Origin of the sequence: Halorarum salinum (assembly GCF_013402875.1) — an archaeon.
In the GTDB taxonomy this organism is placed as follows: domain Archaea; phylum Halobacteriota; class Halobacteria; order Halobacteriales; family Haloferacaceae; genus Halorarum; species Halorarum salinum.
Genome location: NZ_CP058579.1, coordinates 2,134,573 through 2,187,397 on the forward strand (window position 1 = coordinate 2,134,573; position 52,825 = coordinate 2,187,397).

Here is a 52,825-nt window from a genome sequence, read left to right on the forward strand (position 1 = left end):
GGCTTCGTCCACCGCGTCCGCGGGGAAGAGTTCCTCGTCCGGCATCACGCCCGCCGTCGTGAGCGTGCTGACTTCCTCGGGCGCGGATGCGACGTACTCGCGGTACGCTCTCAGGCACTCGGCCATCCGATCCCCGGAGTAGAACGCCAAACACATCGCCACCTCGGGTCCGACCGGATGAAGGTCGAACTCGAAGCCGGTGACCACGCCGAAGTTACCACCGCCACCGCGCAGTCCCCAGAAGAGGTCGGCGTTCTCGTCCTCGCTGGCAGTCAGGTAGTCGCCGTCCGCCGTGACCAGGTCCATGGACGAGAGGTTGTCACAGGTCAGACCGTGCTTGCAGCGGAGATGGCTTAACCCACCACCTAGCGTCAGCCCCGCGACGCCCGTCTCCGAGACGAGGCCACCCGGTGTCGCCAACCCGAACGCCTGCGTTTCGTGATCGACGTCCGCCCACGTCGCACCGGCCTGGACCCACGCCGTCCGTGCGTCGGGATCCACCCGCACACCCCGCATCTCCGAGAGGTCGACGACGAGTCCGTCGTCGCAGACTGCGGTCCCGGCGACGTTGTGGCCACCGCCACGTACCGCCACGAGGAGGTCGTTCTCGCGCGCGAAGTTCACGGCAGCGATGACGTCCCCGACGCCACGACACCGGGCGATCAGGGCGGGATGCCTGTCGATCATCCCGTTCCACACCGTGCGCGCGTCGTCGTAGTCGACGTCGCCGGGACGAATCAGGTTTCCGTGGAGTCCCGCTTCGAACCGTTCGATCCGTTCATCGGGGATGGCGCGTCGTGCCATGCGGAACCGAACGACGGCACGGGTGTTGGCCTCACCCATCGAGCAGCGTTCGGCGTCGGGAGCACCGTCTCGGGCAGCGAGACGGATCTCGGAGCGTGCACGGGATAGAGTTACTATCCGTGATAGCCTCCGTCTAGCGAGTGGGTCACATGACGTCTGACAAGGACCACCGCCTGGACGACGATGGCCGCCCCCCGCCTGGCTCACCCGTCTTCGAGGCCATCCTGGAAAACGAACGGAACCGCCGCTACCTCGGCGAGCGCCTGGACGCCGCGGGCGACCGCATCGACACGGACCTCCTCGGGGACGTCGTCCGGCACGGTCCCGTCCTCGAAGCGCTGCTGGAAGAGCCGCTCGATCGCCGGGGGATCGAAGCACGACTCGACGTCTCGCGGGCGACGAGCCACCGCTACACGCAGTGGCTCGACGAGCAGGGATTCGTCGAGAAGGCCGATGGCCGGTTCCAGTTGACCTGGCGCGGCGAGGTCGTCGCGGAGGAGGTGCTCCGGTTCGAGGCGAACGTGCGGACCGCACACAGACTGACCCCGCTTCTCGATGCCATCTGTGAGGACCACCGGGAGTTCGTCGTCGAACCGTTCGTGGACGCGACGATCACCGTCGCCGAACTGGACGATCCCTACGGACCCGTCGAGCGGTTCCTCTCGCTCGTCGACGAGTCGGAGGCCTTCCGGGGGTTCAACACGACCCACATGGCTCCGCTGGTCCTCGGCGAGTTCCACCGGCGCGTGTTCGACGAAACCGACACTGAAATCATCCACCTGCCTGCCACCGTGAGGAAACTCTTCGAGACGTATCCCGAGCGCGCCCGGGAGGCGATCGATCGGGGGCACCTGGCGCTCCGGACGCGTGACGACCTGCCGTACGGCCTCGCCCTCTTCGACGAGCGCGTCGGAATCGGAGGGTACGACGAGACCACCGGCCTCATGCAGGTGTTCGTCGATACGGACGCGCCGATCGGCCGCGAGTGGGCCGAGCGCGTCTACGCGTCGGTCAGGGCCGATTCCGAACCGCTCGGGGAGCGGAAGGATCTGATCCGGTAACTCGATCTCGGCGTGGCGGACTCGTTTGCGGACCGGGGGAGCCCGTGGCGAAGTCACTATTCGGGGGCTCGACCTCGGTACGAACCCGGAGGCGGAAGAACTCCGCCTCCGGGTCGACGCCGTCCGCCGACGCGGTATCGAGCAGACGACGCTCGGCGTCGCCGACACCCTTCAGCATGCCGAGGACGAGATGGATTCGCGGTCGGCGTTCGACTCGCTCCGGTTCTACTCCGAGGCCCTCCGATCTACGACGTCGGCGACGTACACGAGCGGCTTCGTGACGTCGATCCGCCTCACGTTCGGTGGACGGTTGCTGGCCTGGTAGACGCCCTCGTCGACGTCCTCGAACGCGGACCCGTGTCCGTCGGGCGTGCTGCGATCCGGCCGCTCGGCGTGGAGGCGACGGGGACCCGGATTCGGGACGTCCACCGATCGGTCCTCGGAACGCGGCTCGCTCGCTATCCGACACGAGCGACGTAGCGGAGGACGGTCGAACGCTCGGGAAGCGGACCCACTTGGCGGCCGTTTCGCGTTAGATCGCATCCGAAACCGGGGTTTCGGCGGATTCGGAGGGAACGATCCCCCCGATCGCCGACTACGCGTCCGCGACGACGGCCCGTTCGAGCAGGTCGGCGTTCCGTTCGTTCGTCTTCCAGGCGACGTCGACGGCGTCGCCGAGGACGGGGACGCTCCCGGCACCGGCGTCGACGCCGACGTTGACGAGCATCCTGGCGAGCGTGCGGCGGTCGGCGCCGAGGCGGTACGCCTCGACGACGACGAGCAGCGAGAGGGCCGCGGCGGCGAGGTCGCCGGCGACCGGAAGGAGTCCCAGGAGGGGGTCCAGACCGACGCGGACCCCGAGTCCGGGGACGCGGAGGGACGAGTCGAGAAGCTCCGCGAGCCGTCGGACGCGGTCGACCCGGCGCGCGACCGCGTCGGGGGGCCCGGCCGCGCCGGCGGCCCTCGATGCGGCCACGGCTACAGCTTCGACTCGGCGTCGTCGGCGAGTTCCTCCATCCGCTTTCCGACGCGCCCGGCGTTGGAGAATTCGTCCTCGGTCATCGCCGAGGCGAGCGCGTTGCCGAGCACGAAGACGGCGTGTTTGTGCTCGCTCTTGGACTTGTGGACGTGGGACGGGTCGACGTCGAGCTGGTGGTACGGCTCGAACAGCTCCGACTGGACGTCCTCCCGGTCGTTGAAGTGCTCCATGATCGTCACCATCTGCTCGTGGAGTTCGAGGAGCTCGTCCTTGTGCATGGACGCGCCTATGCGGCAAGCCGATTTAAGGATTGTCCGGCAGGCGGTACCACGGCGACGGCAGCGGGCGTAGAAGGGGGTCCGCGGTCAGAAGACGTACTCGTCCTCGTGGCCCATCATCCCGTCGTCCTCGAACCCGGGCTCGGTGTCCTCGTCCTGCGGGCCGCTCGTCTTGTACGCCTTCATCCCGGTTGAGATGAGCTCCTCGATCGCCTCCTCGCGATTGACGAACTCGCCCTGTTCGACCATCTGGGCGATCTGCATCTCGAGGTGCTCCGGGATGGTGATCTCGACTTTGGGCATCTACCCGGTGCTAATCCCAGATGCTATTTAAAACCTACGGGGGTGTTTTCCGGCCGCACAATCGACGTTTCCGACGGGCGAGGGTACGGTTCGCCGTCGGAAATAGAAGTTGTCCGTTCCGTTCGTTCGCCGCTTCGGGTCCGAGTCGATACCCTTTGGTGAACGCGACCCCTGCGTCCGGTATGGTCACGGACGTTACCGGCCTCCACGAGGAGTACGACGGCGACCGCCTCCCGCCGGGCCAGCGGAGGACGGAACGCTTCCCCGTGCTCTCGAAGTCCGGAACGCCCGACTGGAACCCCTCGACCTGGGAGTTCGAGGCGTGGGGCGCCGTCGAGGAGCCGCCGTCGCTCTCGTTCGAGGAGTTCACCGACCTCCCGAGCGAGACCCAGCGGCAGGACTTCCACTGCGTCACGGGGTGGTCGAAGTTCGACTGCGAGTTCACGGGCGTCACCTTCCCGACCGTCGCCGACCTGGCCGGCGTCGAGGACGACGCGACCCACGTGCTGTTCCACGCGCTCGACGGCTACACCACCGACATCCCGCTGGCCGACTGCATGCGCAGGGAGGTGCTGTTCGCGTACGAGTACGACGGCGAGCCGCTCCCCGAGGACCACGGCGGCCCCCTCCGCGTCGTCACCCCCCACAGGTACGCCTACAAGGGTGCCAAGTGGGTGACCGGGGTCGAGTTCCTCACCGACCCCGAGCGGGGCTACTGGGAGAAGCGGGGCTACTCGGACTCCGCGAACCCGTGGAACGAGGAGCGGTACAGCTAGCGCACGGGTCCCGGACCGGCGCCCGGGTCGGGACCGGGAACCGACCCCGGCCGAACGACGACCGCCAACCAGAGAGGTCAAAACCCGCCCCCCCGAATCCCCGCCGATGACCCCTCCCGAGCGCGAGGCGCTGGCGTCGGCGCGACCCGCCGCCGACGCGGCGCTCGTCAGCCGGAGCCGCGAGGTCTCCGACGTCTCCTTCCGCGCGTTCCTCGCGGCCCGGGACCCTCCACGAGTCCACTGGGCCTCGCCGGGCGGGCTGGAACTCGTCGCCGGCGGCGCCGCGACCCGGGTCGCGGCGGGGGGCCCGGACCGATTCGCGTCGCTCCGCACCGACGCCGCGGCCGTCTTCGAGGGGGCCGACCACGCGGGGCCTCCCGGGGCGCGTCCGCGGATGCTCGGCGGCCTCTCGTTCGAACCGGACCACGAGCCGGGGGGCTCCTGGGGGAGCTTCCCCGCGGCCCTGTTCGTCCTCCCGGCGGTCCAGCTCACCCGGACCGACGACGGGACCTGGCTCACGGTCGCGCGGTACGACGGGGACGCGACGCCGGCCGCGGTGGAGGCGGCGCTCGACGACGCGGCTGCCGCGCTGGAGTCGCTCCCGATGATGCGCCCGAGCGGCGGGAACCCGGGCGTCCGGGGGACGCGCTGGCGGACGCCCAAGGACGAGTGGACCGACCAGGTCGAGGACGTGATCGAGCGAATCCGGGCGGGGGGGCTCTCGAAGGCGGTCCTCGCGACCGCGCTGGACGTCGACCTGGCGACGGAAGCCGACGTCCCCGACGTGCTCGAACGCCTTCGACGGACGTACCCGGAGTGCTACCGCTTCCTCGTCCAGCCGATCGGCGGCGACGCGTTCGTCGGCGCCCCGCCCGAACGGCTGGTGAAGCGCTCGGGGGACGCCGTTCGGACCGAGGCGCTCGCGGGGTCGATGCCGCGGGGGGACGCGCCGGAGGCGGACGCGTCCCACGCCCGGTCGCTGCTGGAGAGCGCGAAGATCCGCCACGAGCAGGGACTCGTCGCGGACACGATCGCCGCGCAGCTCTCGGCGTTCGGGGCGGTCCGCGAGGGCGAGCGGGGCGTCAGGAAGCTGACCAACATCCAGCACCTCCACACGCCCATCGAGGCCACCCTCGAGGACGACGTGCACGTCCTGACGCTCGTGGAGGCGCTCCACCCGACGCCCGCCGTCGGCGGCCTCCCGCTCGCGGAGGCGCTGGCGACCATCCGCGGGACCGAGTCGTTCGACCGCGGCTGGTACGCCTCGCCGGTCGGCTGGTTCGACGCGGACGGCGACGGCGAGTTCGCCGTCGGCATCCGCTCGGGCGTGGTCGGCGGGACCCACGCGACGCTGTTCGCCGGCAACGGCATCGTCGGCGACAGCGACCCCGACGACGAGTGGGAGGAGCTCCAGCCGAAGGTACGGCCGCTCATGGACGAACTGGCGTCGGACGAGTGAACTGTATCGACGTCGTGCTGGCGTCGAACGTGACCGGCGAGGACAACACACTCGCCAACCCAGGCGAGGCGCCGGACGAGTCCATCAACCTCGACGACGCGGGTGACGTCACCGTCCGGAACAACGCGATCACGGGCGCGAACGCCGGAATCGCGATCGAGAACCGCGCGGAGGGGAACTCGATCGTCGACAATCGGGTGACCGACAGCGAGGTCGGCGTCGGCATCGAGGACGGTTCGGTGAACAACGCCGTCGAGGGGAACGTCCTCGCGAACAACGGGAACGGCGTCGAGGTCTCCCTCGTCGACTCGTACGGCGACGGGACGAACTACGTCCGCGGGAACGACGTCGTGAACGACACGAACGGCCTCCTCGTCGAGGCGACGGACCAGCCGCTCGTCGTCGAATCCAACGACGTCCGGGACAACGAGAACGGCGTCCACGTCCGGAGGTCCGGCGTCTGTTCGCCCGGCGCCGAGGGCGCCGAACTCGTCTCGGTCCACGACGACGTCCTCGCGGAGAACGCGGCGTACGGCGTGCTGAACGGGAACCAGAACGCCCTGAACGCCCCGGGGAACTACTGGGGCGCGAGCGACGGGACGGCGTCGTAGCCGGCGGCGTCCCCGACCGGGACGGTGAAGTGCCGGGGGTACCCAGCGGCCCCATGGACCTGGAGACGGCGGGGATGCGCGCGGCGGTCGTCGTCGCCGCGCTCGTCGCCCTGCTCGCCGTCGTGCTCCTCGAACGAGCGCGGGGGGACGGCGAGGGCGTCGGCGACGTCCTCCGGCGGCGGTTCGTCCTCGGCGTCCCGTGGGGGACGCTGACGACGGTCGCGGTCGTCCTGGCGGTGTACCTGCACGTCCAGGGCGGGCTGACCCACTGGTACGCGCCGGTCACGCTCCCCTTCTACGCCTGGACGTACCTCGAACCGCTCGGGATGCTGTTCGCGGGGCTGGCACACGGCGGCCCCGGGCACCTCCTCGGGAACCTCGTGGGGACGCTCGTGCTCGCACCCCTGGCCGAGTTCGCGTTCGGCCACTTCGCCGCCCGACGCGGCGAGTCCACGTTCGGGTCACGGCGGCGGAACCCGTACGTCCGGGCGTTCGTCCTCTTCCCGGCCGCCGCCGTCGGAGTCGCGGTCCTCACCGCGCTGTTCTCGCTCGGGCCGGTCATCGGCTTCTCCGGGGTCGTCTTCGCGTTCGCGGGCGCCGCGCTCGTCTACTACCCGCTCGCGACCGTCGTCGCGCTCGCGGGCGCCCGCGTGCTGAACCTGACCTATCAGGTGCTTCGCCAGCCGGTCGTCCAGGCCTCGGGCCGGCCGTCGTACGTCACCCCCTGGTGGGCCGACATCGCCGTCCAGGGCCACGCGTTCGGCCTGCTCGTGGGCGTCCTGCTCGCCGCCGGGCTGGCGGCGCGGCGGGGCGACTCGCTCCCGCGGCCACGTCGCCTGCTGCTCGGGACGCTGCTGTTCGGCGTCGCCCAGTCGCTCTGGGCGGTGTACTGGTACCGCGGCGGGGAGTCGTACGTGCTGTACCGGGCCGTGGGGCTCGCGCTCGTCGTCCTCCTCGGCGTCCTGGTGGCGACGCTCGCGGTCGGGGAGCGGCGGACGCTCCGCGTCGGGAGCGTCCGCGAGTTCCTCGCCACGCTCACGCCGCGGAACGCCGCCGTCGTCTGCCTGCTCGTCGTCCTCGCGGCGATCGCCGGCCCCGCCATCCCGGTGAACCTGAACGCCGTCGACGACGAACCGCTCCCGGGCGACCCCGTGGAGGTCCGGGGCTACAGCGTGACCTACGCCGAGGACGTCCGGAACGGGATGGTGTCGATCGTCGACGTGGAGGCGTTCGGCGAGACGACGAACGTGACGACCTCGGGGGTCGTCGTCCGGAACCCGGACCGGGGGGTGTGGACGACCGCGACCACGAAGGGGAGACTCGCGTTCGCCGGCCGGTCGACCGTCGTGGTCGGCGGCGTCGGCTGGCGCGACACCGTCACCGCGGTCCGCGAGGGGTACGAGACGGTCGGCGGGGACGCGGCCTACCGGGTCACCCTCCGTCACGACGGCGACGAGCGCGTGGCCTACACCTCCCCCGCGGCGACCGCGGAACCGCGACTCGGCGGTCGGAACGTCTCCGTGAAGCCGACCGAGGAGGAGTTCCTGCTGGTCGTGACGCGGGGCAACGAGACGGCCGAGGTGTCCGTTCCGGGCGAGAACGAGACCGCGACCGCCGGCGGCCTCGCGTTCGTCAGGGACGGACGGGCGGTGATCGCGGTGACGGACGGGAACGAGACGCGGGTCAGAGTCGCGAACAGGGAGACGTACGACGGGCGCCGCGGCTGACCGGGCGGCGAAGGCCGAGCACGAACCGGCTGAAGCGCCCGACGGGGCGGCGACCGTCTACCGCCACTCGATCCGGAAGACCTCGGCGTCGAGTTCGCGCCGCTCGTCCGTGTGGTGGTCGAACCGGTGGTCGAGGTGGAACGTCGCGCGGAAGGCTTCGGTGACCTCGCCGCCGGCGTCGGCGGCGAACGACTCGACGAACGCCTCGCTGCCGGCGTTGTGCAGCGAGTAGGAGACGTCCGCGAACGAGGAGACCGCCTCGAGGAAGCGACGGTCGGCGTGTTCGTTGCCCGACTGGGCCCCGAACGGCGGGTTCATGAGCACGGTGACGGGGGCCGGCGCGGGAGCAGAATCGTGATCCGCGTCGGCGTCGCCGTTCGTGTCGTCGTCGCTGCCCTCGTTCGCATCCGCACCGGCGTCGTCGAAACAGAGGGGCGTTCGGGTCGCGTCGGCGTGAACCCAGTGGACGGGCGTCCGCGCGCCGACGCGCCGTTCGTTGGCGCGGGCGACCGCGAGCGCGTCCGGGTCGAGTTCGACCCCGACGACGCGCCCGGCCCCGCGGAGCGCGGCGCCGAGCGCGAACATGCCGGTCCCGGCGCCGAGATCGACCACCGTGTGGCCGGCGAGGTCCCCCCGGAGGTCGGCCAGGTGGACCACGTGGGCGGCGACGTCCGGCGGCGTGGGGTACTGCTCGAGCGCCGCGGTCGGATCGGTGAACCCGGCGACGACGGCGAGTTGTCCCTCGAGTGCCCGCTTACTCACGGTCGAGGGAGACGGGCCCCTCCACCGTGAGCGTGACGCCTTCCCGCTCGGCCCGTTCGGCCAGCGCGGCGAGTGCCGGTTCGACCTTCGTCGGGTCGGCGACCGGCTCCGCCCGGACCGTAACCCGGCCGACGCCCAGGAACGAGGCCGCACGCACCAGTCCGCGGAGCCTGTCGCACTCCGCCTGCGTCTCGATGGAGCAGTTCTCGGAGAAACACGCCTCGACGCCCAGTCCGGCGGGGAGGTAGCCGGCCTCGGACAGGTCCGCCTTCAGGTCGCGGAGGTACTCGGGCGCGGTCGACTCCAGCGCCGCCGCCTCCAGCGTCACCGGTTCGACGTCCGCCGGTTCGCTCGCCGCAACCGCCCGCTCCACGCTCGGCTTCGCGCTCGTACTCATGTCGAAGGCACATACAGCTTGATAATACAAAAGAGTTCGTAAATGCACGATAGTAATCAAACGTGGGGACGTTCGCGCCGAAAGCGTCAGGTGCGGTCGCCCCCTCCTGGACGACGGACCGGGTCGTTCCGACGTCGAACGGCCGTACGAAGCGTCAGACGCGCCGCTTGCGGTCGGAGGACATGCCTGTCGGTTCCCCCCGTGGCCGGGATCGCCGGTCTGCGCCCGAACGGCCGAACGTGGGGCCGAAATCGGGGGCGAACGGGCGGCCCAACATTTATATACCATCGTCACCACAAGCCTTATAATGGAAGGTCCGAGTCGACAGCGACAGCGAGAGGCGGGCGAGTCGGAGACGCAGTCGGACGAGACGGTCACCTGTCCGGAGTGCGAGTCGGACGAAGTCGTCATGGACGCGGACCAGGGGGAGCTCGTCTGCGACGACTGTGGACTGGTTCTGGACGAGCGTCAGATCGACCGCGGGCCGGAGTGGCGGGCGTTCAACCACTCCGAGCGGCAGTCCAAGTCCCGCGTCGGCGCGCCCGTCACCGAGACGATGCACGACAAGGGCCTCACCACCACCATCGACTGGAAGGACAAGGACGCCTACGGCCGCTCGCTCTCCTCGGAGAAACGCTCCCAGATGCACCGCCTCCGCAAGTGGCAAGAGCGCATCCGCACCAAGGACGCCGGCGAACGCAACCTCCAGTTCGCCCTCTCGGAAATCGACCGCATGGCCTCCGCGCTCGGCGTGCCCCGCTCGGTGCGCGAAGTCGCCTCGGTCATCTATCGCCGCGCGCTCAAAGAGGACCTCATCCGCGGCCGCTCCATCGAGGGGGTCGCGACCGCCGCCCTCTACGCCGCCTGTCGCCAGGAGGGCATCCCCCGCTCGCTCGACGAGGTGGCGGAGGTCTCGCGGGTCGAACAGAAGGAGATCGGCCGGACGTACCGCTACATCTCCCAGGAACTCGGCCTCGAACTGAAGCCGGTCGACCCCAAGCAGTTCGTCCCGCGGTTCGCCTCCGCGCTCGGCCTCAGCGAGGAGACGCAGGCCAAAGCGACGGAGATCATCGACGTCTCCGCCGAGCAGGGCCTGCTGTCGGGGAAGTCGCCGACGGGCTTCGCGGCGGCCGCGATCTACGCCGCCTCGCTCTTGTGTAACGAGAAGAAGACCCAGCGGGAAGTCGCCGACGTCGCCCAGGTGACCGAGGTCACCATCCGCAACCGCTACCAGGAGCAGATCGAGGCGATGGGATTCCGGTAGGACGCCGGAGTCGCCCTCGTCCGACTCGAATCGGGACGCCGTCCGCCCCGCCGTTTTGCTCGCGTCGCCCACCGACGAACTTTTGGCGGGTGCCCGTGACGACGGATCGATGCTCGACGCCCTCCCCGCTCACGACGACCACGAGTACCCCGTCCTCCGCGAGTTCGCCGTCCTGGTCGGCGTGCTGGCCCTGCTCACGCTGTGGCTCGACGCCGTCTCGGCGCTCTCGAACGCCCTCCTGCCCGCCGACGGGGGCGTCCACCGAACGCTCGCCGCCGGCACGGCCGTCTACCTCGCCGCGTTCGTGGCGCTGGCGGTCGCGTACGCGCTGGCCCGGGACCTCCCGCTCGCCCTGAGGCCGCCGTCGTTAGCCGACCTGCCGACCGTCATCGCCGCGCTCGTCGCCCCCGTCGCGCTCGTCGCGGCGACCGAACTGCTGGCGGGTCTCACCGGGGTCGCCTACGCCGACCTGCTCCGGACGTCCTACGGCCCCGGAACCGGGCTCGAGGGGTTCGTGCTGACGGGCGTCGCGCTGCCTGTCGTCGGCGGCGTCGCCCTCGCCCTGCTCGTGCAGGGCGTCGTCCAGGCGAGTTTCCGCCGGGTCCTCCCCGCCCGGCGGGCGGCCGCGGCGACGGTCGCGCTCGCGGGCGTCCCGCTGGTCGACGGGGTCGGATTCGACCCGGTCCCGGGACCGGGCGACCTGGCGTTCCTCCTGGCCGCGTTCGTCGCGCTCGCGGTCGCCGCGTACGGCCGCGACCGGGTTCGCGACCCGCGACTGTCCGCCCTACCGGCCCTACCGTTGCTCCTGCTGGTCGGGGTGACGGTCGGCGAGTGGCTCCTCCGAGCGGCCCCCGCGGAGGTGGGGTTCACGGTCGTCGGCCTCGCCGTCGTCGCACTGGCGGCCGCCGTCTACGACCGTGCGGGGTCGCTGTGGCCGCCGGCCGCCGTCTACGCCGCCTTCTCCGTGACGGGGCAGGCCGTGGTGTTCCTGGAGACGGGACCGTTCGGGTGAGACGAAGCCAGCGCGTGCGGTAGAGACGCGGAAGGCAGTAGGGACGCGGAAAGTGGACGGTGAAGACGCGATGCGCAGAGGTGCCGAACCCGACCCGGAAGCCACACGCCGAACGGCCTAGCGCGCGACGTACACGACGACGTCCCTGTTCCACAGCCCCAGTCTGAGGTCGAACTGCTCGTAGCCGTCGCCGAGTCGCTCGTCCACCGCGACGCGGTGGGCCGGCTTCGTCACCACCACCGGCGGGTCACCGCCCGTGATCTGCCCGGCCTCCCGGACGCTGGTCACGTCCGCGTCGAGCCGCTCGAAGTACCACTGGAGCGGGAGCCGTGCGCCCCAGGCCGCCTGATCGGAGTACTCCACCGGGGGCCGCTCGTACTCGTTCGTCGTGTCCAGTTCCTCGCCGACGTACACCACGTCGGGCCCCTCCGCGTCGCCGGCCATCGCCCGCTCGGCCGCCGCGAGCATCGGCTCGGGGTCGTCGACCGGCTGGGCGAACTGCGAGAAGGGGGATCCGGGTTCCGGCGCGGCGTAGGACGCGCCGACCGCGGTTCCGGCCCCGGCGGCGACGACGGCGACGACGAGCAGGACGGTGACGAGGCGGGCCGGGTCGGCCGCGTCCGCGCGCCGCACGAGCAGCCGTACACCCGCCGCGAGCGCGACGGCCCCCGGGAGCGCGAGCGCCGGGAGGACGTGGACGACGCTCCACGGCTCGGACCCGGTCGAGGCGACGGCGAAGAGGAGGGTCCCGAGCCCGGCGAAGTAGGCGCCGAAGGCGACGACGCCGCGGGCGTCCCGGCGGTAGCGCTCGTACAGGAACCCCACGAGTCCGAGCGCGACCAGCGGCCACGAGGTCGCGACGAGCGTGCGGACGTAGCCGACGACCGCCGGCAGGAACTCGCTCCCGCCGGGGTACGCCGGGGCGAGCCGAGCGACGACGCGGAGCCGCGAGAACGACTCGGCCGACCCGGCGAAGGCCATCGTCACGACCTCGGGGAACGTTCCGAGGTCGTACAGCCCCGGCCCCATCCCGCCGGCCCGGGGGGCGAACAGGAACAGGAAGGCGGCGAGGAAGACGAACAGCGCCCGGGCGAACGGGGTGGCCTGGGCGTCCAGCCGGTCGGGCGCCCCGCCGAGTTTCGAGCGGATGGCGCCGGGCGCCCCGCGGACGCGCGCCTCGTCGACCACCAGCAGGCCGGCCGCGAGCCAGAGGAGCGGGTACGCGACCGCGAAGCCGGAGGCCGACAGCGCGAGCGCGACCGCGGCGGCCGCGAGGTACAGGGCCCGGCGCTCGCCGGTCCGTCGGTACCGGACGGCGCCGCCCACGGCGACGAAGCCGAACGCGGCGGCCGGGAGGTCCCCGCGGAGGAACCGCGAGTAGTAGAGCAGCAGGGGTTCGAACGCGAGCAGGCCCGCGAGCGCGACCGTCTCGTCCTCGCGGAGCGTCCCGCGGAACAGCAGCGCGGCGAGCGGGAACAGGCCGCCCACGAGCGCGACGACGGCGCGGGCGGAGGCGTCGGAGGCGCCGACCAGCGCGAAGACGTGTCGGTTCACGAGGTAGAGGAACGGCCCGCCGGCCGCGGGGCGGTACGAGTACGCGCCGGTGTCGAGATAGCGGAGCGTCCAGTACCCCACCCGGCCCTCGTCCCAGTGGAACGGCCGGTCGCCGAGGGCGACGAACCGCGTGAGGAGGGCCAGCAGCGCGAGGCCCGCGACCGCGAGCGCGACGCGGTCGGGACCGCGCCGGGGGGACCCGCGGTCCGCGGTGTCGGACATACCCGGCCGTGTCGCTGCCTCGGTAGTATGTCTTCGGGTTCTCGTTCGAGGTGCTGTTCGTTACGTCGTGTCCGAAAGCTCGGAGGTCAGTCCGATCGTCGTGACGACGTTCCCGAAAGGGGCCGCCCACCGCACCTCGTCCTCCCTTACCTCGGAGCGAACTCCTCGGAAGTCACCCTCGCTCGCAAGCTCGCTCGCGTGACCAGCCTCCTGCGCTCCTCGGCTCGCTCCCTGCGGTCGCTCACGCTGCGGTGCTCGTCCCTCGCGCGCGTGTGCTCGCTTCGCGGGACTCGCTGCGCTCGACCCGCGTGCTCTCGTTCGCTTCACTCACGAGACCCCCACGAGGGGGCTCGCGTCGCGCGCGCCCGGCGGCGGTTTCAGCGACGTTCGAAGACCGTGGCCGAACCGAATCGCTCAGTCCGCGACGGTCGCGTCGACGTCGGCGCCGTTCTCCGCCGCGGACACCGACCGCTCCAGGCCCAGCAGCGCGACGACCACGAGCAGGCAGACGACGACGAGGATGCCCCACCAGAGCCCCGAGTGGCCGTAGTCGAAGAAGACCCCGCCGAGGAACGCGCCCAGCCCCATCCCGACCCGCTTGGCGATCTCGAGCACCGAGAGCTGGGTCCCGCGCTCGTCCGCGGTGCCGAGCGAGGACATCAGCGAGGAGGCGAGCGGCGAGTGCAGGATCTCCCCCAGGGTCCGGACGACGAGGTGGCCGCCGACGAGCGCGACGCCGACCGCGACGGGGGCCAGCCCCGCGTCGGCGCCCCACGCGAACAGCATCGACAGGCCCCAGAGCCCGGCCGAGACCGCCAGCCCGCGGGTCCGGCGCCAGCCCGAGACGGCGTCGACGAGCGGGATCTGGAGCAGGGCGATGGTGAGCGGGTTCAACACGAACAGCGTCCCGAGCTGTGCGGAGGTGAGCCCCAGCCCCTCCTTGGCGACGACCGGGACCGTCGTCTGCATCTGGGCGTACATCGCCGCGAAGGCGACGTTGATGGCGGCGAGCACGAGCACCCGGCTGCGGGTCGCGGCCGCCCACCAGCGCGAGAGCGCCGAACCGCGGCCCGATTCGTGCACCGGGCCGTCCGCCGTGTCGCCGGCCGACCCGACCGCCGACCCCGCCCCGGCGTCGCCGTTCGGGTCGGACCCGCCGCCCGCCCCGTGAACCCGCGGGACGAACAGGAACAGCACGACGGCGACGACCGCCGAGGTGGCCCCGTCGAGGAGGAACACCGCGACGCTCGCGACCGAGTAGAGAACCCCGCCGACGGCGAGCCCCGCGCCGAAGCCGAGGTTGTTCGTGAACTTCAACAGCGCGTACCCCCGGTCCCGGTCCGCGTCCGTCGTCAGGTCCGCGGTCATCGCGGACGCGGCGGGAGTGTAGAGCCCGACCACCAGCCCGGCGACGACGCAGACGACGACGAACCCGACGCCGATCCGGGACACCCCCGTGAGGGCGGCGACCGAGGGCGGCACCGCGGCGGCGACGGTCGGGACGAACGCGAACGAGGCGAGCGCGACGGCCGTGAGCGCCATCGAGGCCACCATCACCGGCTTCCGTCCGACCCCGTCCGCGAGGAACCCGCCGACGCCGGTGCCGACGGCGGTCGCGACGCTCTTGGCGCCGAGGCCGAAGCCGACGACCGAGAGCGCGATGCCCACCTCCAGGTGGAAGTGGACGGTCGCGAACGGGTAGACCAGCCCGGAGCCGAAGACGTTGATGAGCTGGCCGAGGGCGACGACGTAGACGGCGCGGTCGAAGCCGCGGACGGCGTCGAGCGACGGACGCTTCACGCGACGGCGTTCGCGGACCGGTCACGTGAACGCCCCGTTTCCGGCACGCCGCGCGCGGCCGCCGACCCGTCCCGGCCCAGGTTATCCGTGTCGCTCCCCGTTCGGTCCGTCCTCCTCCACGAGGTCTCCCTGGAGCGACTCCATCGTGCGCCGTCCGCCGACCCACAGCAGCGGAAAGGCGACGACCATGAGCACGAGCAGCGCGAACGAGTAGGCGGTCGTGTCGACGAACGGCAGCCCCGGCGCCGCGACGGGGAGCACGGCGAGGGCGAACAGCGCGAGGAGGGTGAGCGCGGCGACGGCGAGGTAGACGAGCCCCTTCGTCCGGCCGTTCATGCCACGGCCTACGGACGGCCCGGCAAAAACCCGCCGGGGTTGCATCACGCGTACACCGGAGCGGTGGCGTTATTCCGCGACCGCCCGATGGGGGAGCCATGTCCGACCCGTTCGTCGTCGTCGGCGGTGACGCGGCCGGCCTCAGCGGGGCGAGCAAGTGCGCCCGCGAGTCCGACCGCGAGGTCGTCGTGTTCGAGCGCGGGCGCTGGGTCTCCTACGCTCACTGCGGGACCCCGTACTACGTGAAGGGCGAGGTCGAGAGCCTCCTCGACCTGACGTCGCTGTCCCCCGCCGAGATCGAGGGGCGCGGCATCGACCTGCGCCGCGAACACGAGGTGACGGGCGTCGACGTCGACGCCGGGACAGTCACGGTCCGATCGCCGGACGGGACGGTGGAGCAACCGTACGGCGACCTCCTGATCGGGACGGGCGCGCGGGCGGTCGACCCCTTCGGCGGCGCCGACCTGGACGGGGCGTTCACCCTCCACCACCTCGACTCCGCGGCGGCGATGCGCGCGTTCCTCCGGGACCCGGGAACCGTGGACCCGGCGTCCGTCGGTGACGGCTTCGTCGACGAGGCGCTGGTGGGCCGCTACGCCGAGCGCGACCCGCCCGAGCGGGCCGTGATCGTCGGCGGGGGCTACGTCGGCGTTGAACTCGCGGAGGCGTTCTCGGCGTGGGACCTCGACGTCCACCTGTTCCAGCGTGGAGACCGGCTGCTCCACCCGTTCGGGGAGGCGGTCGGGGAAGCCGTCGCGGACGAACTCCGAAAGGAGGGCGTCACGCTTCACCTCGACACGCCCGTCGCGGAACTCCGCGGGGACGGCGACGGGAGGCTGGAGGCGGTCGTCTGCGAGGGCGAGGAACGCGAGACTGAACTCGCCGTGGTAGGCGTCGGCGTCGAACCGAACGGCGAACTCGCCGCGGGCGCGGGCGTCGCGCTCGGCGACTCGGGCGCGGTCGCCGTCGACGAGTACGGGGAGACCTCCGTCCCGAACGTGTACGCCGCGGGCGACTGCGCCGAGGACCGCCACGCCGTCACCGACGAACCGGCGTGGGTGCCCCTCGGGCTGACGGCGAACCGCGCCGGCCGGGCCATCGGCGCCACGGTCGCGGGCGACCCGACGCCGGTCGGACGGATCGCCGGCACCGCGGTCGTGAAGGCGTTCGACCGGGAGTGCGGCCGGGCCGGCATCCTCGACCACGGCGACGCCCGCGAGGCGGGGTTCGACCCGGTGAGCGAGACGATCACGGCGGGGTCGCGCTCGGGCTACTACCCGGGGAACGCGGAGACGACGGTGACGCTGTGTGCCGACCGGGGGTCGGGGCGCCTGCTCGGCGGGAGCGTCGTCGGCACCGACAGGGCGGCGGTGCGGATCGACACCGTCGCGACGGCGCTGGAGGCGGGGATGACCGTCGGGGAGGTCGAGCGGCTGGATCTGGCGTACGCGCCGCCGTTCTCGCCCGTCTGGGACCCGGTGCTCGTCGCCGCGAAGGTGCTGAACGGGACGCTGGCGGAGGCGTAGCCGCGGGAACGGTCGCGCCGCGGAAACCCGTCGCGCCGCGGACCGGTAGCGACAAAGGCCCGCCGGTCGACGCGACGGGTATGCGACTCGAGGACTACTGGGGCGTCGGGCCGAAGACCGCGGAGACGCTCCGGGCGGCCCTCGGCGAGGAGCGGGCCATCGCGGCCATCGAGTCGGCGGACGTCGCGGCGCTGGCGGACGCGGGGGTGTCCCGCGGGCGGGCGACGCGCGTGCTTCGCCGGGCGAACGGCGAGGCGGCCATGGACCTGTTCGGCACCTCGGACGCCCGGGACGTGTACGACCGCCTGCTCTCGCTGGCCGCCGGGTTCGCGGTCACCGAGCACGCCGCGGATCGAATCAGGGTGTTGACGCCGCTCTCGAACGTGGGGGAGCGACGCGAACGGCTCGATGACGTGCTGGCGGCCCGCGACGCGTGGCGCGACCTCGACGAGGGGGAGCGCGAGGCGGTCCTCGCCGCCTTCCGCGAGTTCGACGAGGCCGGCGGCACCGACCCGGCGGCCGTCGAGACGGCGCTGGCGCTCCGGGAGGCCGGCCTCCGCGGGGACACCTTCGCCGCACTCGACGGCGTCGACGAGGCCGCGCTCCGGGAGGCGGGCGAGGCGCTCGCGGCGTTCTCGGCCGAACCAACCGGATCGGCGGGGGACGACGGCGGGGACGGGTCGATCGCCCCGGGCGCGGACGACGAACTCGACCGGCTCCGCGAGCGCCGCGACGCCGCACGCGACCTGTCGGATTCGGCGCTCGACGTCATCGAGACGGTGCGGGGGCGCGGGGTCCGGGACGCCGACGCGTTCCGCTCCTCGGTCGTGGAGTACGTCGCCGACGAGACGGGCCTGACCCGCGGGCGGGTCGAGTCGGCGGCCCCGTCGGACGCCGTCGACTCGGCGGACTTCGTGAGCGGGACGCTCCGGGGGCTCGTCCGGGACCTGGAGGCCGACGTCGGGGAGCGGGAGGCGGCGGTCCGCGAGGAACTGGAGGCGGCGGTCGCGGAGGCTGGCGGGGACGTCGACGCGGCGGTGTCGGCCGTAGGCGACGTCGCGTTCCGCCTCTCGCTCGCACGCTTCGCCGAGGCGTACGACCTGACCCGCCCCGACCTCGGCGGCGAGGACGGCGGACCGGGTGGCGTCGCGGTGCGGAACGCGCGGAACCTCCTCCTCGAGGGCGACGTCCAGCCGGTGACCTACGCGGTCGGGGACCACGACCTCGAGGCCGACGCGCCGAGCGGCGACCGGGTGGCGGTGCTCACCGGGGCGAACTCGGGCGGGAAGACGACGCTGCTGGAGACGCTGTGTCAGGTGACCGTGCTCGCCTCGATGGGACTGCCCGCGCCCGCGGAGGCGGCCGAGGTCGGCTCGTTCGACACGGTCGTGTTCCACCGCCGACACGCGTCGTTCAACGCGGGCGTGCTGGAGTCGACGCTGAAGTCCATCGTCCCGCCGCTGTCGGGCGAGGGCCGCACGCTGATGCTCGTCGACGAGTTCGAGGCCATCACCGAACCGGGGCGGGCCGCGGACCTGCTGAACGGCCTCGTCGAACTGACGGTGGATCGGGGCGCGCTCGGCGCGTACGTCACCCACCTCGCGGACGACCTCAGCCCCCTGCCCGACGCCGCCCGGATCGACGGCATCTTCGCCGAGGGGCTGACGAACGACCTCGCGCTCCGGGTCGACTACCAGCCGCACTTCGGCACGGTCGGCAAGTCCACGCCGGAGTTCATCGTCTCGCGGCTGGTGGCGAACGCCTCGGACCGCTCCGAGAAGGCGGGGTTCCAGAAGCTCGCGTCGTCGGTCGGCGAGGAGGCTGTCCAGCGAACGCTCTCGGACGTGGAGTGGACGGGATGACCGCGGAGGCGGACCGGCGACCGCGTCCCGGTTCGAACCGGAGTGACGCTTCGACGGGACCGCGTCAGCGACCGTCCTCGTCGCCGAGGTCGTAGACGTCGGAGTCCAGGTCGGTCGGGGCGCGCAGCGGGTCCGCGTTGTAGCTGTAGATCGACAGGAGGAGCAGGCCGAGTCCGACGGTGATCAACGACCCCTCGAGGATCTGTAGCTCGAGGAGTTCGAGTCCGCTGATCGAGTAGTCCCCCTTGATCCAGAGCTGGTACACCGGAGCGAGGACGCCCCCGACCGTTATCAGCAGGAAGCCGAGCGTCGAGTTCCGGAACGACGCCTTCCGGCCGCTGGACCGGTACGCGAGGTAGCTCAACCCCGTGATTGCGACGCCGACGGTGAACTGGAGGAGGTTCGCGACGAGGTACGTGCCCAGATGCGCGAGTTCGTTCATGACGGGTGCGTCTCGTCGCGCCCCTCCCCGGCGTCGACTCGATCCGTGGAGCCGCGGTTTCCGTGCGGTCGCGCACGTTCGAGATCGGACCAGAACGCCTCGAACCGGTCGGTGATGTCCCGGCGCATCCCGATGTCGACGTCGTAGCCGCCGTCCTCCACGCGGAACTCGATCCGTCGGAGCGTCGTCTCGAACACCCGGTACTGGTTCCCGTCCCCGTCGATCCGGCGGCGTTCGGCGAGGAACTCGTGTTCGAGCAGTTCGTTGATCCGCCGGTAGACGGTCGGCGGCGAGACGTCCAGTCGGTCGACGAGTTCGTTGGCGGAGACCGGCGCGTCGCTCGCGACGACGAGGATGCGGCGGACGACCGCGTCCCCGAACAGGTCGAACACCGTGGCGGGGTCCCAGTTCTTGTCTCCCATCGGACTGCACCTCTCCGGTGGGTGCCATTGTAATGAACAGCGTTCGGCCCGGAAACGGCACCCTTCGCGGGCTGAAAGGGCCGGCTACCCGGACGGCGGTGCCGCGGTGGCCGTTCCGGCGCGTGATCGTCACGGTCCGGGGACGGCGGTTTCACACCGTGTAACCGAGAGCCGCGTTGAAGGCCGTGAATGCCCTCGTTACTACTGGACCGCCCCGGTCTACCACCGCCCTCGCTTCCATGAAACCGGAACTTCCCGGGTACGACGTACTGTCGAACGCCGCGCATCTCCGTCCGGCTCGGATCGAACGAGCGATCCGGTCGTTCGGCGGGGCGCTGGTTCGGGAGAACCCCTCCGTGCGCGACCCGATCCTGCGACTCTGGGACGGCTACATCGTGGCGTACGCTCGGCTCGTGAGCGCGAGGCACGCCCTCGTTCACGCCCGCCGGAGCGGGCTCCCGCCGTTCGAGGTCGTCGACGTCGACCCCGACGCGATCGAGTACACGGTCGAGCGCGACGGCTACCCGTCGCAGGCCCGCCCCGGGACCGTGTTCCCCGGGCCGAAGTTCAAGCTCGCCGGCACGGTGCGGGGCGGCGGCTGGGACGCCAGGGAGGTCCGGTTCGAGGAGACGGAGCTGTACCGGTCGTTCGAGGCGCACTTCGAGCGCGGCGTCGACTGGGCGGACACCCCGTTCTTCCGGCGCTCGCTCGATCTCATCGCGGACGGCGTCGAACTGTGGGGGTGCACGGACCGGGACGCGTTCGAGCGCCGGTGCGAGGCGGTCGACGCGCTGTACGAGCGGATCGGGGACGAGGGCTACCGCTCACAGCGGGAGCTCTGCGCGGACGACGTCGAGGACCCGCTCGAGGATCCGGACGACTCGCGGACCGTCCGACTCGTGCACGACGAACTGACGGTCTGTGTCGGCCGCGAGGGGGACCTGCTCTTCCTCGACGGCCGGAACCGGCTGGCGATCGCGAAGCTCCTCGACCTCGACTCGGTTCCCGTCTGGATCCTCGTGCGACACGAACGGTGGCAGGCGTTTCGGGAGGAACTCGCCCGTAACCCGTCGCTCCGGGAGGCGCTCCCGCCCAGCCTGCAGGACCACCCGGACCTGCGGGGGATCTTGGAGCGGCGCGGGTCCGACCCCGTACGGTCCACGTAGACCGCCCCCCGTCCTCGACTCGATTCCGGCTCGCCCTCACCCGAACGCGCCGAGGCTCGACTGGAGGTCGCGTCCGGAGCCGCCCTCCTCCAGTTCGTAGCCGACCAGGTCCCGCATGTCCACCGCGTAGGTGCTGCCGCCGTTCTCCAGCACCAGCACCCGGCCCTTCGTCCCGACCACGGTCCCGGTCGCGAGCGTCTCGGGCACCGGGCGCCCGGCGAGGTCGAGCCCGTAGTCGAACGAGAACGTCTCGATCGGATCGAACTCCGCGAGCGTCGCCTCCCACGTCGCCTCGTCGACGGTCCCGCCCAACCCCTCGATCTTCGTCGGGACCCGCACGCGGTCGGGGATCTCCTCCGCCAGCCCCGACTCGATCTCCCGGGCGATCCGACCGTTCTCGACGGTCCGGAGGTGGGCGGCGCGGTCGGCGCCCTGCTCCCGCAGGCGGGTCTCGAGGCGCCACTCCTTCGTCACACCCACCTTGACGACGTCGGGGGCGAACGCCGCGAGGTACACGGCGTGGTCGTCGAAACAGTCCATCTCGTCCTTGAGGCACGTGCCCGTACAGCGGGCACACACCCACGTCGACCGATGGTCGCGGCAGTAGGGCGCGTCCCCGTTCGGACAGGCGACGTGACCGCCGTCGTGGACGGTCCCCGCGCAGTGGCGGTCGCCGAGCGACCACGAGAGTTCGGTCCCGGGGTCCAGCGCCACGCGGTCGACCGATCCGGCGTCGCTCCCCCGGGCCGCGACGGCGCCCGGTTCGTCGCGACCGTCCGCGCCGGATCCGGCGACCGCGCCGGGTTCGCCGCCCCCGGCGCGGTCGCTCACCAGCAGCGCGCCGGCCGGCGTCCCGTACCCCACGACCTGCACGCGTCGGACTAGTCGTCTGTCGGCAATAGGCGTGTCCATCCTCGGCCGTCCCGTCCGGGTGACGCCTCCAGCGAGACCGTATCGAACAGCGGGTGAGGGAGATAATTGAATGGATGATATGAAAAGATTAAAAGCACATTGGATTGGCTTACCATGCGCCATGGTGTACCATCCCACCGGCACGACGCGACGCGACGTACTGAAAGCGACCGGCGGCGCGGTCGCCGGGCTCGGCCTGGCCGGGGCCACGTCGGCGGCTCCGGGCACGGTCGAGGTGAACGTCGGCTACGGCGCCGAGAGCGGACGGCGCGCGGCGCTGGCCGAGGCGAGCGACGTGGTCCGTGAGTTCGCCTTCGACGCGCTCACGGTCCGCGTGAACGAGAACGCCGTCGAGGGGCTCTCGAACCGACCGGACGTCCGGTACGTGGAACTGAACGGCACGATGCGCGCGCTCGACCAGCAGCTCACGTGGGGCGTGGACCGCGTGGACGCCGAGGTCGCGACCGCGAACGGCTCGACCGGCGCGGGCGGGGACGTCGCCATCCTCGACACGGGCATCGACTCGGACCACCCGGACCTCGTCGACAACCTCGGGGAGGGCCGGGCGTTCGTGAGCGCAAAGGGGCCCTACGCGGAGGACTGGGACGACGACAACGACCACGGCACCCACTGTGCCGGCATCGCGGACGCGGTCGACGATGGCGAGGGCGTGCGCGGCGTCGCCACGGAGGCGACCCTGCACGCCGTGAAGGTGCTCGACAAGCGGGGCTCGGGGACCTTCTCCGACATCGCGGCGGGCGTGGAGTACGTCGCAGACCAGGGCTGGGACGTCGGCTCGATGAGCCTCGGCGCGTCGTCGGGCTCCCGGACGCTGAAGGACGCCTGCACCTACGCCGACGGAAAGGGCGTGTTCCTCGTCGCCGCGGCCGGCAACAGCGGGCCGTGCTCCGACTGCGTCGGCTACCCGGCCGCCTACGAGGAGTGTCTCGCCGTCTCCTCGTCGGCGGAGGGCGACTCGCTCTCGGGGTTCTCCTCGACCGGACCCGAGGTGGAGCTCATCGCGCCCGGGACCGACGTCTACTCGACGGTGCCGGGCGGGTACGACACGTTCTCGGGCACCTCGATGGCGACGCCGCACGTCGCCGGCGCGGCCGGGTCGCTCATGGCCGAGGGCTACACCGACTCGGAGGCCCGGTCACGGCTGAAGAGCACGGCCGAGGACGTCGGCCTCTCCTCGAACGAGCAGGGGTCCGGCCTCCTCGACGTCGCCGCGGCGCTCGGCTACGATTCGAGCGACGACTGAGGGCGGGCGTCGACGGAGACCAGACCGCCGGACGGCCCGACGTCGGGTCGTCCGATCACTCCCCGTCGGTCGCCCGCAGGTTCGCCGACCCGCAGTCCGGACAGCGGACCCGCATCATGTGGTTGGCAGCGCGGTCGAACGCCGTCCCGCAGTCGCGACACTCGTATCTGACCACGTTTCCCCGTCCCTCCTCGCTCGAAAGCGCGTCCGCGATGGCGCTGACGAGACCCATTCGGGCCGGGGCTTGCGGCGTGGGGTTTGTGAAAGTTGTCCCCGTCCTGTCGGTGGCGTTCGAATCTCGAGGGGGGTGTACGGGACGGAAACGATTTCGAACGCCGCTGTAGCGCTCGGCTCGGTGGTCCATCGGTCATGGAGCCGTTCCCGAAAGCCCCCATGTGTCCCGGCTTCGCCGTCAGGTCGGTCTCCGGGAAACAGTCCCCGAAAGCCCCCGCGGCTGTCGACTCCCGCGACCCACGCTGCGCTCCTCGCGCTCGTTTCACTCGCGCTGCGGTGCTTTCGGGGTCGGGGTTCGTCGACAGCCGCGGCCCCTTTCACTCCCACCCGACTGCAGCCTCACCCTCCCTTACCTCGGAGCAAGCTCCTCGGAAGTCACCCTCGCTCGCAAGCTCGCTCGCGTGACCAGCCTCCTGCGCTCCTCGGCTCGCTCCCTGCGGTCGCTCGCCTGCGGTGCTCGTCCCTCGCACGCGTTGCTCGCTTCGCGGGACTCGCTCCGCTCGACCCGCGTGCTCTCGTTCGCTTCACCCACGAGGGGGCTCGCGTCGCGCGCGCCGAGTCGCCGGTCAACCATTCGAAGCCGACCGACCCTCGAAGTTTTACTCCGCGGTGCGGAACCCGGACCCATGCTCGATTCGACGCTCACCGTGACGCCGACGCCGGACGGCTTCGACCTGACGCTGGCCGTCGAGAACGCCGGCGGCGACGCGGTCGAACTCCCGTTTTCCGACGGCCAGCGCGCCGAGTTCGTCGCCGAGCGCGGCGACGAGGAGGTGTGGCGCTGGAGCGACGACCGCGGGTTCACGATGGCGCTCGGGAGCGAGGAACTCGCCCCCGGCGAGGCGGTCAGCTACGACGCGACGTTCCCGTCGCCCGATGCGGGCGAGTACGAGGTCCGGGCGTGGCTCACGACGACCGACGCGGACGCCCGCGCCGAGTCGGCGGCGACGACGACCCTCGTCGTCGAGTGACCCGGGCCGATCAGGTCAGTTCCTCGACGAGGTCCCGAGCAGCGCGGCGGACGGCGTCGTCGCTGGATGCGGGCGGCTCCCAGCCGAGCGCCGAGAGCTTCTCGACCGAGAGACGCATCTTCGGCACGTCGCCGGTCCAGCCGCGGTCGCCGCCGGTGTACTCGTACTCGGGGTCGAGCCCCATCTCGTCGGCGACGATGTCCGCGATGCGGTTCACCGAGGTCGTCGTCCGCGAGCCGAGGTTGTACGTGTTCAGGTCGCGCTCGCCGTGCTCGACGACGTGGGTGATGGCGTCCACGCAGTCGGAGACGTGGAGGTAGGACTTCTCCTGGCGCCCGTTCCCCAGAATCTCGAGGGTGTCGGGGGTCTCCCGGAGCTTCTGGATGAAGTCCGGGATCACGTTCCCGCGCTGGCGTGGACCGACGATGTTGGCGAAGCGGAACGCCCACGACTGGACGCCGTAGCTCTTCGCGTACGTCGAGATCAGGGCCTCGTCGGCGAGTTTCGAGGAGCCGTAGATGCTGATGGGTTCGAGCGGCGCGTAGTCCTCCGGCGTGGGCCGGGGCGCCTCCCCGTACACCGTCGAGGAGGAGGTGAACGCGAAGCTGTCGACGCCGACCTCGGCCATCCGTTCGAGGACGTTGTACGTCATCCCGGTGTTCTCCTCGAACAGCGTCCGGTCGTCCTCGAAGTTCGTGTCCGTGTACGCCGCGAGGTGGAAGACGACGTCAAGGTCGGGCGTGACCGCCTCGGCCACCTCGTCCGGGTCGGTCACGTCTGCCCGGACGAACTCGACGTCGTCGGGGACGCGCTCGCGGTCGCCCTTCGAGAGGTCGTCGGCCACGCGCACGTCCGCGTCGTACTCGTCCTCCAGCGTCGCCGCGAGGTGCGAGCCGATGAGGCCCGCCCCGCCCGTGACGAGCGCGGAGGTGCCGGTGAGGTCCATGTGTGGACGGCGGGCGAGACCGGAAAGTGTCTTGCGGTCGGCGGGGACCCCGATCTACCGCCCGTACCGGTCGCTCCCCGATCGAGTCGCGTCGCTCACCACTCGAGTCCCGTCAGTTCCTCGCTCAGGGTCCGGAGGGCCCGGCGTCGGGCCGCACTCCGCGCGATGCGTGCGGGCTGGATCCGCTCGCAGTCCACGTAGTAGCCGCCGTCCGCGTCGGCGGCGTCGGGCGAGGCCGCCAGGTACGTCGGGGTCGCTGCGGCCGCCGCCGCGCCGTCCACGATATCGGGCGTGAGCGGGGCGGGGAGCCGGTCGAGGCCGCCGACGGCCAGGCGGACGGGGAGCGACGCGTGCCGCCAGAGCCCGCTCCCGGGGACGAACCCCGGGTGACACGACGCGACCGCGACGCCGTCCAGCCGCGTCGCCGACTCCCGCGCGAAGAGGACGTTCGCGAGCTTCGACCGGGCGTAGGCGTCCAGCCCGTCGTAGCCCTCGACCGACCGGACGTCGAACTCGCCGTCCGCCCGGCCGTGGACCGCCGAGGCGACGACCACGACGCGCGCCCGGGACGGCAGAACTCGACGCAGGCCGTGGGTGAGCCTGAACGGGGCGAGGTGGTTCACGACGAAGGTCTTCTCCGCACGCTCGGTGCCAGCGTCGACCAGTTCGCCCTCGCCGAAGTGCGCGCCCGCGTTGTGGACGAGCAGGTCGAGCGAGCCGACCCGGTCGCGGACCGCGCCGGCGAGTCGGTCCACGTCGTCAGGGTCCGCGAAGTCGGCCGGGAGGAACGTCGCCTCGCCGCCCGCCTCGCCGGCCTCGTGCGCGACCCGTGTGCCCGCCGTGCGGTCGCGCCCGTGGACGAACACGTCGGCGCCGAGGCGGGCGAGCGCGAGCGCGACCTCGCGACCGACCCCGGAGGTCGACCCGGTGACGAGCGCGGTTCGCCCGCCGAGGTCGACGCCGGCGACGTCGGCGGCCGCCTCCGGGCGGTCGGTGGCCATGGACCACCGTCGGCGTCCTCGGGCAAAACGGCGTCGGCGGTCGGGCCGACCCCCCTCGCCGCCGGGTCGTACCCCACGCCGTCGCGGGATCGACTGGGCGGGGCTGGCCGCGCGCGGCCGAAGCGAAACGCCCTCACGGCCGCGGGACCTCACCCGACCCATGCAGGAGTCACACGGGACGGTCGTCCTCCGGTACGGCCACCGTCCCGGCCGGGACGACCGGATGACGACCCACGTCGGCCTGACGGCGCGAGCGCTCGGCGCCGACCGCGTCGTCCTCCCGGACAACGCGGGCCAGTCGGCCGAGACGATCCGGGACATCACGGACCGCTTCGGCGGCCCGTTCGCGGTCGAACTCCGGGACGACCAGCGCGCGTTCACGGGGGGATGGGACGGGACCGTCGTCCACCTCACGATGTACGGGGAGCCGGTCCAGGACGTGGAGGGCGAGGTCCGTGCCGCACACGCCGACGGTCCCCTGCTCGTCGTCGTCGGCGGCGAGAAGGTGCCGTTCGACTTCTACGAGGAGGCCGACTTCAACGTCGCCGTGACGAACCAGCCCCACTCGGAGGTCGCCGGCCTCGCGGTGTTCCTCGACCGCCTGTTCGAGGGCCGGGAACTCGAGCGCGAGTGGGCGGACGCGGACCGCCGGGTGGTGCCGATGGAGACGGGCAAGCGGGTGGTCGAGACGGGCGAGGCTGACGGGAGCGACGGAGGTGCCGGTGGGGACGGGAGCGACCGGGGTGGCGGGGCGTAGCGATGGTCTCCTCGCGCGCCCTCACCGCGCTCGTCGGGATCGGACTCTCGATCGCGGTCAGCGTCGCCGCCTGGGTCTACTTCGACACCCTGCTCGTCTTCCTCCTGATCCCCTTCGTCCCGTTCCTCCTCCGGGGCCGCGGGGACGACTCGGCCCGAACGGCTCCGAGGGCGTGCCCGGAGTGTGGCTTTCGGACCCGGGACCCGGAGGTGCGGTACTGTCCGCGGGACGGAACCGAGCTTCGAGGGGACTGAACTCCGACGGAACTGAACTCCGGCCGGAGCGGCGGCCGTCAGTGGTCGGCGTGGAACCACTCGGCGAGCGCTTCGATCGCGCGCGTCTCGACCCCGCGGGGCACGAAGACGAACGGGATGGGGCTGTCGAACGCGCGGTCGCCGTAGAGCCCCAGCTCGCCGACCGACCGGGTGGTGCCGCCGTACGCGATGGGGATGTCCCGGAGCTCCTGGGGTTCGTACTCGGGGACGTACGACTGTTCGATCCAGACCTCGTGTGCCGGGACGTCGAGTTCGTCGGCGAGCGCGACTTCGAGCCGGTCGTCTTGGTCCACGAGCCACTCGCCGAACGCGTCGAGGGGGGCGTCCACCCGGTCGGCGTACGCGATGCGGTGCTTCCAGCACGTCTCCGGGAACCGCCGGGTACGGAAGCGGTCGTAGAGGTCGGCGAGCGTGGAGTCGGGGTGCTCGCGCGCGGCGACGCGCAGCCGTTCCATCAGCGTGGTGTCGTCGATGCGCTCGTCGAGCACGCGGTCGGCGGTGACGGGCGACCCGTCCACGAGGCCGTCGAGCCTGTCGAGCAGTTCGCCCAGCAGGACGTTCGCGTACACCGACTTGTGGTGCTGTGTGACCCACATGTACACGGCGATCCGCCCCTCGAGGTAGTTCCCGATCGTGCTGAGCGCCTTGTCCGAGAGCGCCAGCCCCTCCTCGGGGTGGGCGGTGTAGGCGTCGATCATGCGGTCGGTGTCGAAGCTCAGCACGTCCGCGCCGGTCATCTGGTTGTCCCGCGTGATGTAGTCGAGCCGGTCCACGTCGATGGGCGAGTGGAGGATCTGGGCCGCGACGCCGTGCTGCCAGCGGCCGCCGCGCTCGAACGCGAGGCTGTAGCCGAGCACGTGCGCGCACACGTCGTACGGGTCGACGCCGAGTTCGCTGAGCGGCTCGTCGTACTCCTCGAGCACGATCAGGCAGCCGAGGAGTTCGTGCGGGCTGGCGGTCGCGAGGGGCCGTGCGTCGACGCCCGCTTCCTCGAACGTCGAGCGGAGGCCCCGGTCGGCGAGCCGGTCGCGGAGGTCGTCCGCGTCGAGCACGCGCTCGCCGAGGTGCGAGAACGGCGGGTGGCCGACGTCGTGCAGGAGCGCCGCACACTCGAGCGTCCGCTGGACCTCGTCGAGTTCGGCTTCGGGGGCGTTCCGGGTGAAGTACGGTTGGGACCGCAGGTTCTCGAACACCGTGCGCGCGAGGTGGTAGACGCCGAGGCTGTGTTCGAAGCGCGTGTGGTTCGCCCCGGGGTAGACGAGGTTCGTCGCGGACAGCTGTCGGACGTGGCGGAGCCGCTGGAACGCCCGCGTATCGAGGACATGGTCGACTAGCGGCTGTTCGAGTTCGACGTAGCCGTGGACGGGATCCTTGATCTGTGTGGGTGGCATGGTGAACGACGGCCCCGCGAGACGAGGCCGCCCTCTTACGTTCCCGGAACGGGTCGGTGTTTCGGTTCGCGGGTCCGGAACGCCGGTCGCCGTTCGACGGACGTCCCGCGCGCCGTCGGTCGGCCCGTCGTCGGAACGTGAACGGCCCCGCACCCGGGCTACCGGTTCAGTGGTCGTCCTCGCGCCACTTGTGTCCGCACTCGGTACACGTGAAGAAGCGCGTCTCGGACTCGTCGGCCGAGCGGATCTGCTTCATCTCGTAGCGGACCGACCGAACCTCGTCGCACTCGGGACACTTCTGCTCGACGGTCGGACCGATCTCGGCGGCGTCCACGTCGGACATGTCGACGAGTTCCCCCTCCTCTTGCCCCTGCGTCGTCGTCATCGCCGCCTCCTTCGCCTCGTCGCGGAGCTTCTCGAAGCCGCAGGAGTCACACACCCACATGTCGCCTTCCGTCTTCATCATCGAACCGCACTCGTCGCAGAATTCCATTTCCCCGTACTCGGCCGTCGGCGTACTTAAGCGCCGGGGATTGCCGATCGACGGACGGCGCCGACGTGGGCTGCGGTCAGATCTCGCCTCAGGCGTCCCCCTCCGACTGGCCGGGTTCGCCGAGCGCCTCCACGGGGAGGATGTTGTACAGGTCGGAGACGAGCTCGTCGAGGTCGGCGAACGACTCGCTCCGGCAGTCGAGAATCCGGTCGCCGAGGTTCTCCTCGCCGTCCGCGTAGGTCAGCGTCGTGTCCGCGAAGTGTTCGGCCGCGTCCTCGCGGCTGATTGGGTACTGGAGGTCGTCGAGGCGCGATTCGACGCGGGAGAGTCTCACTCGGTCCATGGAAACGGGTACGCGCTACACTGACCTAATCGTGGCGCCGGGAGAGTAGCCAGATGGTTTTCGGCCCGTCCATCGGTAGTTCCTGGGCCTTCCGCTTTTCCAAACCGTCGTTCGTGAATCCACTGTGGAGTCGGTCAACTAACGGTCGAAGAACTAACCCATTTCCGCGAAAAGTGGGGATCATCGTGGGGAAACCGGACGACCGTACTCTCCCGCCACTCCGAAAACTACACGGGTAGAGCATCGTCCTACTCTAATTATCAGTAGTTTGATCTAAAGGGGGTTCCAGGATCAGCCCTCACTGAACTACCGCACCTCGTAGGTGAGAACCGCAAAAACGTCGCCACGTTTTCGCACGTCAGCAAGTTCGAGGGGCGGGGTGGTGATCCTGCGCGGCAGGAGTGGCGCACCCGAAGCGAGCATGACGGGAGCGACGCTGAGAATGATCTCGTCGAGAAGTCCGTGATCGTGGAACTGTCCTACGAGGTCACCACCACCCACAAGCCAGATGTTCTCGCCGTCCGCGGCCTTCACCATGTCCGCATGGACGGGCGCGACGTCCCCCTGCACGAAGCGAACGCTCGCACCATCGACCACCGGTAATTTCCGACCGCTAAACACCCAGGCCGGAACCTCGTACGGCCATCTTTCCGGGTCCTCCAGCAGGCTTTCGTGTTCGATGATCCACTCGTAGGTCGTCGAGCCCATGGCCACGGCCCCGACCTGGTTTACGAACTGCGGGTAGTCGTCCTTCACGCCCTCGATCTCCTCGATGTCTCCGAACTGGAAGAGCCAGTCGAGTGAGTCGTCCTCGTCGGCGAGATACCCGTCGATGCTCGTCGACGTGTAGTATTGGGTCTTCATCCGTTCGATCGCCGTTCAGGAAGCGTTCGGGGGGCATAAACGCTGCACACCACCAACCCGCCATGGGCCGTAGCGTCCCCGTAACTCCGAAGTGGAGCGTGAACACTGTTCACGAACTACGTTTCGGATTTCACCGAAATCCACCGGCAGCGTCGGAACGTCCGGGAATCCGACGGGCGGGCGACGCGGGCGAGGAGGACCCGGCTAGAGGGGATCGCTACTCGAACTCGGGGTCGCGCTTCTCCAGGAACGCGTCCATCCCCTCGCGCTGGTCGTGGGTGCCGAACAGGCCGGCCCACGCGCGGCGCTCGTAGGTGAGCCCCGCGCCCTGGGGTTCCTCGTGGACGGCGTTGATGGCCTCCTTCGCGGCCCGGAGCGCGAACGCGGGCTTCGCCGCGAGATCGCCCGCGAGGTCGGCGACGCGGTCGTCCAGCTGGTCGTGGGCGACGACCTCGCCGACCAGCCCGTACTCCCTCGCGTCGGTCGCGTCGACGCGCTCGCCAAAGAAGATCAGCCGCCTCGCGGCCTCGTCGCCGACGAGGCGGGGGAGCCGCTGGGTGCCGCCCCAGCCGGGGATGATGCCGAGGTCGATCTCAGTCTGTCCGAGCACCGCGCGCTCGGAGGCAACCCGGAGGTCGCAGGCGATGGCGAGTTCGCAGCCGCCGCCGAACGCGTACCCGTTGATCGCGGCGATGGTCGGCGCGGGGAACGTCTCCAGCTTCCCCGCGACGCGGTGGCCCAGTTCGGCGTACGCCTGCGCCTCGGGCGTCGAGAGGTCCCGCATGTAGCTGATGTCCGCCCCGGCGATGAACGCGTCCTCCCCGGCGCCCGTGAGCACGAGCGCGCGGACGTCGGCGGATTCGGCCTCGTCGACCCCCCCGTCGAGCGCCTCCAGGGTCTCGACGTTCAGCGAGTTGAGCGAGTCCGGTCGGTCGACGGTGATCGTGGCCACGTCGTCCTCGATCTCGAGCGTCACCGTGTCGGATTCGGGCATGCGCGGGGTGTCGGCGGCCCGGGCCGTAACTGTTCCCCCCGACGGCGCTTCGGTATCGACCGGTTCGTCCGTCGTGAAGTGGCTCGAGAGCGTTCCGCGGCGCTCGGCTTCGGTGTCGGGTCGGTCGCCGTGGAGCAGTTCTCGAAAAGCCCCCGCGGCCTACGCTGCGCTCCTCACGCTCCCTGCGGTCGCTCGCCTGTGGTGCTCGTCCCTCACACGAGCGGCCGCGCGCCGCGTGGATTTGCCGGTGCAGTGGCGCGTGCCGGCTGGTATCCGGTCACGCGAGGGTGAGCTCACGGGACCGCAGGCCCCGGGTAGTGCCAGCCGGACGCGCGCGAGGCTCGCGTGAGCGCAGCGAACGTGAGTTCCGAGGGGTTCACTCCGAGGTGAGATGGGACGCGCAGCGAGCCCGCGACGACTGAACTAGCCCCGAACTGAAACCCGCGGGGGATTCCGGGACCATCGTCACGACGCACTGTCGGCTCGGAAGTCGACACACGGGCCATCGAGATACTTCCGAACGGAGGATGCGAAACACCATCACACCACCACCGTCGTCCGAACCGGTAGGCCGAAATAGCATCGGGGGAAACCGTCGGTCGATGAGCCTCACCGACGAGGAGCTGGAGCGACTGGCGGACGTCGTCCGCCTCCAGCCGACGAAGAACTCGGAGTTGGGCGAGCGGTGGGGGCTGGAGAGCGGCAGCGACGTCCACGGCTACCTCGAGAACCACCTCTCGGACTACTACTACCGGGACGACGACAGCCTGATCCGTGCGACGGACGAGGCGGCCGAGCTAACGGGCGTCGAACCCGGCGTGGAGGACGACGGCGAGGAAGGAGGCGTCCCGGATCGCATCCGCGTCCCCGAACTGCACGGCCAGGTGTTCGCGGTGCTCGCCGGCCCCGACGAGCGCTCGGAGTCGGTGGTGTCGGTGCTCAACAAGCTCCGGGAGCGCTTCGAGGTCGACCCCGAGGTGGGCGACGTGCGGCGGGCGCTCCAGAGCCTCCGCCGGAAGAAGGTCGTCGAGGTGGAGTACCGCACCGTCCCGACGTTCCGGCTCGCCGTCGAGCGCGACGCGGTGGACGTCGAGGTCAGCGAGTAGCTTCGGTCCCCGTCCCGGCGGCGCCGCCGGGGTCGGCTCCTGCGCGTTCCGCGCGCTCCCGTTCCCGCTCGCGACGTCGGCTCAACAGCGCCCTGATTCCCTTGCCCGGGCCGCCCTCGATCGGCCAGCCGTTCGTCCGCCACTGGGGCGGTTCGGGTGAGAACTCCGAACAGCCGCCGGAGCACTCCGCGGCCGTGGGAACGCGTCCCTTCGCCCCACAGTGCGGCACCAGCGCGCGGCCCTCCCGACGGAGTTCGAAGTGCCGACAGTCCGGCCGCATCGTCTCGCGGAACGAGCGCCACCCCTTGCCGTAGGCGCGCTCCGCGAGCTCCAGCCGCTTGTCCGGGTCGCCGTCGGCGTCGAGCCGCGTCGGGTGCCAGACCACCTCCGCGGCGTCGGCGTCGACGCCGTCGTCGAAGTCGAACTCCAGCACGCCGACCTCGACGGGCATGTCCTCCAGCAGCGCTGGCGAGACGCGCTCGCCCGTCGCGCCGGTCGCGACCCACACCTCGTCGGCGAGCCCCGCGTCGAGGTCGTGCCGGAGCTGGCCGGCGAGCGCCCGCGCGGCGCTCGCGTCGAGGTCCGGCTTGTTCTCGACGACGACGACCCGCTCCACCCAGTCGGGGTACTCCCGGACGCGGCGGAACTCGACGCGGCCGTTCGGGCCGCGCCGCTTCTCGACGAGGTCCCGCCCGGCGGCGCGGTGGACCGCCGCGCGGACGTAGCGCCACGGGAACCCGGGGTCCTCGAGCGCGTCACGGTACCACGCGAACGCCGGGGGTGCGCCCCGGACCACCCGCAGGAGGTCCGAGTCGAGCCCGCGTTCGCCGAACAGCCGTCGGCGTGCGAACGCGTCCCGGTCGACCTCGAGGATCACCGTGTCCCAGCGTCGCTCCTTCGTGCCGAGCTGTCTGGCGACGACGACGGGCCGCCGGCCGTCGGTCGGGTGCCAGGCCAGTTCGGCCCACCGGCTCACGAGCAGTTCGAACGCGAACTCGCTGTCGCCCGCCCCGGGGAACACGTCGGGGAGGACGCCGGAGGGGTGGAAATCGGTTTCGGTGGCCGACGGGCGGGGCGCCGACGCCCCCGTCTCCGGGACCGCCTGGCGGTCGCTCCCGACGGATGCGCGTGCGGGGAGTCGCGGGCTCCGTCGCGACTCAGTCCCCCGACCGCTGGAGCACGTACTCCTCGCTCTCGGCCGCCTGGAGGTCGTTCAGGTAGTCGTGTGCCTCCCTGAGGATGTCCCGCGGGCCGTCCTGGGTGATGGTGTTGAGCGCCTGCTCGTAGTCGCGCCACTGGAGGTCGCGATGCTCTGTGGACAGTTCGGCGGACGCCTCGAACGAGTGGGCGATGAACAGGTGCACCGTCTTGTGGATGGTGTTCCCCCCCGCCTGGAACACGTAGTCGTACTGCTCTCGGAAGCCGTCGACGAGTCTGAAGTCGCCGATTCCGGCCTCCTCCTCAACCTCGCGGATCGCCGTCTGCTGGAGCTCCTCTTCCCCCTCGACCCCGCCCTTCGGGAACTCCCAGTCCCCGGGTCGGCTCTTCAGGAGCAGGTACTCCCTGTGGCCGCGGGTGTCGCGGAAGAGGATGGCTCCGGCACTGGTCGCTTCGACCGGCATTACCGTGGAATAAGCGACCCTGCGTTAAGAGAATGTCGGACCACGGAACGCCTGAACGACGCGAATCGTGGCGGCGGCGCTCGGAACGCCCCACGAGTGACCGCCGGCGAACCGAGGTTCGTGGCATCGACCCACGCGGACCCGAGCGGTAGATGTGCTTTAGTGCTCGGGCGTACTCGTTCCGCACGGATCCCAGCCCACAATGACCTTCGTCACCAAACTCCGCTTCCAGAGCGGGGACAGGAACGCCCTCGACGACACCGTCGAAGGGCTCCGGAACATGCTCGAACGGAAGGGCGCCGAGTGCAAGGGCCCGCACACGGAACCCTCCGAACACGTCCGCGTCCCGCTACACGACAGGCTCGCCCCCGGAACGACGCTCGGCGAGTGGAGCTACGAGGTGTTCTCCCGCCGCCTCGAGATCCACGGCAACGACCACATCGCCCGGGAGGTCGGCCACATGGAGTTCCCGGACTCCGTCCACGTCGAGATCGAGGTCGAGCAGAAGAAGCCGCTCGGCTACCGGAACTGACCCCGTGTACGTCCACGTCAACGCCGCCGTCTCCGTCGACGGCAAACTCTCCACCCGCCGACGCGAGCAGGTCGCCATCAGCGGCCCGGAGGACTTCGACCGCGTCGACCGGGTTCGCGCGGCGGCGGACGCGGTGATGGTCGGCGTGGGCACGGTGCTCGCGGACGATCCGCACCTGACGCTCGACGAGGACGACCGGCGGGTCCAGCGCCTCCGGAGCGGCCGCGACGGGTTCCCGGCGAGAGTCGTCGCCGACTCGCGGGCGCGAACGCCGACGGACGCGCGAATCCTCGACGACGAGGCGACGACGTACGTGCTGGTGAGCGAGGACGCGAGCGCCGACGACGTCTCGGCGCTCCGATCGGCCGGCGCCGGGATCGTCACGGCCGGAACCGAGCGCGTCGACCTCGCGGAGGCGTTCGATGAACTCGAAGCCGAGGGCGTCGAACGACTCATGGTCGAGGGCGGGGGAGAACTCCTCTTCTCGCTGTTCGCCGCGGACCTGGTGGACGAACTGACCCTCTACGTCGGATCGATCGTCGTCGGCGGCCGCGACGCGCCGACGCTCGCGGACGGGGAGGGGTTCCTCGACGGGTTCCCCGAACTGGACCTCGTCGACGTCGCCCGCGTCGACGACGGAGCGGTGCTCTCCTACGAAGTTTAAGCATCAGGACGGGACCACGGCCGCCGTGCGCTGACGAGCGACTGCACGTCGGCTCGCGGGTGCGCGGCCGACCGACGTGCACGGTAATCGGCCGCCTGTCCGCCACCTGTTCCCGCCCGGCACTCGGCCGGCGCTCGTGCGTCGGTTCGACACGCACGTGGAACTGTTATACGCCGGACGCCCGTACGGAGGGTCATGAGCAGCCAGACCGCCGCCGCGGAGCCGGTGCACGTCGAGAGCCGCGACCAGTTCGAGGAGCTGACGGACGAGGGCATCGTCCTCGTCGACTACTGGGCCGACTGGTGTGGCCCGTGCAAGATGCTGGAGCCGACCGTCGAGGAACTGGCCGACGAGGTCGAGGACCTGCTCGTCCTGAAGGTCGACGTGGACGAACACCAGGCGCTCGCGGGGGAGGCCGGCGTCCGGGGCATCCCGGCGCTCCAGTTCTACGCCGACGGCGAGGAGGCCGAGCGGCTGGTCGGGGTTCAGGAGAAGGGAGACCTCCTGCGCGTCGTCGAGTCGCTGCAGTAGCCGGACTCAGTCGGACGACGGTCCGAAGGAGGCGACGAGTTCGTCGTGAGCGGCGCCGCCGGAGGCCAGCAGCCCCGTCGCGCCGGGAACCCATCGATCGCCGTGGACGTCGGTGACGACGCCGCCCGCCTCGCGGATCAGGCAGACGCCGGCCGCTGTGTCCCAGTCGTGGAGCTCGACCGTCGAGACGGCCGCGTCGAGCTCGCCGCAGGCGACTCCCGAGAGCGCCGCCTGCGCGCAGCCGAACCGCCGGAGGTCGCCGAACGAGGACAGCACCGTCCCGGCTGCCGCATGGAGTTCGCGGCGGTGATCCGGCGAGGTACCGAACAGCGGATTCACGAGGAAGGCCTCGGGGTCGGTCGTCGTGCTCGGCGACGCCGACTCTCCGTTCCGAGTCGCGCGACCGGGACCAGCCGCGTACAGGTCGCCGGTGACGGGCGCGTAGTTCGCGCCGGCGACCGGTTCGCCGTCCCGACAGAACGCCACGCTGGTCACCCAGTTGGCGTTACCGGACGCGTAGTTGGTCGTTCCGTCGATGGGATCGACGACCCAGGCCGGCCCGTCGTCGGGGACTCGCTTCGACGCGTCCGACTCCTCGCCCACGACGGGATCGTCCGGGTACTCCGCACGGAGTCCGTCGAACACGTGCCGCTGGACGGCTCGGTCGACCTCCGTGACGGCGTCCATCGGTCCCCGCTTGGTGTCGACGGCGAGTTCCGAGCGGAACGACTCGAGCGCGAGGTCTCCCCCGCTCTCGGCCGCCGCCACGCAACGGTTCAGCCGGTCGGCGTCCTCGCCGGTGCTCGTCATGGGACGACCGACGGTCGCCCCGCCAATACGTCACTCGATCCGCCCGACCGCCACCGAGTGGTCGGTGTCGGCCGCGTGAGTCGTCGCCAGGTCCTCCGCGGCGTTCGAGGAGTCGCGTAGCGACTCGGTCGGACACTCTCGGCACACGACGTGGTACACGGGTCCATCGGTCATGTTCCGACGATGTGGTCCCATCGGTAAGGTTATGATCCCGTTAACGGCCGATATCGGGCGACCTACCGAGGCCGACGAGCGGGCGAGATCGGACCGTCGGCCCCGATCGCGCGGCTCAGGTCGAACCGGCTTCGATGCCGCGTTCGATCTCCGCCGCACGCGCCCTGACCTGCTCGACCACGGGGAGCGGCGCCTCGAACTCCAGCGTGACCGTCTCCCCCTCCTCGTCGTAGCGCTCGCGCTCGACGTGCCCGTTGTCGTGGATCCACGAGACGAGGCTCATCGTCCCGTCGGAGAGCGGCAGGAGAAGCCGCTCGTGCTTCCAGTCGGGGAGCTCCGCCTCGATGCGGTCGCGGAGGACGTCGACGTTCTCGCCGGTCAGCCCCGACACGGTGACCGGGTTCGGGGCGAGCGCCGAGAGCGCCTCCCGCTTCTCGCGGAGTTCGTCCGGGTCTAGCTGGTCGACCTTGTTGAACACGGTGACGAGCGGGGCCTCGTTGCGTTCGTACAGCGTGTCGTGACTCGTGACGAGCTTCTCGCGCATCTCCCGAATCGGCTCGCTCGCGTCGACCACGAGCAGCACGAGGTCGGCGTAGTACACCGACTCGAGGGTGGACTGGAACGACTCCACGAGCCAGTGCGGGAGATCGGAGATGAACCCGACAGTGTCGGTGAGGAGCACGTCGCGCTTCCCGGTGTCCGCCCGGCGGGTCGTCGTGCCGAGCGTCGTGAACAGGTCGTCCTCAGACTCGGCCGTCGCGTCGAGGTCCGGATGTCTGTCGGCGTTCTCGTCGACGTCGAGGTCCGCGGCCAGCCGACGCAGCAGCGTCGACTTCCCGGCGTTGGTGTAGCCGGCGAGCGCGACGAGGTCGAAGCCGGACTCCCGACGGCGCTCGCGCCGCTCCTCCTCCTTGTCGGCGATGTCGTCGAGTTCGGACTTGATGCGGGAGATCCGGGACTTGATGTCCCGCTCGCGGGACTCGTCGTACTCGCCGAGCCCCATGAACCCCGGTCGCTCGTCCCGCTGGGCGAGACTGGCTTTCACCTCGGCGCGGGGAAGTTCGTACCGGAGTTCGGCGAGTTCGACCTGCAGTTGCGCCTTCCGCGTCCGGGCACGCTGGCCGAAGATCTCGAGGATGAGGGTGAAGCGGTCGACGACCTCGACGCCCTCCGGGAGCTTCCGTCCCAGGTTGAACGTCTGGTACGGGCCGACCTCGTTGTCGACGATCACGCACTCGACGTCGTACTCGGCGACGAGCGCGGCGAGTTCGTCGGCCTTCCCCTCGCCGAAGTGGTAGGCTGCGTCCTCCTCCCGGGTCTGGGTCAGCGTCGCGACGACCTCGTGGCCCGCCGCCTCCGCGAGGTCGACGATCTCCGAGACGTCCGCGTGTCCGCGGTCGACCCGCTTCGCGACGAGCGCCCTCACGGTTTCACTGCCCGTCCTCCGAACGGGCGGTCGAAGGCACCGCTGGGGGCGTTCGCGCGTCGACGCGCCGGCGGGGTCGAACTCACCCGTGCCACGGGATCACGGGCGGGAGTCCGCCCCCTCGCGTTCGATTCCGACTGTCATGTTCGCGCGTACGGCGTGCGGAGGTTTAACCGTGGTGCCGACGGGGCGCCACCCGGTCCCGTCGCACGCCGCCGGAACGTCGCTCGGGTGCGCGACCGCGAACCGCCGATCCGACTGGCCGCCGGAAACGGGACCATACCCCGCGTAAGCGTGTTACTATTATTGTCGGGTCGATACCTCTAGCCGCGGGATGGCCGGCACGCTGACGATCAGCATCGAGATCGAACTCGGCTGGGGGGTCCACGACCTCCCCACGCGACGACACCTCTCGGAGGGCGGGCGTCGCGAGCGGGAGTACCTCGGGAGGCTCCTCCGGAAGGCCGACGACTGCGGCGTTCCGATCAGCTTCGACGTCGTCGGCCACTTACTCCTGGCGGAGTGTGACGGGATCCACGACGGGCCGTACCCCGAGGGCTGGTTCGACGCCGACCCGGGCACCGACGTCGAGACGGACGGCCTGTTCTACGGGCCCGACACGGCACGGGCGGTTCTCGACGCGGACGTCGACCACGAACTCTGTACCCACACCTTCTCGCATCTCCTGTGTGATCGGGCGAGCGACGACCTCCTGTCGACGGAGCTCGAACGCGTGGGGGAGTTACACGCCGACGTCGACGGCGACGTCGTCTCCATCGTCCCGCCACGCCACTACCGCCCGAACAACGAGGTGCTCCGTCGGAACGGCATCCGGGTCGCCCGCTACGCGCGGACGGAGGAGTCGCCGACGCTCGCCCACCGTCTCAAACAGGTCACCGTCGGACCGCACCCCGAGTGGAACCTGCGCGTGAACGACGGGGTGCTCGAGACGTACTGCACCACCTACCCGTCGCTGACCGCGGGAACCCTGCGTTCCGGACGGGAGCCCCCGCGAGCGGAGTTCCGCCACCTCCCCCTCGCTGCGCGGCAGCGCGCACACCGGTTCTACCTCGAACGGGCGACGAACAGGGCCATCGAGTCGGAAGTCCCCCTCCACCTCTGGTGTCACCTGTACGATCTGAGCAACGAGGAGCAGTGGTCCGTGCTGGGGGAGTATCTCGAGTTCCTGGGCGACCTCCCTGACGAGGAACTGGAGGTCCTGACGATGGAGTCGCTCGCCGACAGATACCTCGAGAACTGAGCCGCCGACCGCTTCGGGCGCTCCTCACGCCTCTCGGGCCCGTTCGTCAGCAACGGGGCCACCGCTCCGAGGGTACGAACGGTGCCGAGGTGGCTAGACGGGGGCGGTTACCTCGTGTCCAGGTCGTCCTCGTCCCTGATCATGCGCGTCTCCGCCTCGCCGCTCGACACCTCGTTCACGAGGTCGTAGAACTCGTTCTGGAGCCCGGCCGGGAACGTGACGACGCCGACCCACGAGCCGTCGGCCTGCCACTCCTCCCGCTCGAGGTCGCCGAACTCGCGCACCTTCGCCTGCCCGCTCCCGGCGTACTCGGGGGGGAGCTGGGCGGCGATGGTCACCTCGTCGAACCGGATGGGGATGACCGGTCGGAGCACGTCGAGCGCGTCGTCGACCTGGTTCTCGACCGGCTCCATCGGGTCGATCGTGAACCCGGCCTCCTCCAGGGCCCGCTCGATGCGCTCCGGGGGGTGGGGTGCGTCGTCCATCTGCGGGTTCACCGCGTTGCGGACGATCGTGTTGATCAGCTGTTTCCGCTTCTGTTCGGTCATCTCGCGGCGCTGCTCGGCGGTGATCTGGATGTCCCCCCGTTTCACCACCTCCGGGATGATCTCCATCGGATCGGTCGTCCCGAACACCTCCTCGACGTCCTCCTCGGCCGGCCTGTCGCCCCGCGAGGCGTCCTCGAACACGTCCTCGGCGGCGATGATGTCCTCGAGGTCGCCCTCGAACTCGCCCCGCTTGATGGCGAGGGCGGCGTCGGGGTCGATGAGCACCTCGAACCGTGCGCCGTGGGATTCGAGCCGCGCCGTCACGGCCTCGTCGAGCGAAATCATACCCGGATGTATCGTGGCGGGGGGTAAAAGGTATCCCCCGGCGGCGCCGACGCGTCCACGAGCGGTGCTCACGCGTGGCGGGCAGCCCCGCACCACTTTTTATCCCCCCTACCCTATACCCGTCACCTGAATGTCCGATGCAGACCGCCCCGTCACGACCGCTCCCGACGCCGACCTCGCCTGGTGTCACGAATCCGTGCAGGGCGTCTCGCGCACCTTCGCGCTCACCGTCGACGTGCTCGAGGAGCCGATGTCGTCGTACATCTGTCTCGGATACCTCCTCTGTCGCGTCGCCGACACCGTCGAGGACACCGACCGCATCGACCCCGACGAGCAGGCCGACCTGCTCCGCCTGTACGACGCCGTCCTCGACCCGACCGCCGACGCGACGCCGGCGGACTTCCGCCGGGCCGTCGACGACCACCTCCCGCCGGCCGACGACCGCTCGCCGGACTGGGAGGTCGTCGCGGAGTCCGAACGCGTCTTCGCCACCTTCGAGGAGCTCCCGGGGGACGTCCGCGGGGCCATCGTCCCGCCCGTGAGGGAACTCGTCGGCGGGATGGCCGAGTTCGTCGACCGCTACGCCGACGAGGGGGGGCTCCGCATCGGCAGCCGGAGCGAACTCGAGGAGTACTGCTACTACGCCGCCGGCACGGTCGGCAACCTCGTCACGAACCTCCTCACCCGGGGCGACATCGCCGAGGAGCGCGCCCGCCGGCTCCACGAGACGGCCGAGGAGTTCGGCCTGCTCCTCCAGCTCGTGAACGTCGCGAAGGACGTCCACGACGACTTCGAGGAGGAGAACAACGTCTACCTCCCCGAGGAGTGGCTCGCGGCCGAGGACGTTCCGCAGGACGACCTCACCGCCGCGGAACACCGCGACGGGACCGCCGCGGTCGTCGGTCGGACCACCGACCACGCGCGGACGTTCCTCGACGACGCGCAGTCGTACCTCGAACACCTCCCGCTCGTCGACGGCAACACGCTCGACGCGTGGGCCATCCCGTTCCTGCTCGCGGTCGGCACCCTCCGCGAACTCGCCGCCCAGCCCGAACGCGCCGTCGACGGCCGCGGCGTGAAGGTGAGCCGTCAGGAGGTGTTCGCGGTGGTGACGGCCATGTCCGAGCACGGCCGCGACTCGCTGCCCGAACTCCGGCGGGCCATCGCGGGCCAGCCGCTCCACCGGACGCCGTCGGCGGCCGACTGACCGGGCCGGCGCGCCGTCGTCGTCACCGGTCGACCGTCAGGCGTCCCGACCGTCGACGGCCCCGACCGTCCCCGCGCGTTTTCAGCGGCCTTTTGTGCGACCGCCCCGAACCGCGCCCCATGAGCGAGTTCGAGAAGGACGACAGCGTGGTTCTCTCCGACGAGCACAGCGAGTTCGACGGTCAGACCGGCACGGTGACCCAGGTGATGGAGACGATGTTCGGCGACGCGACGTACACGGTCTCCTTCGAGGACGGACAGGAGCAGGGCGTCCCCGCCGACCAGCTTTCGGCGGCGGACGAGGACGAGGAGTAACGCCGGGTCCGCCGACCGGACGCGGAATCCAACCCTTTTACCCTCCGAGGTCGACCCACACCCATGGCGAGCGTCCCCTTCCACTACGTCGACCTCCGGACCTTCTGTTACGCGACGGAGGACGAGAAGCGCGTCGAGCAGGCGCTCCGGACGTTCCTGCCCCGGGAGTTCCCGATAGACCGGGTGAAGAACGAGGGCCACCACGGCGACCGCATCGTCGTGCTGTCCGCGCGGGTCGAGAACGCCGACGACGTCCGTCACGTGCTGTCGGTGCTCTCGGAACTGCCGGAGATCGACCGCGTGCTTTCGGAACTGGACGAGCGCGTCGACGACAACAACTCCCTGTTCCTCAGACTCGACAAGCAGGCGGCGTTCGGCGGCGACGTCCGACTCGGCCCCGGGCTGACGCTCCGCGCGAAGGTCGAGGCGTACCCGGCGAAGCGCGAGGCGGCGGTCGCGAACGCCCGCGAGGCGCTCTCCGAGTTGGCGTCGGAGGCCCACGGGGCGGCGATTGCGGAGGGGTCGGACGCGGACGAGGCCGGCGGGGTAACCGACGCGTCCGAGGCTGACGCGTCCGAGGCTGACGCGGCGGGGAGGAGGGGGCCGGCGGACGCGGACGACGCCTGAGTCCGAGTTTCGACGCTCACCCGACGCCACCTCTCCGTACGGTCGTGTATCCGTGGGTGACCTTTCATCGAGGGAGAGCGGAGGTACTTGGCCGTGGCTCCCGAACGACGCGTATGTCCCTGACAGTGACCGAGACGGCGTCGGTATCGACGGCCACGGGGTGGATTCGAGGGTTCTGGGCGTTCTATCGGCGATACACCCGGACCGCGGTCCACGCGATCGCGACGGCCGCGCTCACGGCGTTCGGCCTGCTCGTCTTCATCGACCCCCTCTTCTCGGTGGTGGCGATCGGCGCGTACGTGTTCCCTCCCGTCGTCATCTTCGCCGCCCGCGGCGACGTCGAGGGCACCTCCGAACCGTCGGGGGCGACCCCCCTCCGAACCGATTCCGGGCGGGACGCTGGCTCCGACGCCGACGCGGACGACGGGGACGGAGACTCCGATACGGACGGTGATGACGGGGATTCCGATTCGGACGGGGCGGACGCCGACGCGGATGCGGACGGAAGCGATGCCGACGCGGACGGAGCGGACGCCGACGCGGACGGCTGATCGACGGACGACCCCGTCACCTCCGGCCGCCGCTCAGTCGAGCCACTTGATCGAACAGCCGCGGCTCGGACGGTCCTCGTGGGGGACTTCCTCGCCGGCGAGGACCGCCTCGACGGCGTCGCGAACGTAGATCTCCTCCGGTTCGTCGTCGGGGTTGAGCGCGTCGTCCAGTCGGCCGTGGTAGGCCAGTTCGAACGTCCCGTCGCGGTTCCCGAACAGGAACGGGTCGGGCGTGCAGACCGCGCCGTAGGCGCGCGCGACCTCCTGTGACTCGTCCCGGAGGTACGCGTCGTAGGCGACGCGGCCGTCCGCGACGTACTCGGCCATCTTCCCGGCGGAGTCCTCGGGGTACTCCCCCGCGTCGTTGGGGTTGACGCCGACGACCGCGCAGTCGTCGTACTCGGCGGCCACGTCGTTCAGCAGGTCGAACTTCGCCCGCGCGTACGGACAGTGGTTGCAGGTGAAGACGACGAGGAGCGCTCCCGCGTCCGCGAAGTCCGCGAGCGAGTACGTCTCCCACTGCTCCGGCGGAACCGGCTCTCCGCCCAGCCCCGGAAGCTCGAAATCGGGCGCCGCGTCGCCCCGTTCGAGTTCGGAGTCGGATTCGGCGGCTACCATGCCCGACACTCCCGGGCCGGGGAGTAAAACCGTTCCCACAACGGGGCGAGTGGGTCGGTTCCGTCCCGGCTACTCGCCCGCGACCAGCAGGACGGCGAGGACGGCGAACGCGACGCCGGCCACCTTCCGGGCGGTGACCGGCTCCTCCAGCGCGAGCACGCCGACCAGCGAGGAGGTGACGAAGAACATCGCGAACACGGGGGCGACGATGGAGACGGGCCCCATCGAGAGCGCGCGGTAGTAGGCGAGGATGCCGACGGCGAGGCAGGCGCCGGCGGCGAACACGTGGCGCATCTTCGGATCGTCGAGGTACCCGACGACGCCCTCGCCCGTGGCGCCGATGACCGCCAGGGTGACCAGCACGAGCACGGCGTTCGCCACGAGCGCGGCGACGTTGCTCGGAATGGGGTTCGCGCCGCTGGTGGCGACCCGCATGAGCGGCGCGACCATCGAGTACGAGAGGAGCGCGAGGACGGCCCAGGGGAGGTAGTTCATTTGCGAGTCGGTCGGTTCCGTGGGGTAAATGGGTTCTGACCCGTGGCGATCATCGGGTTTCGGTGAAGCCGTCTTCTCCGTAGTTGCTCCTGCTGGAAGTGGGAACGCCTCGAAAGCCCCCGCGGCGCTGGACTCGGTGCGGCCCCTTTCAGTCCCGCCCGACCGCACCGCTCCTCACCCTCCCCAACCGGCGAGGACCCTCCCTGCGGTCGGGACCTCGCCCCTCGCACGATCGGCCGCGCGGAGCGCGGCCGCCGCGCGCCACGTGGTTGGCCCGGGACGTACGGACGGCGCGTGCCGGCGGGCCTCCCTGCCTGCCGGATGAGCGAGCCGGAGGCGAGCGAATCGGCTGGGGAGGGCGTGGCTGCGGTGCAGTCGGGCGGGACTGAAAGGGACCGCGACGTTCACGGGCGCACGCGCCCGTGAATTCGGGAGAGTGTGCTCTCCCGTAACTCGGCGAACCCCGACCCCTCAAGCACCGCAGGAACGAGGCCGAAGGCCGAGTGACGAGGAGCGCGGAGCGTCTCGCGGGAGCCGAGAGTCGCGGGGGCTTTCGAGGTGGACGCCACGACGACCGAACCAACACCGAAGCAGAGAGCCGTGGGGGCTTTCCAGATAACACCGGCAATCCCCACGATGCTTGACCCGAGAAGTTTCGAATCTCCGCCACGCACCCAGAGCGGGGATTCCTGCGCCGGACGAAACCGCTTTCTCCGGCGCGCGTCACACCCCGCCATGGACGACGAGACGCGCGCCCTGCTCGACGCCCTGGTCGCCGACGCACGCGAATCCACGGAGGACATCGCACGCCAGACCGGCCTCCCCGCGGACGAGGTGGACGCACGTCTCGACGACCTCGAAGCGGCGGGCGTCCTCCGCGGCTACACCGCCGTCGTGGACTGGGACCGGGCGGAGGCGGACCGGGTCGCCGCCATCGTCGAGGTGAACGTGGAACTCGACCGGGAGACGGCCTACGAGGAGATCGCCCGCCGCATCGCCGAGTCGCCGACGGTCGACTCCCTGCGGCTCGTCTCGGGCGACTACGACTTCGCGCTGGACGTGAGCGCGGACACGATGCAGGCCGTCTCGCGGTTCGTAGCCGAGGAGGTCGCGCCGCTGCCGGCGGTGACCAGGACGGTGACCCACTACGTGATGGAGACGTACAAGGAGCGCGGCGTCGTCTTCGACGACCGTGACGAGGACGACCGGCTCTCAGTGACGCCATGAGCGAGGGCGACGAGTCCGGCGACCCGACCGACGGGGGCACCGACCTGACCGCGGACGGCGACGTGGATGGGAGCGGAGGGGCCGCCGCCGACGAGGGGGACCGGTTCACCCCGGCGGATCGCGTCGACGCCGTCCCGCCCTCGGGCATCCGGGCGTTCTTCGAGGTGGCGGAGTCGCGCGAGGACGTCATCTCGCTCGGCGTCGGGGAACCGGACTTCACCGCGCCGTGGCCCGCCCGCTCGGCGGCCATCGAGTCGCTGGAGCGCGGCCGGACCAGCTACACCGCCAACCGGGGGAAGCCGAAACTCCGGCGGGAGATCGCACGGCACGTCCGGCGGTACGACCTCGAGTACGACCCCGACGAGGAGGTGCTCGTCACCACGGGTGCGAGCGAGGCGGTCGACCTGGCGTTCCGGGCGCTCGTCGACCCCGGCGACGTCGTGGCGCTCCCGACGCCGACGTACGTCTCCTACGAACCGGGCGTCACCTTCGCCGGCGGCGAACCGCTGGCGGTGCCGACCTACCACGAGGACGACTGGTCGCTGACGCCCGAGGCGCTCCTGGCTGCCGGGGCCGACGAGGCCGACGTGCTCGTGCTCTGCTACCCGAACAACCCGACCGGCGCGACGATGTCCCGGGCCGAACTGTCCGCGGTCGCCGACTTCTGCCGCGAGTACGACCTGGTGGTCGTCTCGGACGAGATCTACGCCGCGCTCACCTACGGCGACGAGCACGTCTCCATCGCGACGCTGCCGGGGATGCGGGAGCGGACCGTCGTCGTCAACGGCTTCTCGAAGGCGTACGCGATGACGGGGCTCCGACTCGGCTACGCGCTCGCGCCCCCGACGGCCTCGGCGGCGATGACGAAGGTCCACCAGTACGCGATGCTGTCGGCGCCGACCACGGCACAGCACGCGGCCGTCGCCGCGCTCCGGCGGTGCGAGGACGACGTCCGGGAGATGCGACGCGAGTACGACCGGCGACGCCGGTACCTCACGACCAGGCTCCGCGAACTGGGGCTCGCGGTCGCCGAACCGCGCGGGGCGTTCTACGCGTTCCCCCGCGTGGCGGAGGTGGCTCCCGACGGCGACGACGAGGCGTTCGCCGAGACGCTGCTGGAGGAGACGGGCGTCGCGGCCGTCCCTGGCGGCGCGTTCGGCGACGGCGGCGCGGGTCACCTGCGGCTCTCGTACGCGACGGGGATGGACGAACTGAAGGAGGCGACCCGCAGGCTCGAGACGTTCCTGGCGGAGCGCTGACCCGGTTCGGCGGCCCCGCCCGACCGGTCGCGTCCGCTCGACGAACCCCGACCCGTCGGACGACGTGCCGCCGGACGATGTGCCGTCGGAGGACCCCCCGCGACGATGCACCGCTCGACGGCGCGCTGCCGGCCGACGCACGGCCCGACAACTGGGAGCCCGCTGTTCGCCGTTTCACGGAGTTTAGGTACCCGGTGTGAGAGGATGCCGCATGGAGTTCGCGCTCACCGACGAACAACGGCAGCTACGGGAGGAGGTCCGACGGTTCGCGGAGAACGAGATCGCCCCGGTCGCGACCGAACACGACGTCGAGGAGTCCTACCCGTACGAGGTCATGGAGGAGGCGGCCGAGATGGGGCTCGCCGGGCCGCACATCCCCGTCGAGTACGGCGGCGTCGGCTACGACTCCTTCGAGACGGCCATCATCACCGAGGAGCTGTTCGCGGTCGACCCGGGCATCGGGCTCTGTATCACCTCCGCGGCGTTCGGCGCCGAGGCGATCATGGGCTTTGGCACCGACGAGCAGAAGGAGGAGTACCTCGCCCCCGTCACGGACGGCGAGACGGTCATGGGCGCGGCGATCAGCGAGCCACAGGCGGGCTCTGACGTGACCGGCATCACCACCCGCGCGGAGAAGGACGGCGACGAGTGGGTGATCAACGGCAACAAGATGTGGATCACGAACGGCTCGGTCGGCGACTACTTCGTCGTGATGTGCGAGACGGACCCCGACCAGGAGGACCGTTACATGGGCTACTCCCAGATCATCGTCGAGTCCGACCGCGACGGCTTCGACGCCGAGAAGATCACCGGCAAGATGGGCATCCGCGCGAGCGACACTGCCGAACTCGTCTTCGACGACGTGCGCGTGCCCGAGGAGAACCTCGTCGGCTCGCGCGGCATGGGCTTTCTCCAGCTCATGCAGTTCTTCGACGAGACCCGGACCGCCGTCGCGGCCCAGGGCGTCGGCATCGCGAAGGGGGCCGCCGAGCGCGCGCTGGAGTACGCCAAGGAACGCGAGCAGTTCGGCCGGTCCATATCGGAGTTCCAGGCCGTCAAGCACGAGCTCGCCGAGGCGTTCACGAACGTCCGGGCCGCGCGGAACCTCACGTACGAGTCGGCCTGGGCCGTCGAGAACGACCCCGACGGGCTGACGAAGCTCGCGTCGATGGCCAAGGAGTTCGCCTCCCGGACGGCCGTGGAGACCGCCGACACGGCCGTCCAGCTCCACGGCGGCGCCGGCTTCGTGAACGACCACGACGTCGAGCGGCTCTACCGCGACGCGAAGATCACCCAGATCTACGAGGGAACGACCCAGATCCAGAAGAACATCGTCGCGCGCGAACTGCTCGACGAGGGGTTCTAGGCGACCGCCCCGGGCGACTCGAAACCGGGCTACCCCGAGCGATACTCGACGGAGTTAGCCGAACAGAACCGTCCGAGCCGCCTCAGAACTCGAATCCGTCGTCGGTGTCGTTCCCGCGATCGAGGTCGCGGAACGCCAGGTCGAAGTCGTCGTGTTCGTCCAGTTCCTCGAGCGTCTCGTCGAGTTCGCCGCGGAGCGTCCCCAGCCGGTCGTCGAGTTCGTGGTACTCCTCGGAGCTCTCGAGCGCGGTGCGGGCCTTCTCCGACTCGAGCACCGCCTTCTTCGATGCGAGCGCGAACAGTTCCTGGACTCCGCTGTCGTACTCCCCCCGCCGGAGCAGGCTCTCGACGGTTCCCGTGAGCGCGTCGCGGGTGACCGGCTTCACGAGGTAGTCGTCGAAGCCCATCGCCACGATGTCGAAGTCCGGTTCGACGGCGGTGACCATCGCGACCCGGCAGTCGATGCCGCGGTCGCGGACCGCCACGAGCACCTCGTCGCCGGAGAGTCCGGGCATCCGCCGGTCGAGGAGGACGACGTCCACCGCCTCGTCGAGCCCGTCGAGCGCCTCGTGACCGCCGTAGGCGGTGCGGACGTCGTACTCGTCGCCCAGCCACGCGGCGTACAGGTCCGCGAGGTCGGGCTCGTCTTCGACGACCAGAACGACGGGGGCGTCCTCACTCATGCTTCGGCTCCGTGTGTACTCCACCTTTCACGGAGCGGTACTTATCAATATACCTCTTGGTCGCCGACCCCCTCCGCGGTCCGGACCGCGGGGTCAGTCCCCCTCCCTGACCTCGTGTATCTCGTCGGCGACGAGGCCGTGGGCCTCGCGGTGGACCGCCTCGCCGGCCTCCTTGTCGGGCGCCTCGAACAGGCAGAAGACGGCTCCCTGGTCGTCGTCGACCCAGTACTGCTGGTAGTTCACGCCGTGTTTCTCCTGGACCTCGAGGTCCTTCGCGTGGGCCCTGGCGACCTCGTCCGCACTCGCATCCACGTTCCGGTGTACGTCCATGTACAGAGGCATGTGTAACGATGGGGCTCCACGCAGGATAGCCGTGTTCACGCGATTGTTTCCTCGTACGGACTCCGCGCGGCCACGGCGGACGGGGCCGCCGGGGTGACTGGTCACCGTCGGGCGTCGGCCGGAGCGGTTCACTCGAGCACTCCGGTACCACTCCCCGTCCGGCGTGCCTCGTCCGCCTCGTCTGTGTCCCTCGTCCGCTCCGTCCTACTCTCCGGGCGTGTAGTTCGGCGCCTCGTCCGTGATGGTCACGTCGTGCGGGTGGCCCTCCGTCTGGCCGGCCTGCGAGACGCGGACGAACTCGGCGCGCTCCTTGAACGCCGGGATCGAGTCCGCGCCGACGTAGCCCATCCCCGAGCGCATCCCGCCGACGAGCTGGTGGAGCTCGGAGGCGAGGCTCCCCTTGTACGGCGTCGCCGCCTCCACGCCCTCGGGGACGAACTCCTCGTCCTCCTCGGCGTCCTTGAGGTAGCGGTCGCCGCCGCCCTCGCTCATCGCGCCGACCGAGCCCATGCCGCGGTACTGCTTGTAGCGCTTGCCGTTCATCGTGATGACCCGGCCGGGCGCCTCGTCGGTGCCCGCGAAGTAGGAGCCGAGCATCACCGCGTCCGCGCCGGCCGCGACGGCCTTGATGGCGTCGCCGGAGTAGCGGATGCCCCCGTCGGCGATGACCGGGACGTCGTGTTCGCTGGCCACGTCCGCGACCTGCGCGACCGCGGTGATCTGGGGCATGCCCGCCCCGGAGACGACGCGCGTGGTGCAGATGGAGCCGGGACCGATGCCGACCTTCAGCCCGTCCGCGAAGTCGACGGCGGCCTCGGCGGCCTCCCGCGTGCCGACGTTCCCGACGACCACGTCGGCGTCGACGCCGTCCTTGATGGCCCGCGCGGAGTCGAGGACGTTGAGGTTGTGCGCGTGCGCGCAGTCGATGAACAGCACGTCCGCCCCGGCGTCGTCGGCGGCGACCGCGCGCTCCTCCTCGAACGGGCCGACGGCGACGCCGACGACCAGCGCCCCGTCGCCGTCGCGGGCGGCGTCGCCGTGTTCGCGCCGCTGGAGGACGCCCTGCATCGTCACGAGGCCCACGAGGCGGTTCTCGTCGTCGACGACCGGGACGCGCTCGATCTTGTGGTCGTACATCAGTTCGAGCGCCTCGCGGGCGGTCACGTCCTCGTCGGCGGTGATGACCTCGTCGGTCATCGCCTCCCTGACCGCGTCGGACTCGCCCACCTCGAGGTACGGACGGATGTCCGTCCCCGAGATGATGCCGAGGACCGCGTCGTCGTCGTCGACGACGGGGGCGCCCGAGACGCCCTCGTGCTCCATCATCGCGTCGACCTCGCTGACCGTCTGGTCGGGCGCGGCGGTGACGACCTGCTCCCGCCGGATGACGAGTTCGTCGGCGCGCTTGACGCGCTCGACCTCCGCGGCCGTCTCCTCGACGGTCATGTTCCGGTGGAGCACGCCGAGGCCGCCCTCGCGGGCCATCTCGGCGGCGAGGTCGCTCTCGGTGACGGTGTCCATCGCCGCCGAGAGCACCGGGATGTTCAGTTCCACGTTCCGCGAGACGCGCGTGCCGACGTCCGCGTCGTCGGGTTCGACGCGGCTCTCCTTCGGCCGGAGCAGCACGTCGTCGAACGTCAGCGCCTCGGGCACCGCCAACTTCTCGGAGAAAGCCCCCTGGTCGGAAACGTCGTTCGCCATGTCATCGGTGGTCGTCGGGGTCCCAAAAGCGTTGCGAGGGCGGCCGCCCGCGTCACTTCGTGTCGGGGTTCCGGTCGAACTGCCGCCACCCCGGCTCACGTGGGGCTCCGATCGTCGAGGAACGCGTAACGTCGCCCTCGCAAAGGTTGCCCGAACCGACGCGCTGCGACGATGGAACGTCGACTATCACGGATAGAATCCGTGAGATAGTAGGAGGAGTACATAAATGTGGCCGTGGTTTCTCGTGTGCCGTGCGCCCCAATCCCACACAACGTTTATTGCCGGCTCGCGGCATCGTGGGTGTATGGACTCCGTGTCCCACTACGGTGAACGCACTGTCGGCCAGGCGAGCCTCGGCGACGCGCTCGCGACATTCTTCCGGCAGACGGCGAAACCGACGGTGGAACGCGGAGCGACGGGGTTCCGGTGGCCCTTCCGGTTCGGGTTCCGCTCGCACGCGCACGCGGACTCGCCCCATCGCCACCGCCGCGCCGTCGGTGAGGCGCACGGCCGTCGGTAGATGAGCACGTCCAGGCACCCGATCGCGCTCCGCCTCGAGCGGCACGTGGGCGGTGCCACGCGCCTGCTCGCGACCGTCATGGCGCTCCCGCTCGTGGACGGCATCTTCCCGGCGCTCGTCATCGCGGGGGCGCTCACGGTGCCGTTCGGCATCGTCGAGACGGGGCTGCTCATCTTCGGCGGATCGGCCACGATGGCGGTCGTGCTCGCCGAGATGGAAGGGACGCCCCGCGAGAAGGCGGTCTCCATCCTGTTGCTGGGGGCCGTCATCGTCCCGCTCGCGGTCGCGGAGGCCGCGCTGGCCCAGACCATCGAGAGCCTCCTCACGGAGACGTTCCACCGCTTCGCGGGGCTCGTCATCCTCGCCGTCGCGGCGAAGACGGCGAGCGCGCAGGTCGGCGAGTACCTCCCCCGGCCGGGCGCCATCATCCTGCTCGGTCTCGTCGCGAGTTTCGACCCGAACGGCGCCCAGCTAGGGGTGACGCTCGATCCCGGCCTGCTCGCCCGCGCGGCCGCCGCAGCGGGCGTCGGCGTCGGGTTCGCCCTCGCGGTCGCACTCGCGGGCGACCACCTGCGCGACAGGGTGGACATCGACCGCTTCCGCTTCGGCTCGGCGGTCGCGCTCGGCATGCTCGCGCTGTCGGTGCTCGGACTCCTCCCGACCGAACAACCCGTCGCGCTCGGGGTGCTCTGCGTGACTGCGGTGTTCTCGTACGACCCCGAGGCCGCCGGCGACCCCGCGTCGTCCGATGGGGTCGGGCCGGACGCGACGCCGGCGAACGCGGACGGCGAGTCCGACGCTCCCGCCTCGCGGGTCGGCGCGGACGGGGGTGGGGGCTCCGGCGACGCCGTCGGGTCGGCGCCCGCCGCCACGACGGCGGGCGGCGTCGACTCGGCCGGCACCGTCGACGTCGACGCCGAGGGGACGAACCCGACCGGCATCGACCCCGTGGACGGCGGCACGACCGCGGACGTGAACGAGGGCGAGAGCGACGACGGGCCGAACCGGGCCCCCTGGCTGTAGGTCCCCGGACCGTCCTCCGCTCGGGGTGACCGCCCCGTCGCCGGACGGCTCGACTCGCCACGGTAGCGACCGCGGGCTTTACTTCGGCCGACCGTCTTCGACGGACATGAGCAACCGCGTCGTCGAGGGCCGGATGGTCACGCCGGGAAAGCTCGCGGAGCTGATCGAGGGCGAACCGGCAATGGAGACCGAGGACATCGAGGACGCCGACCGGACGTGCCCGGACTGCGGCGGCGACGTCCTCTCGGTGGGGTACATGCCCTCCGTCACGGAGTTCGTCGTCGGCTACAAGTGCCAGGAGTGCCCCTGGAGCGAGACGGACCGCTGACCGAACCGTTCCGTCGGCCTCCCCTTTCACGGACGCCATCGGGGCGAATCGGCCGCGACGAGGAACCTGCTCCGTCGGCCGCTCGTCCGCTGTGACGGCGATTCGAAGAGAACAAGCCTTACGGCTGTGCTTCCACATGTGACGGCGTATGGCTTCGTCCGACGCGGAGGGGGAGGAACTCCGGTCGCGCATCCGCCAGCAGGAAGCCGTCGCCGAACTCATCCGGCGAGCGCTCGAGACCGATACGCTCGACGAACTGCTCCGCGACGCGGTCGTCACCGTCTCCGACACGTTGGACGTCGAGTACTGCCAGGTGATCGAGTTGCTGTCCGAGGAGGACGAGTTCGTCCTCCGCCAGGGTACCGGCTGGGCCGATGGCGCCGTCGGGGACGCCGTCG

The 52,825-nt window shown here is 70.8% G+C and carries 60 protein-coding genes and 2 pseudogenes (2 of these 62 running past the window's edge); 31 read left to right on the top strand and 31 right to left on the bottom strand.

The features are described from left to right. Positions 1 to 804, bottom strand: the 5' portion of a protein-coding gene (locus HUG12_RS10445) for an FAD-binding oxidoreductase (RefSeq protein ID WP_179268711.1). 630 nt of this gene lie to the left of the window's left edge; 804 of the gene's 1,434 nt are visible here — the first part of the coding sequence; its start codon is at positions 802 to 804; the stop codon falls past the left edge of the window. 149 nt (positions 805 to 953) lie between these two features. Between HUG12_RS10445 and HUG12_RS10450 the strand changes: the two genes are divergently transcribed. Both HUG12_RS10450 and HUG12_RS10455 read left to right on the top strand, forming a co-directional pair. After that, positions 954 to 1,865, top strand: a complete 912-nt coding sequence (locus HUG12_RS10450) for a helix-turn-helix transcriptional regulator (protein ID WP_179268712.1) — start codon at positions 954 to 956, stop codon at positions 1,863 to 1,865. A 25-nt stretch (positions 1,866 to 1,890) separates the two neighbouring features. Further along, complete coding sequence (locus HUG12_RS10455; protein ID WP_179268713.1) at positions 1,891 to 2,190, top strand: hypothetical protein; 300 nt, start codon at positions 1,891 to 1,893, stop codon at positions 2,188 to 2,190. Between the two features lie 270 nt (positions 2,191 to 2,460). Here the strand turns inward: HUG12_RS10455 and HUG12_RS10460 are convergent, their stop codons facing one another. The 3 genes from HUG12_RS10460 to HUG12_RS10470 form a co-directional block, all read right to left on the bottom strand. Continuing rightward, complete coding sequence (locus HUG12_RS10460) at positions 2,461 to 2,841, bottom strand: DUF4112 domain-containing protein (RefSeq protein WP_179268714.1); 381 nt, start codon at positions 2,839 to 2,841, stop codon at positions 2,461 to 2,463. 2 nt (positions 2,842 to 2,843) lie between these two features. After that, entirely contained in the window at positions 2,844 to 3,122 is a 279-nt protein-coding gene (locus tag HUG12_RS10465; RefSeq protein ID WP_179268715.1) for a UPF0058 family protein, read from the bottom strand. An 87-nt stretch (positions 3,123 to 3,209) separates the two neighbouring features. After that, positions 3,210 to 3,425: a ribbon-helix-helix domain-containing protein gene (locus HUG12_RS10470; protein WP_179268716.1), complete on the bottom strand. Its 216-nt coding sequence runs from the start codon at positions 3,423 to 3,425 to the stop codon at positions 3,210 to 3,212. Positions 3,426 to 3,607: 182 nt separating this feature from the next. Here HUG12_RS10470 and HUG12_RS10475 point away from each other — a divergent pair, with 182 nt between their 5' ends. The 4 genes from HUG12_RS10475 (at position 3,608) to HUG12_RS10490 (ending at position 7,998) form a co-directional block, all read left to right on the top strand. Beyond that, positions 3,608 to 4,201 (top strand): sulfite oxidase-like oxidoreductase, encoded by a 594-nt coding sequence (locus tag HUG12_RS10475; protein ID WP_179268717.1) that lies wholly within the window; start codon positions 3,608 to 3,610, stop codon positions 4,199 to 4,201. A gap of 106 nt (positions 4,202 to 4,307) precedes the next feature. Then, a complete protein-coding gene (locus HUG12_RS10480) occupies positions 4,308 to 5,660 on the top strand; it encodes an isochorismate synthase (protein WP_179268718.1) in 1,353 nt (450 codons plus the stop codon). Further along, entirely contained in the window at positions 5,657 to 6,271 is a 615-nt protein-coding gene (locus HUG12_RS10485; protein WP_179268719.1) for a NosD domain-containing protein, read from the top strand. The genes HUG12_RS10480 and HUG12_RS10485 overlap by 4 nt, the downstream gene beginning before the upstream one ends. 53 nt (positions 6,272 to 6,324) lie before the next feature. Beyond that, positions 6,325 to 7,998, top strand: coding sequence for a rhomboid family intramembrane serine protease (locus HUG12_RS10490; RefSeq protein ID WP_179268720.1), 1,674 nt, complete (start codon positions 6,325 to 6,327; stop codon positions 7,996 to 7,998). A 57-nt stretch (positions 7,999 to 8,055) separates the two neighbouring features. On the opposite strand, the gene HUG12_RS10495 is transcribed toward HUG12_RS10490, so the two are convergent. Beyond that, the gene (locus HUG12_RS10495) at positions 8,056 to 8,760 is read right to left on the bottom strand and encodes an METTL5 family protein (RefSeq protein WP_179268721.1); all 705 of its coding nucleotides are present in this window, start codon (positions 8,758 to 8,760) and stop codon (positions 8,056 to 8,058) included. Beyond that, positions 8,753 to 9,157 (bottom strand): hypothetical protein, encoded by a 405-nt coding sequence (locus tag HUG12_RS10500; RefSeq protein WP_179268722.1) that lies wholly within the window; start codon positions 9,155 to 9,157, stop codon positions 8,753 to 8,755. The genes HUG12_RS10495 and HUG12_RS10500 overlap by 8 nt, the downstream gene beginning before the upstream one ends. A gap of 307 nt (positions 9,158 to 9,464) precedes the next feature. Here HUG12_RS10500 and HUG12_RS10505 point away from each other — a divergent pair, with 307 nt between their 5' ends. Next, on the top strand, positions 9,465 to 10,421 hold the full coding sequence (locus HUG12_RS10505; protein ID WP_179268723.1) for a transcription initiation factor IIB: 957 nt from the start codon (positions 9,465 to 9,467) through the stop codon (positions 10,419 to 10,421). A 109-nt stretch (positions 10,422 to 10,530) separates the two neighbouring features. Then, a complete protein-coding gene (locus tag HUG12_RS10510; protein ID WP_179268724.1) occupies positions 10,531 to 11,433 on the top strand; it encodes a hypothetical protein in 903 nt (300 codons plus the stop codon). A 117-nt stretch (positions 11,434 to 11,550) separates the two neighbouring features. On the opposite strand, the gene HUG12_RS10515 is transcribed toward HUG12_RS10510, so the two are convergent. The 3 genes from HUG12_RS10515 to HUG12_RS10525 form a co-directional block, all read right to left on the bottom strand. Then, a complete protein-coding gene (locus HUG12_RS10515; protein ID WP_179268725.1) occupies positions 11,551 to 13,209 on the bottom strand; it encodes a flippase activity-associated protein Agl23 in 1,659 nt (552 codons plus the stop codon). A 414-nt stretch (positions 13,210 to 13,623) separates the two neighbouring features. Then, the gene (locus HUG12_RS10520) at positions 13,624 to 15,009 is read right to left on the bottom strand and encodes an MFS transporter (RefSeq protein ID WP_179268726.1); all 1,386 of its coding nucleotides are present in this window, start codon (positions 15,007 to 15,009) and stop codon (positions 13,624 to 13,626) included. An 81-nt stretch (positions 15,010 to 15,090) separates the two neighbouring features. Further along, entirely contained in the window at positions 15,091 to 15,345 is a 255-nt protein-coding gene (locus tag HUG12_RS10525) for a hypothetical protein (RefSeq protein ID WP_179268727.1), read from the bottom strand. Positions 15,346 to 15,443: 98 nt separating this feature from the next. Between HUG12_RS10525 and HUG12_RS10530 the strand changes: the two genes are divergently transcribed. Beyond that, positions 15,444 to 16,871 (top strand): FAD-dependent oxidoreductase, encoded by a 1,428-nt coding sequence (locus HUG12_RS10530; protein WP_179268728.1) that lies wholly within the window; start codon positions 15,444 to 15,446, stop codon positions 16,869 to 16,871. An 80-nt stretch (positions 16,872 to 16,951) separates the two neighbouring features. Further along, positions 16,952 to 18,733: a DNA mismatch repair protein gene (locus tag HUG12_RS10535; protein WP_179268729.1), complete on the top strand. Its 1,782-nt coding sequence runs from the start codon at positions 16,952 to 16,954 to the stop codon at positions 18,731 to 18,733. A 64-nt stretch (positions 18,734 to 18,797) separates the two neighbouring features. Here the strand turns inward: HUG12_RS10535 and HUG12_RS10540 are convergent, their stop codons facing one another. Continuing rightward, complete coding sequence (locus HUG12_RS10540; RefSeq protein WP_179268730.1) at positions 18,798 to 19,175, bottom strand: DUF7521 family protein; 378 nt, start codon at positions 19,173 to 19,175, stop codon at positions 18,798 to 18,800. Next, positions 19,172 to 19,597: a winged helix-turn-helix domain-containing protein gene (locus HUG12_RS10545; protein ID WP_179268731.1), complete on the bottom strand. Its 426-nt coding sequence runs from the start codon at positions 19,595 to 19,597 to the stop codon at positions 19,172 to 19,174. Before HUG12_RS10545 ends, HUG12_RS10540 begins: the two co-directional genes overlap by 4 nt. 356 nt (positions 19,598 to 19,953) lie before the next feature. Between HUG12_RS10545 and HUG12_RS10550 the strand changes: the two genes are divergently transcribed. Beyond that, positions 19,954 to 20,763 carry a hypothetical protein gene (locus HUG12_RS10550; RefSeq protein WP_179268732.1) on the top strand — a complete coding sequence of 270 codons (810 nt, stop codon included), beginning with the start codon at positions 19,954 to 19,956 and terminating at the stop codon, positions 20,761 to 20,763. Between the two features lie 36 nt (positions 20,764 to 20,799). Here HUG12_RS10550 and HUG12_RS10555 read toward each other — a convergent pair whose 3' ends face one another. Further along, positions 20,800 to 21,636 (bottom strand): DUF2797 domain-containing protein, encoded by an 837-nt coding sequence (locus HUG12_RS10555; protein ID WP_246308031.1) that lies wholly within the window; start codon positions 21,634 to 21,636, stop codon positions 20,800 to 20,802. 160 nt (positions 21,637 to 21,796) lie between these two features. Between HUG12_RS10555 and HUG12_RS10560 the strand changes: the two genes are divergently transcribed. Continuing rightward, complete coding sequence (locus HUG12_RS10560) at positions 21,797 to 22,939, top strand: S8 family peptidase (protein WP_179268734.1); 1,143 nt, start codon at positions 21,797 to 21,799, stop codon at positions 22,937 to 22,939. Positions 22,940 to 22,994: 55 nt separating this feature from the next. Here HUG12_RS10560 and HUG12_RS10565 read toward each other — a convergent pair whose 3' ends face one another. Then, positions 22,995 to 23,171 carry a hypothetical protein gene (locus HUG12_RS10565; RefSeq protein WP_179268735.1) on the bottom strand — a complete coding sequence of 59 codons (177 nt, stop codon included), beginning with the start codon at positions 23,169 to 23,171 and terminating at the stop codon, positions 22,995 to 22,997. Between the two features lie 628 nt (positions 23,172 to 23,799). On the opposite strand from HUG12_RS10565, the gene HUG12_RS10570 reads away from it, so the two are divergent. Then, positions 23,800 to 24,144, top strand: coding sequence for a BsuPI-related putative proteinase inhibitor (locus tag HUG12_RS10570; protein WP_179268736.1), 345 nt, complete (start codon positions 23,800 to 23,802; stop codon positions 24,142 to 24,144). A gap of 10 nt (positions 24,145 to 24,154) precedes the next feature. On the opposite strand, the gene HUG12_RS10575 is transcribed toward HUG12_RS10570, so the two are convergent. Further along, positions 24,155 to 25,090: an NAD-dependent epimerase/dehydratase family protein gene (locus tag HUG12_RS10575; protein WP_179268737.1), complete on the bottom strand. Its 936-nt coding sequence runs from the start codon at positions 25,088 to 25,090 to the stop codon at positions 24,155 to 24,157. A 95-nt stretch (positions 25,091 to 25,185) separates the two neighbouring features. Next, on the bottom strand, positions 25,186 to 26,091 hold the full coding sequence (locus HUG12_RS10580; protein ID WP_179268738.1) for an SDR family NAD(P)-dependent oxidoreductase: 906 nt from the start codon (positions 26,089 to 26,091) through the stop codon (positions 25,186 to 25,188). A 160-nt stretch (positions 26,092 to 26,251) separates the two neighbouring features. On the opposite strand from HUG12_RS10580, the gene HUG12_RS10585 reads away from it, so the two are divergent. Together HUG12_RS10585 and HUG12_RS10590 are read left to right on the top strand one after the other, a co-directional pair. Further along, positions 26,252 to 26,848, top strand: a complete 597-nt coding sequence (locus HUG12_RS10585) for a tRNA (cytidine(56)-2'-O)-methyltransferase (protein ID WP_179268739.1) — start codon at positions 26,252 to 26,254, stop codon at positions 26,846 to 26,848. 2 nt (positions 26,849 to 26,850) lie between these two features. Further along, complete coding sequence (locus HUG12_RS10590; protein WP_179268740.1) at positions 26,851 to 27,102, top strand: hypothetical protein; 252 nt, start codon at positions 26,851 to 26,853, stop codon at positions 27,100 to 27,102. 38 nt (positions 27,103 to 27,140) lie between these two features. On the opposite strand, the gene HUG12_RS10595 is transcribed toward HUG12_RS10590, so the two are convergent. The 5 genes from HUG12_RS10595 to HUG12_RS10615 all read right to left on the bottom strand — a co-directional run bounded on the left by HUG12_RS10595 (position 27,141) and on the right by HUG12_RS10615 (position 31,208). Beyond that, the gene (locus HUG12_RS10595; protein WP_179268741.1) at positions 27,141 to 28,514 is read right to left on the bottom strand and encodes an HD domain-containing protein; all 1,374 of its coding nucleotides are present in this window, start codon (positions 28,512 to 28,514) and stop codon (positions 27,141 to 27,143) included. Between the two features lie 166 nt (positions 28,515 to 28,680). Further along, positions 28,681 to 29,007 (bottom strand): transcription factor S, encoded by a 327-nt coding sequence (locus HUG12_RS10600; protein WP_179268742.1) that lies wholly within the window; start codon positions 29,005 to 29,007, stop codon positions 28,681 to 28,683. Positions 29,008 to 29,095: 88 nt separating this feature from the next. Further along, positions 29,096 to 29,350: a DUF5789 family protein gene (locus tag HUG12_RS10605; protein ID WP_179268743.1), complete on the bottom strand. Its 255-nt coding sequence runs from the start codon at positions 29,348 to 29,350 to the stop codon at positions 29,096 to 29,098. A gap of 306 nt (positions 29,351 to 29,656) precedes the next feature. Beyond that, positions 29,657 to 30,214 carry a dihydrofolate reductase family protein gene (locus HUG12_RS10610; protein WP_179268744.1) on the bottom strand — a complete coding sequence of 186 codons (558 nt, stop codon included), beginning with the start codon at positions 30,212 to 30,214 and terminating at the stop codon, positions 29,657 to 29,659. Positions 30,215 to 30,431: 217 nt separating this feature from the next. Then, positions 30,432 to 31,208 (bottom strand): enoyl-CoA hydratase/isomerase family protein, encoded by a 777-nt coding sequence (locus HUG12_RS10615; RefSeq protein WP_179268745.1) that lies wholly within the window; start codon positions 31,206 to 31,208, stop codon positions 30,432 to 30,434. 602 nt (positions 31,209 to 31,810) lie between these two features. Between HUG12_RS10615 and HUG12_RS10620 the strand changes: the two genes are divergently transcribed. Beyond that, a complete protein-coding gene (locus HUG12_RS10620) occupies positions 31,811 to 32,314 on the top strand; it encodes a DUF5797 family protein (protein ID WP_179268746.1) in 504 nt (167 codons plus the stop codon). On the opposite strand, the gene HUG12_RS10625 is transcribed toward HUG12_RS10620, so the two are convergent. Together HUG12_RS10625 and HUG12_RS10630 are read right to left on the bottom strand one after the other, a co-directional pair. Further along, entirely contained in the window at positions 32,304 to 33,335 is a 1,032-nt protein-coding gene (locus HUG12_RS10625) for a DUF5787 family protein (RefSeq protein WP_179268747.1), read from the bottom strand. The two genes, HUG12_RS10620 and HUG12_RS10625, sit on opposite strands and share 11 nt — an antisense overlap. A 136-nt stretch (positions 33,336 to 33,471) precedes the next feature. Further along, a complete protein-coding gene (locus HUG12_RS10630; protein ID WP_179268748.1) occupies positions 33,472 to 33,936 on the bottom strand; it encodes a bis(5'-nucleosyl)-tetraphosphatase in 465 nt (154 codons plus the stop codon). Between the two features lie 202 nt (positions 33,937 to 34,138). Between HUG12_RS10630 and HUG12_RS10635 the strand changes: the two genes are divergently transcribed. From HUG12_RS10635 to trxA, 3 genes are all read left to right on the top strand, one after another. Next, positions 34,139 to 34,468 (top strand): uS10/mL48 family ribosomal protein, encoded by a 330-nt coding sequence (locus tag HUG12_RS10635; RefSeq protein ID WP_179268749.1) that lies wholly within the window; start codon positions 34,139 to 34,141, stop codon positions 34,466 to 34,468. Positions 34,469 to 34,472: 4 nt separating this feature from the next. Next, positions 34,473 to 35,132 carry a 2,5-diamino-6-(ribosylamino)-4(3H)-pyrimidinone 5'-phosphate reductase gene (locus HUG12_RS10640; protein ID WP_179268750.1) on the top strand — a complete coding sequence of 220 codons (660 nt, stop codon included), beginning with the start codon at positions 34,473 to 34,475 and terminating at the stop codon, positions 35,130 to 35,132. Positions 35,133 to 35,327: 195 nt separating this feature from the next. Further along, a complete protein-coding gene (trxA, locus tag HUG12_RS10645) occupies positions 35,328 to 35,663 on the top strand; it encodes a thioredoxin (protein WP_179268751.1) in 336 nt (111 codons plus the stop codon). Positions 35,664 to 35,669: 6 nt separating this feature from the next. Here the strand turns inward: trxA and HUG12_RS10650 are convergent, their stop codons facing one another. The 3 genes from HUG12_RS10650 to hflX all read right to left on the bottom strand — a co-directional run bounded on the left by HUG12_RS10650 (position 35,670) and on the right by hflX (position 38,073). After that, on the bottom strand, positions 35,670 to 36,473 hold the full coding sequence (locus HUG12_RS10650) for an inositol monophosphatase family protein (RefSeq protein WP_179268752.1): 804 nt from the start codon (positions 36,471 to 36,473) through the stop codon (positions 35,670 to 35,672). Positions 36,474 to 36,503: 30 nt separating this feature from the next. Beyond that, on the bottom strand, positions 36,504 to 36,647 hold the full coding sequence (locus HUG12_RS10655; protein WP_179268753.1) for a hypothetical protein: 144 nt from the start codon (positions 36,645 to 36,647) through the stop codon (positions 36,504 to 36,506). Positions 36,648 to 36,762: 115 nt separating this feature from the next. After that, a complete protein-coding gene (hflX, locus tag HUG12_RS10660; RefSeq protein ID WP_179268754.1) occupies positions 36,763 to 38,073 on the bottom strand; it encodes a GTPase HflX in 1,311 nt (436 codons plus the stop codon). Between the two features lie 334 nt (positions 38,074 to 38,407). Here hflX and HUG12_RS10665 point away from each other — a divergent pair, with 334 nt between their 5' ends. Continuing rightward, on the top strand, positions 38,408 to 39,334 hold the full coding sequence (locus HUG12_RS10665) for a polysaccharide deacetylase family protein (protein ID WP_179268755.1): 927 nt from the start codon (positions 38,408 to 38,410) through the stop codon (positions 39,332 to 39,334). 107 nt (positions 39,335 to 39,441) lie between these two features. Here HUG12_RS10665 and HUG12_RS10670 read toward each other — a convergent pair whose 3' ends face one another. Then, a complete protein-coding gene (locus HUG12_RS10670; RefSeq protein WP_179268756.1) occupies positions 39,442 to 40,167 on the bottom strand; it encodes a ribosome assembly factor SBDS in 726 nt (241 codons plus the stop codon). A 130-nt stretch (positions 40,168 to 40,297) separates the two neighbouring features. Here HUG12_RS10670 and HUG12_RS10675 point away from each other — a divergent pair, with 130 nt between their 5' ends. The 4 genes and pseudogenes from HUG12_RS10675 to HUG12_RS10690 all read left to right on the top strand — a co-directional run bounded on the left by HUG12_RS10675 (position 40,298) and on the right by HUG12_RS10690 (position 42,866). Next, positions 40,298 to 41,374 carry a phytoene/squalene synthase family protein gene (locus tag HUG12_RS10675; RefSeq protein ID WP_179268757.1) on the top strand — a complete coding sequence of 359 codons (1,077 nt, stop codon included), beginning with the start codon at positions 40,298 to 40,300 and terminating at the stop codon, positions 41,372 to 41,374. A 119-nt stretch (positions 41,375 to 41,493) separates the two neighbouring features. Beyond that, the gene (locus HUG12_RS10680) at positions 41,494 to 41,688 is read left to right on the top strand and encodes a DUF1918 domain-containing protein (RefSeq protein WP_179268758.1); all 195 of its coding nucleotides are present in this window, start codon (positions 41,494 to 41,496) and stop codon (positions 41,686 to 41,688) included. 63 nt (positions 41,689 to 41,751) lie between these two features. Beyond that, positions 41,752 to 42,174 (top strand): annotated as a pseudogene (locus tag HUG12_RS10685) (RNA-binding protein); the annotation flags it as partial. 254 nt (positions 42,175 to 42,428) lie between these two features. Next, positions 42,429 to 42,866 (top strand): hypothetical protein, encoded by a 438-nt coding sequence (locus HUG12_RS10690; protein WP_179268760.1) that lies wholly within the window; start codon positions 42,429 to 42,431, stop codon positions 42,864 to 42,866. Positions 42,867 to 42,899: 33 nt separating this feature from the next. Here HUG12_RS10690 and HUG12_RS10695 read toward each other — a convergent pair whose 3' ends face one another. Further along, the gene (locus HUG12_RS10695) at positions 42,900 to 43,484 is read right to left on the bottom strand and encodes a thioredoxin family protein (protein WP_179268761.1); all 585 of its coding nucleotides are present in this window, start codon (positions 43,482 to 43,484) and stop codon (positions 42,900 to 42,902) included. Between the two features lie 69 nt (positions 43,485 to 43,553). Continuing rightward, positions 43,554 to 43,979 (bottom strand): EamA family transporter, encoded by a 426-nt coding sequence (locus HUG12_RS10700; protein ID WP_179268762.1) that lies wholly within the window; start codon positions 43,977 to 43,979, stop codon positions 43,554 to 43,556. A 735-nt stretch (positions 43,980 to 44,714) separates the two neighbouring features. Between HUG12_RS10700 and HUG12_RS10705 the strand changes: the two genes are divergently transcribed. The 3 genes from HUG12_RS10705 (at position 44,715) to HUG12_RS10715 (ending at position 47,831) form a co-directional block, all read left to right on the top strand. Beyond that, a complete protein-coding gene (locus HUG12_RS10705; protein WP_179268763.1) occupies positions 44,715 to 45,206 on the top strand; it encodes an Lrp/AsnC family transcriptional regulator in 492 nt (163 codons plus the stop codon). Further along, positions 45,203 to 46,465, top strand: a complete 1,263-nt coding sequence (locus tag HUG12_RS10710) for a pyridoxal phosphate-dependent aminotransferase (RefSeq protein ID WP_179268764.1) — start codon at positions 45,203 to 45,205, stop codon at positions 46,463 to 46,465. The genes HUG12_RS10705 and HUG12_RS10710 overlap by 4 nt, the downstream gene beginning before the upstream one ends. 211 nt (positions 46,466 to 46,676) lie before the next feature. Continuing rightward, a complete protein-coding gene (locus tag HUG12_RS10715; protein ID WP_179268765.1) occupies positions 46,677 to 47,831 on the top strand; it encodes an acyl-CoA dehydrogenase family protein in 1,155 nt (384 codons plus the stop codon). An 82-nt stretch (positions 47,832 to 47,913) separates the two neighbouring features. Here HUG12_RS10715 and HUG12_RS10720 read toward each other — a convergent pair whose 3' ends face one another. The 3 genes from HUG12_RS10720 to guaB all read right to left on the bottom strand — a co-directional run bounded on the left by HUG12_RS10720 (position 47,914) and on the right by guaB (position 50,556). Next, positions 47,914 to 48,513, bottom strand: a complete 600-nt coding sequence (locus tag HUG12_RS10720) for a HalX domain-containing protein (protein ID WP_179268766.1) — start codon at positions 48,511 to 48,513, stop codon at positions 47,914 to 47,916. 93 nt (positions 48,514 to 48,606) lie between these two features. After that, a complete protein-coding gene (locus HUG12_RS10725) occupies positions 48,607 to 48,855 on the bottom strand; it encodes a DUF4242 domain-containing protein (RefSeq protein WP_179268767.1) in 249 nt (82 codons plus the stop codon). Between the two features lie 204 nt (positions 48,856 to 49,059). After that, positions 49,060 to 50,556, bottom strand: coding sequence for an IMP dehydrogenase (guaB, locus tag HUG12_RS10730; RefSeq protein ID WP_179268768.1), 1,497 nt, complete (start codon positions 50,554 to 50,556; stop codon positions 49,060 to 49,062). Between the two features lie 304 nt (positions 50,557 to 50,860). Between guaB and HUG12_RS10735 the strand changes: the two genes are divergently transcribed. From HUG12_RS10735 to HUG12_RS10750, 4 genes and pseudogenes are all read left to right on the top strand, one after another. Beyond that, positions 50,861 to 51,076 carry a hypothetical protein gene (locus tag HUG12_RS10735; RefSeq protein ID WP_179268769.1) on the top strand — a complete coding sequence of 72 codons (216 nt, stop codon included), beginning with the start codon at positions 50,861 to 50,863 and terminating at the stop codon, positions 51,074 to 51,076. Then, entirely contained in the window at positions 51,077 to 52,099 is a 1,023-nt protein-coding gene (locus HUG12_RS10740) for a DUF5794 domain-containing protein (RefSeq protein WP_179268770.1), read from the top strand. It begins immediately after the preceding gene. Between the two features lie 106 nt (positions 52,100 to 52,205). Beyond that, a complete protein-coding gene (locus tag HUG12_RS10745) occupies positions 52,206 to 52,427 on the top strand; it encodes a DUF5795 family protein (protein ID WP_179268771.1) in 222 nt (73 codons plus the stop codon). A gap of 148 nt (positions 52,428 to 52,575) precedes the next feature. Continuing rightward, a pseudogene (locus HUG12_RS10750) lies at positions 52,576 to 52,825 on the top strand (ATP-binding protein); it runs 1,759 nt beyond the window's last position.

What these genes read in the sequence shown, in the direction of transcription:
- HUG12_RS10450 (WP_179268712.1), top strand. Translation starts at nt 954, where the DNA reads ATGACGTCTGACAAGGACCACCGCCTGGACGACGATGGCCGCCCCCCG.
- HUG12_RS10465 (WP_179268715.1), bottom strand. Translation starts at nt 3,122, where the DNA reads ATGCACAAGGACGAGCTCCTCGAACTCCACGAGCAGATGGTGACGATC.
- HUG12_RS10470 (WP_179268716.1), bottom strand. Translation starts at nt 3,425, where the DNA reads ATGCCCAAAGTCGAGATCACCATCCCGGAGCACCTCGAGATGCAGATC.
- HUG12_RS10475 (WP_179268717.1), top strand. Translation starts at nt 3,608, where the DNA reads ATGGTCACGGACGTTACCGGCCTCCACGAGGAGTACGACGGCGACCGC.
- HUG12_RS10480 (WP_179268718.1), top strand. Translation starts at nt 4,308, where the DNA reads ATGACCCCTCCCGAGCGCGAGGCGCTGGCGTCGGCGCGACCCGCCGCC.
- HUG12_RS10490 (WP_179268720.1), top strand. Translation starts at nt 6,325, where the DNA reads ATGGACCTGGAGACGGCGGGGATGCGCGCGGCGGTCGTCGTCGCCGCG.
- HUG12_RS10500 (WP_179268722.1), bottom strand. Translation starts at nt 9,157, where the DNA reads ATGAGTACGAGCGCGAAGCCGAGCGTGGAGCGGGCGGTTGCGGCGAGC.
- HUG12_RS10505 (WP_179268723.1), top strand. Translation starts at nt 9,465, where the DNA reads ATGGAAGGTCCGAGTCGACAGCGACAGCGAGAGGCGGGCGAGTCGGAG.
- HUG12_RS10510 (WP_179268724.1), top strand. Translation starts at nt 10,531, where the DNA reads ATGCTCGACGCCCTCCCCGCTCACGACGACCACGAGTACCCCGTCCTC.
- HUG12_RS10515 (WP_179268725.1), bottom strand. Translation starts at nt 13,209, where the DNA reads ATGTCCGACACCGCGGACCGCGGGTCCCCCCGGCGCGGTCCCGACCGC.
- HUG12_RS10525 (WP_179268727.1), bottom strand. Translation starts at nt 15,345, where the DNA reads ATGAACGGCCGGACGAAGGGGCTCGTCTACCTCGCCGTCGCCGCGCTC.
- HUG12_RS10530 (WP_179268728.1), top strand. Translation starts at nt 15,444, where the DNA reads ATGTCCGACCCGTTCGTCGTCGTCGGCGGTGACGCGGCCGGCCTCAGC.
- HUG12_RS10535 (WP_179268729.1), top strand. Translation starts at nt 16,952, where the DNA reads ATGCGACTCGAGGACTACTGGGGCGTCGGGCCGAAGACCGCGGAGACG.
- HUG12_RS10540 (WP_179268730.1), bottom strand. Translation starts at nt 19,175, where the DNA reads ATGAACGAACTCGCGCATCTGGGCACGTACCTCGTCGCGAACCTCCTC.
- HUG12_RS10545 (WP_179268731.1), bottom strand. Translation starts at nt 19,597, where the DNA reads ATGGGAGACAAGAACTGGGACCCCGCCACGGTGTTCGACCTGTTCGGG.
- HUG12_RS10560 (WP_179268734.1), top strand. Translation starts at nt 21,797, where the DNA reads ATGGTGTACCATCCCACCGGCACGACGCGACGCGACGTACTGAAAGCG.
- HUG12_RS10565 (WP_179268735.1), bottom strand. Translation starts at nt 23,171, where the DNA reads ATGGGTCTCGTCAGCGCCATCGCGGACGCGCTTTCGAGCGAGGAGGGA.
- HUG12_RS10570 (WP_179268736.1), top strand. Translation starts at nt 23,800, where the DNA reads ATGCTCGATTCGACGCTCACCGTGACGCCGACGCCGGACGGCTTCGAC.
- HUG12_RS10575 (WP_179268737.1), bottom strand. Translation starts at nt 25,090, where the DNA reads ATGGACCTCACCGGCACCTCCGCGCTCGTCACGGGCGGGGCGGGCCTC.
- HUG12_RS10580 (WP_179268738.1), bottom strand. Translation starts at nt 26,091, where the DNA reads ATGGCCACCGACCGCCCGGAGGCGGCCGCCGACGTCGCCGGCGTCGAC.
- HUG12_RS10585 (WP_179268739.1), top strand. Translation starts at nt 26,252, where the DNA reads ATGCAGGAGTCACACGGGACGGTCGTCCTCCGGTACGGCCACCGTCCC.
- HUG12_RS10590 (WP_179268740.1), top strand. Translation starts at nt 26,851, where the DNA reads ATGGTCTCCTCGCGCGCCCTCACCGCGCTCGTCGGGATCGGACTCTCG.
- HUG12_RS10595 (WP_179268741.1), bottom strand. Translation starts at nt 28,514, where the DNA reads ATGCCACCCACACAGATCAAGGATCCCGTCCACGGCTACGTCGAACTC.
- HUG12_RS10600 (WP_179268742.1), bottom strand. Translation starts at nt 29,007, where the DNA reads ATGGAATTCTGCGACGAGTGCGGTTCGATGATGAAGACGGAAGGCGAC.
- HUG12_RS10605 (WP_179268743.1), bottom strand. Translation starts at nt 29,350, where the DNA reads ATGGACCGAGTGAGACTCTCCCGCGTCGAATCGCGCCTCGACGACCTC.
- HUG12_RS10610 (WP_179268744.1), bottom strand. Translation starts at nt 30,214, where the DNA reads ATGAAGACCCAATACTACACGTCGACGAGCATCGACGGGTATCTCGCC.
- HUG12_RS10615 (WP_179268745.1), bottom strand. Translation starts at nt 31,208, where the DNA reads ATGCCCGAATCCGACACGGTGACGCTCGAGATCGAGGACGACGTGGCC.
- HUG12_RS10620 (WP_179268746.1), top strand. Translation starts at nt 31,811, where the DNA reads ATGAGCCTCACCGACGAGGAGCTGGAGCGACTGGCGGACGTCGTCCGC.
- HUG12_RS10630 (WP_179268748.1), bottom strand. Translation starts at nt 33,936, where the DNA reads ATGCCGGTCGAAGCGACCAGTGCCGGAGCCATCCTCTTCCGCGACACC.
- HUG12_RS10635 (WP_179268749.1), top strand. Translation starts at nt 34,139, where the DNA reads ATGACCTTCGTCACCAAACTCCGCTTCCAGAGCGGGGACAGGAACGCC.
- trxA (WP_179268751.1), top strand. Translation starts at nt 35,328, where the DNA reads ATGAGCAGCCAGACCGCCGCCGCGGAGCCGGTGCACGTCGAGAGCCGC.
- HUG12_RS10650 (WP_179268752.1), bottom strand. Translation starts at nt 36,473, where the DNA reads ATGACGAGCACCGGCGAGGACGCCGACCGGCTGAACCGTTGCGTGGCG.
- HUG12_RS10655 (WP_179268753.1), bottom strand. Translation starts at nt 36,647, where the DNA reads ATGACCGATGGACCCGTGTACCACGTCGTGTGCCGAGAGTGTCCGACC.
- HUG12_RS10665 (WP_179268755.1), top strand. Translation starts at nt 38,408, where the DNA reads ATGGCCGGCACGCTGACGATCAGCATCGAGATCGAACTCGGCTGGGGG.
- HUG12_RS10670 (WP_179268756.1), bottom strand. Translation starts at nt 40,167, where the DNA reads ATGATTTCGCTCGACGAGGCCGTGACGGCGCGGCTCGAATCCCACGGC.
- HUG12_RS10675 (WP_179268757.1), top strand. Translation starts at nt 40,298, where the DNA reads ATGTCCGATGCAGACCGCCCCGTCACGACCGCTCCCGACGCCGACCTC.
- HUG12_RS10680 (WP_179268758.1), top strand. Translation starts at nt 41,494, where the DNA reads ATGAGCGAGTTCGAGAAGGACGACAGCGTGGTTCTCTCCGACGAGCAC.
- HUG12_RS10690 (WP_179268760.1), top strand. Translation starts at nt 42,429, where the DNA reads ATGTCCCTGACAGTGACCGAGACGGCGTCGGTATCGACGGCCACGGGG.
- HUG12_RS10695 (WP_179268761.1), bottom strand. Translation starts at nt 43,484, where the DNA reads ATGGTAGCCGCCGAATCCGACTCCGAACTCGAACGGGGCGACGCGGCG.
- HUG12_RS10700 (WP_179268762.1), bottom strand. Translation starts at nt 43,979, where the DNA reads ATGAACTACCTCCCCTGGGCCGTCCTCGCGCTCCTCTCGTACTCGATG.
- HUG12_RS10705 (WP_179268763.1), top strand. Translation starts at nt 44,715, where the DNA reads ATGGACGACGAGACGCGCGCCCTGCTCGACGCCCTGGTCGCCGACGCA.
- HUG12_RS10710 (WP_179268764.1), top strand. Translation starts at nt 45,203, where the DNA reads ATGAGCGAGGGCGACGAGTCCGGCGACCCGACCGACGGGGGCACCGAC.
- HUG12_RS10715 (WP_179268765.1), top strand. Translation starts at nt 46,677, where the DNA reads ATGGAGTTCGCGCTCACCGACGAACAACGGCAGCTACGGGAGGAGGTC.
- HUG12_RS10720 (WP_179268766.1), bottom strand. Translation starts at nt 48,513, where the DNA reads ATGAGTGAGGACGCCCCCGTCGTTCTGGTCGTCGAAGACGAGCCCGAC.
- HUG12_RS10725 (WP_179268767.1), bottom strand. Translation starts at nt 48,855, where the DNA reads ATGCCTCTGTACATGGACGTACACCGGAACGTGGATGCGAGTGCGGAC.
- guaB (WP_179268768.1), bottom strand. Translation starts at nt 50,556, where the DNA reads ATGGCGAACGACGTTTCCGACCAGGGGGCTTTCTCCGAGAAGTTGGCG.
- HUG12_RS10735 (WP_179268769.1), top strand. Translation starts at nt 50,861, where the DNA reads ATGGACTCCGTGTCCCACTACGGTGAACGCACTGTCGGCCAGGCGAGC.
- HUG12_RS10740 (WP_179268770.1), top strand. Translation starts at nt 51,077, where the DNA reads ATGAGCACGTCCAGGCACCCGATCGCGCTCCGCCTCGAGCGGCACGTG.
- HUG12_RS10745 (WP_179268771.1), top strand. Translation starts at nt 52,206, where the DNA reads ATGAGCAACCGCGTCGTCGAGGGCCGGATGGTCACGCCGGGAAAGCTC.